A 57671-nucleotide genomic window follows, 5' to 3' on the forward strand; every position below is an offset into this window, starting at 1 on the left:
CCGCCGGTGCGGGGCCGGCGGGACGTGCGTCCTCGGCCGCCGCCAGCCGGCGCGCGGTGAGCAGCGGGTCCGGGCGGAGCAGGATCAGGAGTACGACGGCGGCCAGCACGAACGCGACGGCGCTGAAGGCGAACGGGCCGGCCAGCACCGGCAGGCCCCATCCCCGGGTGGTGTCGTCGGCGAGCGCGGCGAAGTTCGGCGCGGCCACCGAGCCGATGGTGGTGGCCCAGACCACGAGCGACAACTGCCGCCCACGGCGTTCCGGCGCGGCCAGGTCGACGGCCGTGTAGCGGGCCTGGAGGTTCGCCGCCGTGCCGCCGCCGAACAGCAGCATGCCGACGAAGAGCAGCGGCACCACGCGGGTCGCGGTGGCCACCACCACGAGCGCCCCGCCGGCCGCGCCGACCAGATAGGCCGCGACCAGGCCGGGTCGCCGCCCGCGGGCCCCCATCAGCCGGGTCACCGGTACGGCGAGCAGCGCGGCACCGACCACCCCGGCGCTCTGTGCCAGCCCGGCCAGGGCGGTGCCGGCGACCCGGGCCGCGAGCAACGCGCCGACCGAGATGCCGATGGCGACGCCGACGCCGCCGATGATCTGGGTGCAGACGAGCAGCCGGAGGGTACGCCGCTGGATGCCGGCGACGTCGGGCCGGGGCGGCGCCGGCGCGGTCAGGTCGGTGGTCATGGCGCTCCTGGGGTACGGCGGGGGCCTCATCGTCCCCCACCGGCTCGGGCGACCGGCACCCGGTTTCGCTACAGGCCGAGGCCGCGGCCGATGATCTCCTTCATGATCTCGGTGGTGCCGCCGTAGATGGTCTGCACCCGGCTGTCCAGCCAAGCCTTCGCCACCGGGTGCTCCAGCATGAAGCCGTAGCCGCCGTGCAACTGCACGCATCGGTCGGCGACCCTGGTCTGCAATTCGGTGGTCCACCACTTGGCCTTCGCCGCGTCGGTCACCGAGAGCCGGCCCGCGTCGTGCTCGGCCACGCAGTGGTTGACGAACGTCCGGGCGATGGTGACCTCGGTGTCCAGCTCGGCCAGGAGGAACCGGTTGTGCTGGAACGCACCGATCGGCCGGCCGAACGCCTCCCGGGACCGGGCGTACCCGACCGTCAGCGCGAGCAGCTTCTCGCAGGCCGCCACCGCGCCGACGGCGATGCTCAGCCGCTCCCGGGGCAGGTTGGCCATCAGGTGGTAGAAGCCCTGGTTCTCGACGCCGATCAGGTTCTCCGCCGGCACCCGGCAGTCGTCGAAGAACAGCTCGGCGGTGTCGTTGGCCTTCAGGCCGACCTTGGCCAGCCGGCGACCCCGGTCGAAGCCGGGGGTGCCGCGCTCCACCGCCACCAGGCTCACGCCGTGCGCGCCCCGGTCCGGGGCGGTCTTGACCACCACCACCACGAGGTCGGCCATCTCCCCGTTGGTGATGAACGTCTTCTGGCCGTTCAGCACGAGCGAATCGCCGTCGCGGACCGCGGTGGTGCGGATGCCGGCCAGGTCACTGCCCGCGCCCGGCTCGCTCATCGCGATCGCGGTGACCAGGTCGCCGGAGCAGAAACCGGGCAGCCAACGCTGGCGCTGGTCGTCGGTGGTCAACTCGGTCAGGTACGGCGCCACCACGTCGTTGTGCAGGCCGAAGCCCAGCCCGGTGCAGCCGGCCGCGACGATCTCCTCGTCGAGCACCGCGTTGAACCGGAAGTCACGCTGCCCGCCACCGCCGTACGCCGGGTCGACGTCCGGACCGAGCAGCCCGGCCGCGCCCGCCTTGCGCCACACCTCGCGGTCGACGATGCCCTCGGCCTCCCACCGCTCGTGGTGCGGCACCGCCTCCCGGGCCAGGAACCGGCGGCACAGGTCCCGGAACTCCTCGTGGACGGGCTGGTAGAGATGCTGCTCCATGGCGGCCAGTCTGGCACCGCTCACCCGCGCGGGACAGGGCGCTTCGGTGTGGGCGGTGGCCGGCCGGCCCGAGGCACGTCAGGATGGCGGGATGGGCACGTTGACCGGAGCACAGATCGACGACGCCGGGCTGGACGGGTGGACGTACCTGCTCGGGGCGCTGCACACCCGCATCCGTACCCCCGATTTCGCGGCCGGACTGGCGTTGGTGGCCGCGGTCGGCGCGGAGGCCGAGCGGGTCGACCATCATCCCGACCTGGACCTGCGCTACACGTTCGTGGACGTGCGGCTGTGGTCGCACGACGTCGGCGGGGTCACCGGCCGTGACCTGCGGCTGGCCCGGACCATCTCGGCGCTCGCCGCCGACGCCGGCCTGACGCCCTCCCCCGCCGGCCTGGCCCGGCTGGAACTCGGGCTGGACAGCCCGGAGCACGCCGCCGTGGCGCCGTTCTGGCGGGCGGTCCTGGCGTGGGAGCGCCCCGGCGACGGAGACACCGCCGACGACGAGGTGCGCGATCCGGCCGGCGCGCTGCCGACGATCTGGTTCCAGGCGTCGGGCCGCGACGAGCCCCGGCAGCGCTGGCACCCGGACGTGTGGGTCGACCCGGCCGAGGTCGCGCCGCGCATCGAGGCGGCGCTGGCGGCCGGCGGCACGCTTGTCAGCGACGCGGAGGCGCCGAACTTCTGGGTGCTCGCCGACCCGGACGGCAACCGGGTCTGCCTCTGCACCTGGCAGGGACGCGGCTGACTCAGCGGGCGGGCAGCCGCGCCCGACCGTCGCCGACGGCCCGGCGCTCCACCCGCAACCCCTTCGACTGTACGAAGATGCGCCGCCGCCGGACCGCCTCGCCCTTGGCGCCCAACTCGTAGCCGTCGACCCACCGCCAGCCGTCGAAGGTCGCCGCGTCGGTGACGTCCCGGATCACCCGGAACCGGATCGGCTTGGTGAACTGCACGCTCGCCGCCCTGGTGACAAGCAGAATGTCACCGCCGTTCAGCACCATCGGTCCCCGTCCGGTCCCGCCAGGCGCGCAGGGTCTCGCACGCCCGCGTGAGTCGCTCGCAACCGCCGTCCGCCTCGCACCGGGAACAGGGCTGCCGGTGATGGAAGTCGAGCACGTAACCGGCCATGATCACGGCGAACGGCGGCGTCGCGTGGGCGCCAATCCGATCCGGGTACGCCGTGGCCGGCTGCACCACGTCGACCGGCTCGTCATCACGCTGGAACCACTTCCACCTGGTCATCTTCGGCCTCCGCATCGTCGTCGCCTCCCACACGATGCCGAACGGTGACAGGACCCTCACACAGCGTTGCTGTATGTTCGTGAGACGTCGGGGACGTCCACTGGGGAGGGCACGGTGAACCACGGACTCATAGCGGCCATGACCGAAGCGGGTGAGACCGCGGAGAGCCTCGCAGCTCAGACAGGTGTCGACCCCAAGACGGCACAGCGCTGGGTCAGTCGTGGGCGCATCCCGCGCCCCCTGGCCCGCTCCCGGGTGGCGGCCATCCTCGGCAAGGACGTCAAGGACCTGTGGCCGGACGTGCTCAAGAGACGTGAGCCGTCATGGTTCCGCCCCTGGGCCGAGATCGAGCGGGAAGCGCTGGCCCTACGTGGATTCGAACTTGCCTGGGTGCCGGGGCTGTTGCAGACCGAAGCGTACGCCAGGGCGACGCTGGCGATGGAGTCACTGACCACGCAGGAGGTGGACGAGCTGACCACCGCTCGGATCGAGCGTCAGTCGATCCTTCGCCGCGCCCGGCCGCCGCTCTTCGTCGCGGTCATGGACGAGGCGGTCCTTCGCCGTCCGGCCAACTCAGACCGTTCAGTGATGCACGAACAATGCCTGCACATCCTCGCCTGCGCCGAGCTGAACTCGGTACAGGTGCACGTAGTTCCCCTCAACACGCCGCTGTACCCCGGAATGGGAGGTCCGTTCGCGATGGCCGAGATGCCGGACGGCACTCGCGTAGCCCATATTGACGCGCAGGTCAGGGCGCAGATCATCGAGGACCGGGGTGAAGTCGGTACCCTGGAACAACGCTGGGCGCGCATAGTAGGGGAAGCTCTCCCTCGAACTCAATCGATCAACCTCATCAGAGAAGCGGCAGCGTCATGGACCTGAGCAGCGCGCACTGGCACAAGAGCACGAAGAGCGGCAACAACGGTGGCAACTGCGTCGAGGTTGCGGCAAATCTCCCTGGCGTCGTCGCTGTCCGGGACAGCAAGGACGAGCACGGGCCGGCGCTGGTGTTCGCCCCGGATACGTTCGAGACGTTCGTTGCCGCGGTCAAGGACCAGCGCCTGGGCTGACCTGGCCGCCTCAGGTCGGACAGCCTCAGGGGGTGCGGCTCGCGTTCTCCTGCGTGCGTAGGCGGTGCGCCCGCTGCCGGCAGCGGGAGCTGCAATAGCGGGCCGGCCTGCCGGTCTGTGCCGTGGCGATCGCGGTCCCGCACATGTCGCAGGTGGCCGGCCGGCCTGCCGGCGGGGTGACCGGCGCTACCCCGATGTCGCTAGTTTCGTAACGCTCTTGCGGCACTGCGGCGGGCCTTGTCACGAAACCCGGAACTCCATCGGTCATCCGATCCGGACGGAACACCTCGATCATCATCTCGGTCATCCGTCCCGGCGTGTCCGCCTTTGCGGCCCCCTCGGCCGCGACACAGGCCAGCACGAGGGCGATCACGTCGGCGGGGTCGAGGTCGGCCCGGACCGCGCCGGCCCGCTGCGCCCGGCGGAGGATCCCCCCGAGTGCCTCCCGGAAGGCGCCCTGAGTGGTCGGCAGCGACGTCGAGTGGGGCATCTCGCGGGCGTCGAACGCCTCACAGAGCGCCCTGTTGAACAGTGCGGCGGCGACCATCTCGCGGAACACCGCGAGGAATGCGTCACCGGGTTCCTCCGCGGCGCCGAGGCTGCGTACGGTGGCGAAGAGTTGCGCCAGTCGGTCGGTGACCACGGCCTCGAAGAGCGCGTCCTTGCTGGGGAAGTGCCGGTACACGGTGCCGGTCCCGACGCCGGCGCGGCGGGCGATCTCGTCCAGCGGCACGGTGACGCCCTCGGCGGCGAACGCCTCCCGGGCGGCCTGGAGAACCCGCGCGCGGTTGCGGGCGGCGTCGACCCGCAGCGCCTGGGCGGGGCCGCTCGCGCTGCTGGTTTCCGACGCGGACGGCGCTGGCGGCGTCCGGGGAGTGCCGGCGATGGTGACCTCCGATCCGGCCGGACAGACCCGGCTTTGACAGCGGAACGCTCGTTCCGTAACTTAAGGGGAGGCAGCGTTCCGATTGTAGTTCGTTGCCCACGTTTCAAGCCCATTGTTGACGAGGAGTCCCATGACCGACGTTGCCGGTTCCGCAAAGACGCACCACCACGAGATCGTGAACGGGCTCCGCGCCGTGTTCCTCGCCAACGAGGGGGCGGCGGACCTGATGGCCGCCCTGTTCGCGGTCGACGGGGTGTACGAGAGCATGTTCACCCTGCCCGGCATGGCGACCCGGTTCGAGGGCCGGGACGTCATCCGCGAGCACCTGCGAACGCGGCTGGGTGGCGCCGCAGCGGTCCTCGACACGCGCGAGGTGAACGTCACCACGTACCCGGGCGCCGATCCCGAGATCCTCGTCGTCTCGGTCGAGCTGGTTGGGTTCTCGCGCGGCACCGACAGTGACTTCCGCATCCATTCGTCGCTCGGCGTGCTTCGCATCCGCGGTGGCGAGATCGTCACGTACCACGACTACCCGAACGCGATCGGCGGCTCCGCCGCCGCGGGCAGCCTCGACAAGCTGGGTGCCCTGCTCACCAGCTTCGCGGGGCAGCGGTCGGGGTCGTAACCGCTACCGCATCATCAGCGAAGACGCTACGCGGCTGACTCAGCGCAGTGCCCCTGCGGCCACCTTCAGGTCGGCGACCAGGCCCTCGTACGCGATGTCCTGGTTGTCGGCGCGTAGCACGGCGGACGGGTGGATGGTCGCGAGCAGCCGGGTGGTCGGCGCGTCGGCGACCGCGCCGGCGCGGTCCACCGGCACCCCGGCGAAGTCCTCCGGATGTTGCGCGGCGGCCGGCCACGGCAGCAGCTCGCCGCGCTGCCTCGTCACCCGGAACGTGGGGCCGAGCAGCGCCTTGGCGGCGGTGGCGCCGAGCACCACCACGACCTCCGGGTGCAGCCGGGCGAACTCGGCGACCAGCCAGGGCCGGCAGGCGGTGATGTGCACCCGGTCCGGGGTCTGGTGGATGCGCCGCCTGCCGCGCAGTTCGAAGCGGAAGTGCTTCACCGCGTTCGTCAGGTAGAGCTGGCCGGGGTCGAGGCCGGCGTCGTCGACGGCCCGGCGCAGCAGCCGACCGGCCGGGCCGACGAACGGCAGTCCCTGCTGGTCCTCCACGTCTCCCGGCTGCTCGCCGACGAGGACCACCCGGGCGCGCTCGTCACCCCGCCCGAAGACGGTCTGTGACGCGTCCCGGTACAGCTCGCAGCCCCGGCAGCCGGCCGACGCCGCCCGCAGCGCGGCGATGGTGTCCGCCTCCGGCGGGATGAACTCCTGCGCCCCAGGCGCGCTCCCGGTCTCGACCATGCCGACCGTTCTACCCCACCCACCGCCCGCCACGCCGTATCTCCCCGCGTGTTAAGCGGGGCCCCCGCCTCTACCGAAAGCGTTAATAGGGGCCCCCGCCTTGCACCGGGCGCACCGCGCAGGCGAGCGCGTCGGCGAGCGCCGGCAGGTCGGGGGCGTCGAGGGTGCTCACCGTGAGTCGGACGGCGGGGGCGGCGGCGATCCGGTAGAGACTGCCTGGCGCCACCGACCAGCCGGCGTCGCGCAACGCGGTGACCGCGACCGTCTCGTCGGGCACCGGCACCCAGACGTTGATCCCGGTCCGCCCGTGCGCGGCCAGCCCGCGCGCGGCGAGCGCGGCGACCAGGCCGTCGCGCCGCCGGTCGTAGCCGCCGGCCGCCCGCCGCACCAGCTCGCCGGTGGCCGGGTCGCGCCAGAGCGACAGGACCAGGCGTTGCAGCACTGTGGACACCCAGCCGGCGCCGACCCGCGCCCGGCCGGACACCCGCGCCACGGTGGCCTCGTCGCCGGCGAGCACGGCGAGCCGCAGGTCGGGCCCGTAGGGCTTGCTCACCGACCGGACGAAGGCCCACGCCGGGGTCGCCCCGGCGAGCGGGTGCAGGGGTACGCGGGCCAGCTCGGCGGCGTGGTCGTCCTCGATCACCAGCAGGTCGGCGCGGCCGGCGAGCAGCGTACGCAGCGCGGCGGCCCGGTCGGCGGAGACGGCCGCGCCGGTCGGGTTCTGGGCCCGGCTGGTCACCACGAGCGCGCGTACCCCGGCGGCCAGCGCGGCCCGCACCCCGGCCACGCTCGGTCCGTCGTCGTCCACCGGCACCCCGACGGTACGCAGCCCGAGCGCGGCGATCAGGTCGAGCAGGTTGGCCCAGCCCGGGTCCTCCACCGCCACCGCGTCGCCGGGGCGCAGGTGGGCGGCGAGCAGCCGCTCGATGCCGTCGAGCGCGCCGCCGGTGACGGTCAGCTCGTCGGCCGGCACCCCGTCGGCGGCGAGCCGTTCCCGGGCGACCGCGGCCAGCTCGGGCAGGACGGCGGCGTCCGCGTACCCGGTCGGGGTGTCGGCCTCGGCGGCGAGCGCGGCGAGGTGCGGACCGAGCGGGGGCAGCAGCCGTTCGTCGGGGTGCCCGTCGGCGAGGTTCCGGGTGCCGGGTCGCGGCGGGGGCGCCAGCGCGGCGCGGCGGGTGGCCACCGGCGGCCGGGGGCGGACCCGGGTGCCGTGCCGGCCGGCGGTCGCGACCAGGCCCCGGTGCCGCAGGTCCTGGTACGCCCGCGCGACGGTGGCCGGGCTGACGCCGAGGTCGGCGGCGAGCGCGCGGACCGCGGGCAGGGGGTCGCCGGGGGCGAGGTCGCCGGTGCGGATGGCGGATTCCACGCTCGCCGAAATGGCCGCCGACGTGGACCCGGTCACCTGATAATGTGCTGCCACAGTTTTAAGATTGTACTAGAACAAAGGCGGGATGTCGTATGTACCCTCCGACCCATCGCACCACCGCCACCCGCACCCGCGACCGGATGCACTACGACCGGGCCACCGCCCACGCGCTGCTCGACGAGGCGTACCACTGCGCGCTGTCGTTCGTGGTGGACGGTGAGCCGCGCGTCCTCCCGACCCTGCACGTCCGCGTCGACGACACGCTCTACCTGCACGGCTCCACCGGCAGCCGGCCGCTGCTCGCCGCCCGGGGCGAGGCCGGGCTGGCGGTCTGCGTCGCGGTCACCCACCTCGACGGGCTGGTCTACGCCCGCTCGCAGTTCCACCACAGCGCCAACTACCGGTCCGTCGTCGTGCACGGCGCCGCCCGCCTCGTCGACGACGCCGACGAGAAGGCCCGGGTGCTGACCGCGCTCGTGGAGAAGGTGGCCGCCGGCCGGTCCGCCGACAGCCGGCCGCCGAACCGGCGCGAGCTGGCCGAGACGGCGGTGCTGGCGCTGCCGCTGCGCGAGGTGTCGGTGCGGATGCGCACCGGCGGGGTGAACGACGAGCCGGCCGACGAGAGCCTGCCGCACTGGGCCGGGGTGCTGCCGCTGCGCCTCACGCCGGGGCGACCCGAGCCGGCCGACGGGGTGACCGCGCCGGTGCCGGCGTACCTGCGACCGGCGCGCTCGGCCTGGCTGGAGCCGGTGGTGCTGCGCGGCGCGCACGTGGTGCTGGAGCCGCTCGACCTCGCGCACGCCGACGACCTGTACGCGGCCACCGATGACCCGGAGGTGTGGCGGCATCTGGGCAGCCCGCAGCCGGACGACGTCGCCGGGATGCGCCGGATCCTCGCCGCCTACCTCGACGCCCAGCAACGCGGCGAGCAGGTGTGCTGGGTGCAGCGCTGCGCCGCGACGGGCGCCGTCGTCGGCGCCACCTCCTGGTACGAGGTCGACCCGGCCCGCCGGTCGCTGGCGATCGGCTACACCTGGCTGGGTCGGCCGTGGTGGCGCACCGGCATCAACACCGAGGCGAAGCTGCTGCTGCTCGCCCGGGCGTTCGAGGAGTTGGACGCGATCCGGGTGGCCTGGCACACCGACATCCGCAACGAGCGTTCCCAGCGGGCGATCGAACGGCTCGGCGCGACCCGCGAGGGTGTGCTGCGGCGGCACCGGCAGCGCCCCGACGGCTCCTGGCGCGACACCGCGCAGTACTCGATGCTCGCCGAGGAGTGGCCCGCCGCCCGGCACGCCCTACGCGCCCGAGTGTAAGGAGGGGGCCCCGCTTAACGCATTTGGTAGAGGAAGGGGCCCCGCTTAACACCCCGTCGCGGCGGGGCACGCCGCTCAGGTGCCGTCGCCGGCGCCGGAGCCGCCTACGCCGGCGCTGCCGGCTGTGCCGCCCAGGCCGTAACCGGGGGCCACCGGCTGGTCGGGAGCGCGGCTGACGTGCGCCGACTCGCGGATCGTGGCGGACCAGTCCGCGTGCGCGGCGGCGGCGGCGTGCCTGTCGATGGCGTGCCGCAACCAGCCGTCCACGGTGGAGACCCAGTCCCGCCGGTCCGCCCCGGCGTGCCAGACCCGGAACCGGCTGATGCTCTGGTGGGTCACCCCGGCCAGGGCGAGCCGCCGGTCCAGCCAGAACAGCACCTCCATCCCGGCTGAGTTCGTCAACATGATCACTTCCAGCTCGGTGATCGGCCCGGCGTAGAGCGGGGCGACCCAGAACCCGAGCCGCTGCTGGAACGGCAACGTCTGTTCCACCACGGGCAGCCGGCCCTGCTGGAGTCCCGCCTGCCGCATCACGAAGCCGAGCGTGCCGAGCGCGGCGAGCAGGTGCTGCTGGGTGGGCAGCGGATGGATGAGGACCGGCACCATCTCGCCCTGGTCCAGGTCCGGGTCGACGGACACCTCGGTACGCAGCCCGGTGCGCAGGGTCATCAACGGCACCCCGCCGAACACCGTCACCGGCGTCTCCCAGGGCAGCGGTACGGCGAAGTCGACCGCCCGCCGCCGGCCGGCCGGCACCACGAACCGCCCGGCGACCGTCCAATGGTGATATTGCACGAGCCGGCGCGGCGCGCCCGGATCCTCCGGCTCGACCTGCGCGACGAGTCCCAGCCGGATACGCCGGACCGGGACGTCCTCCCCCTCGGCGGCAAGCGTCACCCGTCCCGGCAGCCGCAGACCGGGCCGGGTGCTCGGGTTGCTCAGGGTGCTGCTGACCGACAGCCCGGTCCAGAAGCCCCCCCGAGACACCCCCGTCACCCGCACACCCGCGCTTTCCCCCTCCCCCGGCCCTCACACACCCACCCTGTTTCACGGAAAGTGGGGCTATCCGAGGCCGGATAGGCCCACTTTCCGTGAATCTGCGCCGAGCGGGGGTGAGGGGTGAGGGTGGGGTGGGGCGGTCAGCGGAGGCGGCGGCCTCGGGGGATCGGGTCGGTCTCGTCGTCGAACTCGCCGATGACCTCCTCCAGGAGGTCCTCCAGCGCGACGAAGCCGATCGGCCGGGTCGGTCCGCCGCCGTTGCGCACCAGCGCGAGCTGCGCCTGCCGGCCCCGCATGGCGGCCACCGCCTCGGTCACCGACGCCTCGGCGGGCAGCGTGAACGCGCCAGTCATCAGCTCCCCGGCGGTGGCCGGCCGGCCGTTCGTGACCGCCCGCACCGCCTCCCGTACGTGGACCAGGCCGCACACCTCGCCACCCGCGTCGAGGACGGCGAGCCGGGACCGGCCGCTGTCCCGCGACACGTGCTCGATCCGCTCGGCGGTGTCGTCGCGGCGCACGGTGACGATCCGGTCGAACGGCTCCATCACCTGCGCGACCGTGGTGCCCTGCAACTCCAGCATGCTTGTCAGCAACTGGTGCTGCTCCGCGCCGAGCAGCCCGTGCTCCCGGGACTGTTCCAGCAGGATGCGCAGCTCGTCCGGGCCGTGCACCTGGGCGAGCTGGTCCTGCTGCCGCACGCCGACCACCCGCAGCATCACGTTGGCCAGGCCGTTGAGCAGGGAGAGCACCGGACGGGCGATCCGGGCGAAGGCCCGGAACGGCAGCGCCAGCAGCATCGCCGAGCGCTCCGCGTCGGTGATCGCCCACGACTTCGGCGCCATCTCACCGACCACCAGGTGCAGGAAGGTCACCAGGCCCAGCGCGAACAGCAGGCCGACGACGTGGCTGGCCGCGTCCGGCAGGCCGACCGCGTGCAGCAGCGGGCTGAGCAGGTGCTCGATGGCCGGCTCGGCGAGCGCACCGAGGCCGAGCGTGCACAGCGTGATGCCGAGCTGGGCGCCGGCAAGCATCAGGCTCAGCTCGCGGACGCCGTCGAGCGCCGCGCGGGCCGCCCGGCCGCCACCGGCCGCCGACTGCTCCAGCCGATACCGCTTGGCGGCGACCAACGCGAACTCGGCCGCCACGAAGAATCCGTTGAGCGCCAGCAGCACCACGGAGAAGATCAGCGCGAACCCGGGGCTCATGCCGCCCCCTCCCCGGACACGTCGGCGGTCGACCGCAGTCGCACCGAGTCGGCCACGTGCCGGTCCACGGCCAACACCTCGACAAGCACCCGCGGCCCGGACGACGGCTCGTCGCCCTCACCGGTGGGCGCGATCTCCAGCCGGTCGCCGACCTCGGGCACCCGGCCCAGCTCCCGCATCACCAGGCCGGAGAGCGTGTCGTACTCGGGCGCCTCGGGCAGCTCGATGCCGGTGCTGTCGACGACCTCGTCGATCCGCCAGCGGGCCGGCACCACCCACGAGCCGTCCTCCTGCCGGGCCGGCGCCCGCTCCGGCGGATCGTCCTCGTCGCGGATCGGCCCGACCAGTTCCTCGGCCAGATCCTCCAGCGTGATCACGCCGGCGAACCCGCCGTACTCGTCGACCACGCAGGCCAACTGCCGGTGCCCGGACCGCAGCCGGTCCAGCACCGTCGGCAGCGGCAGCGTCTCCGGCACCAGCAACGGGGGTACGGCCACCGCGTCGATCCGGGTGCTCCCCCGCTCAGCCGGCGGCACCCCCAGCACGTCGGCGATGCCGATCACACCGATCAGGTCGTCGACGCCCTCGGCGCCGCGGACCGGGAACCGGGAGTGACCGGTGTCGAGCATCTCGACGACCCGGCTGACCGGCTCGTCGGCCCGGACGGTGTGCACGTCCACCCGGGGCACCATGGCCTCGCCCGCGGTCAACTCCCGGAAGTCGAGCCCCCGGTCGAGCAGGTCGGACATCTCCGCGTCGAGGTGCCCCTCCTCGCGGGACTCGGCGATGATCTGTTCCAGGTCGGCCGGGGTGGCGCCGCTCGGCAGCTCCTCGATCGGCTCGATGCCGACCCGGCGGAGCAGCCGCACGGCGGCCCGGTCGAAGAGCGTGATCAGCGGACCGGCGATCCGCAGGTAGACCAGGGTGGACCGGGACAGCGCCCGGGCGAGCGGCTCGGCCCGAGCGATGGCCAGGTTCTTCGGGGCCAGCTCACCCAGGACCATCTGCACCACGGTGGCGATGACCAGGGCCAGCGCCACCGACAGCGGCAGCGCCACCGCACTCGACACGCCTGCGACGCCGAGCAGGTCGGCCAGCCCGGCACCCAGGTACGGCTCGGCGACGTAACCGACGAGCAGGGCGGTCACGGTGATGCCGAGCTGGGCGCCGGACAGCATGAAGGAGAGCCGACCGGTGACCTCCAGGGCCCGGGCGGCGGCGCGGTCGCCACCGTCGGCGAGTTGTTTGAGCTTGCCGCGGTCGACGGCGACGTAACCGAACTCCTGCGCCACGAAATAGCCGGTGGCGGCGGTGAGCACGGTGATGAGAAGGAGACCGACGATGATCAGCACGGGAGGTTCAGGGCTCCCGGGGTCGTCGGGGAGGGGAGATGCCGGGTACGACCCGGCCGGCTACTGCTGCCCTCCGGGGCAGGAGAGTCGATCATGCGGCCATTTTATCGGTGCCCGCTGGGTGCCCGCTGAAGGTGCCGGGAACCGCACCGCGGGTCCGGTTCAGGCCAGCTCGTCGACGTCGAGCAGGGTCCGGTCGATCCGCCCGGACCGGTAGGCGGCCCGGCCGATCATCTGCGCGGCGACCGGCGCGGTGGAGAGCTGGAAGATCGCCACCAGCGCCAGCATCCCCAGGTCCGAGCCGGTACGCAGGCGCAACGCCAGCCCGCCCAGGAGCAGCAGCACGCCGAGCACCTGCGGCTTGGTGGCCGCGTGCATCCGGTCCAGGGTGTCCGGGAACCGCACCAGCCCGATGCCGGCGACCAGGCTCAGCAACGCCCCACCGAGCAGCAGGATCCCCCCGGCCCAGTCCGCCACGACCGTCATGATTCGGCCCGGACGGCGAAGCGGACCAACGAGACCGAGCCGACGAAACCGAGCAGCGACAGCACCACGAGCACCGGCAGGGTGGTGGCGTGCCGGGTCACCGCCGCCTCCGCCCCGACCGCGCCGAGCATGGCCGCCAGCAGCAGGTCGGCGCCGACGATCCGGTCGAGCAGGGACGGGCCGCGGTAGATCCGGACCAGGGCGAGCAGCGCGGTGGCTGAGAACAGCACGGTCAGCGCGACGGCGAGCAGGGCGGTCACGTGTGGTTCCTCCGATCGGCGGGTTCGAGGTCGAGCTGGCGTACCTCGGTGGGAGAGCCGACGGCGCGGACGATGCGCCGTTCGACGGTGAGCACGCGGTCGCGGCTGCCGGCCAGGTCCTCGGGGCCGCGCACGTCAAGCACGTGCACGTAGAGCACGCCCCGCGCCCGGTCGATGTCGAGGATCAGGGTGCCCGGCACCAGCGAGATCACCTCGGCGGTCAGCGCCAGGTTCAGGTCGGTGCGGACCCGCAGCGGCACCGCGATGATCGCGCCGCGCGGCCGGTAGCCGGGACGCAGCGCCACGGCCGCCACGTGCACGCTGGCGCTGACCAGCTCCGCGGCGAACGTGCCGGCCAGCACCAGCAGCGGAACGGGACGTAACCGGCCGCCGAAGGTGACCGGCGGCAGCGGGAAGAAGAACAGCACGGCCGCACCGACCACCACTCCGGTGAGCAGGTTGCCCCAGGAGACGTCGCCCCAGAGCAGCAGCCAGGCGACGACAAGCCACCCGAGCGCGACGGCCTGGTCGCGCCACCGCCCGCCCCGGCCCACCGTCGGCCGGTCGGCGGCCGGCGGCGCGTCGCCCCGACCCGGGGGCTCGTCGCCGGTCACGGCACCTCCCGGGGCAGGACCGCCCGGACGTACGGGGTGCGCTGGCGCAGGTCGGTGGCGGCGTCCACGGTGACCTGGAACAGTGGGCCGGCGACCAGGGTGAGCAGCACGCCGAGCGCCACGAGCGCGGCGGTGGCGCCGACCATCAGACCGGGCAGCCGGACCACCGGGGTGGTGGTGGCCAGTCGCGGCGACCGCCAGAACGCGATGTTCCACACCCGGGACGCCACGTAGAGGGTGAGCAGGCTGGTGAGCGTGCCCGCGCCGACCAGCACGGCGGGTAGCGCGCCGCCGGCCGCCACGCCGGCCTGGAGCAGGCCGAGCTTGCCGAGGAAACCGGAGAACGGCGGGATGCCGGCCAGGTTCATCGCCGGGACGAAGAAGAGCACCGCGACCACCGGGGTGATCCGCGCCAGCCCGCCGATCCGGCGCAGGTCGGTGCTGCCGGCCCGTTCCTCGACCAGGCCGGCGACCAGGAAGAGCGTCGTCTGCACGGTGATGTGGTGCACCACGTAGAAGATCGACCCGGACAGGCCGGCCACGCTGCTCAACGCCACCCCGAAGATCATGTAGCCGATGTGGCTGACCAGGGTGAAGGAGAAGAGCCGCTTCATGTCCGACTGGGCCACCGCGCCGAGGATGCCGACCACCATGGTCAGGCCGGCCACCACCATCAGCAGGCCGGACAGGTGGCCGCCGGGGAACAGCAGCGTCTCGGTGCGGATGATCGCGTACACCCCGACCTTGGTCAGCAGGCCGGCGAAGACGGCGGTGACCGGCGCGGGCGCGGTCGGATAGCTGTCCGGCAGCCAGGCGGAGACCGGAAAGACCGCCGCCTTGATGCCGAACGCGAGCAGCAGCGTCAGTTGCAGGGCCAGGCGTACGCCGGACGGCAGCGCGTCCAGCCGGCCGGCGAGCTGCGCCATGTTCAACGTGCCGGTGGCCGCGTACACAAGTCCCACGGCGGAGAGGAAGAGCAGCGACGACAGGATGCTGACCACCACGTACGTCGAGCCGGTGCGCAGCCGGACCTCGGTGCCGCCCAGCGTGATCAGCACGAAGCTCGCGGCCAGCAGGAGCTCGAAGCCGACGAAGAGGTTGAACAGGTCACCGGCCAGGAAGGCGTTCGTCACGCCGGCCGTGAGCACCAGGTAGGTGGGGTGGTAGATGCTGACCGGCGCGGTCTCGCCGGTCTCCGCCCGGCCCTGGCCGATCGAGTAGAGCAGCACGCAGAGCGTGACCGCCGAGGAGACCACCAGCATCAGCGCCGCCAACTGGTCGGCCACCAGCACGATGCCGACCGGCGCCGGCCAGCCACCCACCCGGGTCACCACCGGACCGTGCCGGTACGCCTCGACCAGCAGCACCACCGCGACCGCCAGGACGCCGGCCAGGCAGAGCACGCTGATCGAGCGCTGCAACCGGGGCCGCCCGGTCAGCATCAGGGTGAGCGCCGCGCCGAGCAGCGGCACCACCACCGGCAACGGCACCAGCCCGCTCACCACGCCGCCCTTCGGCGCGCGCGCGGGGCTGCGCCGCGCCTGCCGTTGCGTACCGGCAACGCTCGTGGACCCGGCCCGCTCCGCGCGCTCACGAGCCCTCGCCCCGGCGCAGCCGGCGGCGGGCCGGCTCCGGATCGACCTGTTCCGGATCGCCGTCCGGGCCCTCGCCGCCGAGGTCCGCGGTGGCCACCTCGTTGCGCTCGGCCAGCCGGACGATCTGCCGGTCCTCCAAGTCGTCCTGTACCTCGTCGTCACCGCTCGTGTGCCAGCTCCGGTACGCGACGGCGAGCAGGAACGCGGTCAGCCCGAACGTGATCACCACGGCGGTGAGCACCATGGCCTGCGTCAACGCGTCGCTCATCAGCTCCGGCGGGGCGGTGCCGACGAGCGGCGCCGCGCCGGACCGCCCGCCGAGCAGGATGAGCAGGTTCACCCCGTTGCCGAGCAGGATGACGCCGAGCAGGATCCGGGTCAGGCTGCGTTCCAGCAGCAGCGTGACACCCGTGGCGACGAGCACACCGACCGCCAGCACGAGCACGAGCGTCGGCCCGGCCACGCCCCGCATCAGGACTGTCCCTCGCGCTGGACGGTGAGACCCCGGCCCGGCTCGCCGGCGGCCTCGACGTGCCGGTCCACCTCGGCGCCCAGGCTGCGCAGGATGTCCAGCACCAACCCGACCACGACCAGGTAGACGCCGATGTCGAAGAAGATCGACGTGACCAGGTAGGTGTGCCCCAGGTTGACCTTGACGCTCTGCAGCACATCGCCGGTGAGCACCAGGCCGAGCACGCCACTGCCGACCGACAGGGCCAGGCCCGCGCCGAGCACCGTGCCCGCGCCCACCGGTGCCGCCTCGGCCAGCTCGTACCGCCCGCCGGCCAGGTAGCGCAGGGTCAGCGCGAGGCCGGCGACCAGCCCGCCGGCGAAACCGCCACCGGGGGCGTTGTGCCCGGAGAAGAGCAGGAACAGCGAGAAGAGCAGCACGGTGTGGAAGATCAGCCGGGTGACCACCTCGAACACGATCGAGCGCCGCCGCTCGTGCAGCGTCTGCCCGCCGCGCAACCAGACCGTACGCCCGGCGCGCGGCATCGCCGGGCGGGGACGGCGTGGGCGCGGCCCGGTCCGCGACCGCTCGAAGATCAGGCTGGCCACCCCGGTCGCGGTCACCACGAGCACCGAGATCTCGCCCATGGTGTCCCAGGCCCGGATGTCGACCAGGGTCACGTTCACCACGTTGCGGCCGTACCCCTGCGTGACCGCCAGGTCGGGAAAGGCCGCGGAGATCGGCGGCGCCCGCCGGGCCCCGGCCGCGGTCAGCGTCAGACCGGCCGCCACCAGGCCGGCGGCGACCCCGACGACCCGCCGCACCCAACGGCTGCGACGCAGCGGACGGGCCGAGAAGCGTTCCGGCAACCGGCGCAGCACCAGCACGAAGACGGCGATGGTGGCGGTCTCCACCAGGAACTGGGTGAGCGCCAGATCCGGCGCGCCGTAGAGGACGAACATCATCGCGGTGCCGTAGCCGGTCACGCCGACGAGCAGCATGGCGGTGAGCCGGCGGCGCGCGCCGACCGCCAGCACCGCGGCCACCGCGATCACCACGCAGACCACCAACTGGGCCGGGTTGTCCCAGGGCACCAGGTGGACCCGCCACGGCTCGGTGGTGACCATCGCCATGCCCGGCACCAGCACCAGGACGACGAGCACCGCACCGAGATACTGCGGCAGCGAACCACGCTGGGTGACGCTTGTGACGTGGATGGCGAACCGGTCGAAGCGGTGCGTCACCCACTCGTACCCCTGCCTGCCGGAGACCGGGGAACGCAGCGCGGCAAGCGCGGGCGCGAGCGGGCCGCGGGCCAGGTGCAGCGCCACGCCGCCGGCCAGCACCAGGGCGGAGAGGCCGAGCGCCGCGGTCGGCCCGTGCCAGAGCGCCAGGTGCTCCTCGACCGGGCCGAACAGTTCGGCGTACGGGTCGAGCAGGCCACCCAGCCAACCGACGGCCGACCCGGCGGCGAGCCCGGCCACGGCGAGCACCGCCGGCGGCAGGAGCATCGCCGCGGGCGCGTGGTCCAACTCGGTGGCCGGCATGCCGGGCCGGGTGCCGAACGCGCCCCACAGGAAGCGGATGCTGTAGGCGACCGTCAGCGCGCTGCCGGCGACAAGCGCCACCAGCACCCACGGCCGGTCGGTGAACGCGGCGAGCACCGCCTCCTTGGCCACGAACCCGAGCAGCGGCGGCACGCCGGCCATCGACGCGGCGGCCAACGTGGCGACCGTGGCCAGCACCGGCGCGGCCCGCCCCACCCCGGACAGCTCCCGCAGGTCCCGGCTGCCCGCCTGGTGGTCGAGGAGCCCGACGACGAGGAAGAGCGCCGACTTGAACAGGGCGTGCGCCGCCAGCATGGCGACGCCGGCGAGCGCCGCGGCCGGGGTGCCCGCGCCGAGCGCCACCGCGAGCAGGCCGAGCTGGCTGACCGTCCCGTACGCCAACAGCAGCTTCAGGTCGCACTGCCGCAACGCCGCCCACCCGCCGGCGACGAGCGTGACCAGCCCGGCGACCACGGTGACCGGCCGCCACGGCCCGGCCGGGGCGAGCGTCGGGCCGAGCAGCGCGATCAGGAAGACGCCCGCCTTCACCATGGCCGCCGCGTGCAGGTACGCGCTGACCGGCGTCGGCGCCGCCATCGCCACCGGCAGCCAGGCGTTGAAGGGGAACACCGCGGACTTGGCAAGCGCGCCGGCCAGGATGAGCAGCACCGCGGTGACCAGGTATCCGCCGCCGGGCAGCGGCGCGGCGGCCACCGTCGACAGGCGGTAGCCGCCCGCATGGTGGCCGAGCAGCAGGAACCCGACGAGCATGGCCAGCCCGCCCAGCGTGGTGACGGTGAGCGCCTGCGCGGCGGCCCACCGGCTGGACCGGCGCTCGGTGCTGTGGCCGATCAGCAGGTAGGAGAAGACGGTGGTCAGCTCCCAGAAGACGTAGAGCAGGAGCAGGTTGTCGGAGACGACGAGCCCGAGCATCGCGCCGGCGAAGGCCACCATCACCGCGGCGAACCGGCCCAGCCCGATCGAGCCGGCCCGGAAGTAGCGGGCCGAGTAGCCGAGCACGAGCGCGCCGACGCCGCCGACCAGCAGCAGCATCAGCCAGGACAGCGTGGTGACGCGCAGCGCGACATCGAACCCCAACTGCGGGATCCAGGGGTACGTCTCGGCCACCGCGCCGCCGTCGCGTACCGCACCGGTGCGCGCCACCGCCCAGCCGGCCGTGGCGGCCGGGGCGAGCGCGAGCAGCAGGCAGGCGCGCGGACCCCACCGGCGGACCAGCGACGGCGCGAGCAGGGCCGCCACCAGGTGCAGGATCAGCAGGACGAGCACGCGCGCTCCCGGTCGAGGTGACAGCGCGCCGGGGCACGCTGGGTGCACGACCGATCAGACGCCACTTCCCTCGCAGCCGGGCCGTTTTCCCCGAAACCCACCCACCTCGCTGCCCCGGCCCGCTCGACCAGGAGTTCGGGCCGTCAGTGGAAGGGGGCGGCGTTGCGGCGGGACTGCGCCGCCTGGTTCGGGCGGTTGAGTTGGCGGGCCGCCCGGTCGACCACGCGCTGCGCGCCCGCGAGCGAGCGGACCGGCAGCCGGGCGTCCCGGCTCTCCCGCCGCAGGACGAAGTAGTGCACCGCGGCCCGGACCAGGGCCCGGTCGGCGGCGCTGGAGCGGGCGGTGGCGACCACCATCTCGCGCAGGCGCCGGGCCAGTTCCTCGGCCAGCTCCAGCTCCGGACCGTGCAGGCCGGCGCGGAGCGTGGCGAGCCGGCTGTCGACCTTGCGGATGAGCACGTCGGTGCCGGTGCTGAGCCCACGGTCCTCCACGGTCATCCACGCCTCCACCCACGCCGCGTTGCGAGTGAAGTTACTTTATGTTGTAGCTTGCAAGCAAGCAGTTAAGTAAGACTTAACGGAACAATTGGCCTATTCATCGCGCCAATTCGTCGGGCGGACAGAACCACCCGCTGCCGAGCCGGATGTCGTACCGGCGCGGCAGGATGGGGGCGTGGCGGACGAGGTGACCCCGGCAGGCGGGGTGCTGGCGAGTTTCGGCGCGGCGACCCGGGAGTGGTTCACCGCGGCGTTCGCCGCGCCCACCCCCGCCCAGCAGGGGGCCTGGCGCTCGGTGGCCGCCGGGCGCAACGCCCTGGTGGTCGCGCCGACCGGCTCCGGCAAGACGCTCGCGGCGTTCCTCTGGTCGCTCGACCGGCTGGGCAAGGAGCCACCGCCGGCCGATCCCCGGCGGCGCTGCCGGGTGCTCTACGTCAGCCCGCTCAAGGCGCTCGCCGTCGACGTGGAGCGCAACCTGCGCACCCCGCTCATCGGCATCCGCCAGGCCGCCACCCGCCTCGACCTCGTCCCGCCGGACATCACCGTCGGCATGCGCACCGGCGACACCCCGGCGGACGAGCGCCGGGCCTTCGCCCGCACCCCGCCGGACGTCCTCATCACCACGCCCGAGTCGCTGTTCCTGCTGCTCACCTCCGCCGCCCGGGACTCGCTGCGCGGGGTGGACACGGTGATCGTCGACGAGGTCCACGCGGTGGCCGGCACCAAGCGCGGCGCCCACCTGGCCCTCTCCCTGGAACGGCTGGACGCGCTGCTCGACCGGCCCGCCCAACGGATCGGGCTCTCCGCCACCGTCCGACCGATCGACGTCTGCGCCCGCTTCCTCGGCGGTGCCCGGCCGGTCGACGTGGTGCAGCCGCCGGCCGACAAGACCATCGAGGTAAGCGTCCAGGTCCCGGTGGAGGACATGACCCGCCTCGACGAGCAGGAGCCGCCGGAGGACGAGCTGGGCGGTCCCGGTCCACGCCGGCCCTCCATCTGGCCGGCGGTCGAGGAACGGGTGCTCGCGTTGATCCGGGCGCACCGCTCCACGATCGTCTTCACCAACTCCCGGCGCGGCGCCGAACGGCTCTGCGCCCGCCTCAACGAGCTGGCCGCCGAGGAGTCGGAGGCGACGACCGCCCCGGACGGCAGCCGCGTGGCCCGGGGCGGCGAGCCGGTGCGCGCGCCGCGGCAGCCGGCCGAGGTGATGGCGCAGTCCGGCGCGGCGGTCGGCGCGCCGGCGGTGATCGCCCGGGCGCACCACGGCAGCGTGTCCCGGGAGGAGCGCAAGCACATCGAGGAGGCGCTCAAGTCCGGCCAGCTCCCCGCCGTGGTCGCCACCTCCAGTCTGGAGCTGGGCATCGACATGGGTGCGGTCGACCTGGTGGTGCAGATCGAGGCGCCGCCGAGCGTCGCGGCCGGGCTGCAACGGGTGGGCCGGGCCGGGCACCAGGTGGGCGCCGTCTCCCGGGGCGTGGTCTTCCCCAAGCACCGCGGTGACCTGCTCTCCTGCACGGTCGTCGCCGAGCGGATGGGGGTGGGCGCGATCGAGGAGCTGCACTACCCGCGCAACCCGCTCGACGTGCTCGCCCAGCAGATCGTCGCGATGGTGGCGCTGGAGCCGTGGCAGCTCGGTGACCTGGCCGTGCTGGTCCGCCGGGCGGCGCCCTTCGCCGAGCTGCCCGACTCGGCGTTGCACGCGGTGCTCGACATGCTCTCCGGCCGTTACCCGTCCACCGCCTTCGCCGAGCTGCGGCCCCGCCTGGTCTGGGACCGGGCGACCGACGTGCTGACCGGCCGGCCCGGCGCCCAACGGCTCGCCGTGACCAGCGGCGGCACCATCCCCGACCGGGGCCTGTTCGGCGTCTTCCTGGCCGGTGCCGAGCGGGCGGCCCGGGTCGGCGAGCTGGACGAGGAGATGGTCTACGAGTCGCGGGTCGGCGACGTGTTCCTGCTCGGGTCGTCGTCCTGGCGGATCGAGGAGATCACCCCCGACCGGGTGCTGGTCTCCCCCGCCCCCGGCCAGGCCGCCCGGATGCCGTTCTGGAAGGGCGACCAGCTCGGCCGCCCGGTCGAGCTGGGGCGGGCGATCGGCGCCCGGGTCCGCGCGTTGCTGCGGCAGTCCGACACCGACGCGGTGGCCGCGCTGCGCGCCGGTGGGCTGGACGACTGGGCCGCCGGCAACCTGATGACCTACCTGCGCGAGCAGAAGGCGGCCACCCGGTCGCTGCCCGACGACCGGACGGTGGTGGTCGAACGGTTCCGCGACGAGCTGGGCGACTGGCGGCTCGCCGTGCACTCGGTGCTCGGCGCCCGGGTCAACGGCCCGTGGGCGCTCGCCATCGGCCGCCGGCTGGCCGAGCGCTACGGCGTGGACGCGCAGGTGATGCCCTCCGACGACGGCATCGTGGTCCGGCTGCCGGACACCGCCGAGGAGCCGCCCGGCGCGGACGTGGTGGTCTTCGAGCCGGACGAGGTCGCCCACCTGGTGGAGGAGTCCGTCGGCACGTCGGCGCTGTTCGCCTCCCGGTTCCGCGAGTGCGCGGCCCGGTCGCTGCTGCTGCCCCGACGCGACCCGCGCCGCCGGCAGCCGCTGTGGCAGCAGCGCCAACGCGCCGCGCAGCTCCTCGACGTGGCCCGGGAGTACGCCGACTTCCCGGTCACGCTCGAAGCCGCCCGGGAGTGCCTCCAGGACGTCTTCGACCAGCCGGCCCTGGCCGAGCTGATGCGCGACCTGGCCGCCCGCAAGGTCCGCCTGGTCGAGGTGGAGTCCGAACGCCCGTCCCCGTTCGCCCGGTCGTTGCTCTTCGGCTATGTCGGCGCGTTCCTCTACGAAGGTGACGCGCCCCTGGCCGAACGGCGCGCCGCCGCGCTGGCCCTCGACTCCGGGTTGCTCGGCGAGCTGCTCGGCCGGGTCGACCTCCGGGAGCTGCTCGACCCGGCGGTGCTCGCCGAGACCGAACGCCAACTGCGCTGGCGCACCGACCAGCGGCGACCCCGCGACGCCGAGGACGTGGTCGAGCTGCTCCGGGTGGTCGGCGACCTGAGTCCGGCCGAGCTGGCCGAGCGGGTGGTGCCGGAGGAGTGGCCGGCGGAGCTGGCGGCGGCCCGCCGGGTGCTGCGGGTGCGGATCGCCGGCGAGGACCGCTGGGTGGTCGTCGAGGACGCGGCCCGGTTGCGCGACGCGCTCGGGGTGGCGCTGCCCGTCGGGGTGGCCGAGGCATACCTGACGCCGGTGGCCGACCCGCTCGGTGACCTGGTCGCCCGGTACGCCCGCACCCACGGCCCGTTCGCGGCGGCCACCTGCGCGGCCCGGTTCGGGCTCGGCGTGTTCGTGGTCGAGCAGGCGCTGCGCCGGCTCGCCGCCACCGGCCGGGTGGTCTCCGGCGAGTTCGCCCCGGACAGCGTCGGCACGCAGTGGTGCGACGCCGAGGTGCTGCGCCTGCTGCGCCGCCGCTCCCTGGCGGCGCTCCGGCGGGAGATCGAGCCGGTGCCGCCCCGGGCGCTCGCCGCGTTCCTGCCCCGCTGGCAGCAGGTCGGCTCCTCGGCCCGCGGGGTCGAGGCGGTCGCCGCCACCGTCGAGCAGTTGCAGGGCGTGACCGTGCCGGCGTCGGCGCTGGAACGCCTGGTGCTGCCCGCCCGGGTCGCCGACTACTCCCCCGCCCAGCTCGACGAGATGTGCGCCAGCGGCGAGGTGCTCTGGGCCGGCGCCGGTGCGATCTCCGGCGGCGACGGGTGGGTGACGCTCGCGTACGCCGACGTCGCGCCGCTGCTGCTGCCCCCGCCGGACGAGGCCCTGACGCTCACCCCGCCGCACGAGGCCGTGCTCGACGCGCTCGCCGACGGGCAGGCGCTCTTCTTCCGCTCCCTGTCCGACCGGGTCGGCGCGACCGACGACGCCGCCCTGTCGGCCGTGGTGTGGGACCTGGTCTGGGCCGGTCACCTGACCAACGACACGCTCGCGCCGCTGCGCGCCGCGCTTGGCGCCGGCGGGGCGCACCGGTCCCGGCCGTCGGCCCCGCGTACCCGCTACCGCCGCCCCGGCCGGGTGGCGCTGCCCAGCCGCGGCGGCCCGCCGACCATGGCCGGCCGCTGGTCCCGGCTGCCCGACCGCGACCTCGACCCGACCCGCCGGGCCGCCGCCCTGGCCGACCTGCTGCTCGAACGGCACGGCGTGGTGACCCGCGGCGCGGTCGTGGCCGAGCAGGTGACAGGTGGCTTCGCGGCGGTCTACCCGGTGCTGTCCGCGCTTGAGGAACGCGGGGCGGCCCGACGCGGCTACTTCGTCGAAGGGCTCGGCGCGGCGCAGTTCGCGGTGCCCGGCGCCGTCGACCGGATCCGCGCCCTGGCCGACCCGGCCGACCACGGCCGGACCGACGGCGGCCGGAGCCGGGGCGGGCCGACCGTGGTGCTCGCCGCCACCGACCCGGCGAACCCGTACGGCGCGGCACTGCCCTGGCCCGAACGTGTGGTCGACTCGGGTGACGGCGCGGCACCGGCCACCGGTCACCGGGCCGGGCGCAAGGCGGGCGCGCTCGTGGTGCTTGTCGGCGGCGACCTGGTGCTCTACGTCGAACGGGGCGGGCGGACGATCCTCTCGTTCACCGACGACGCCGACACGCTGGGCGCGGCAGGCAAGGCGCTCGCCGACGCGGTGCACTCCGGCGCGCTCGGTGCGATCTCGGTCGAACGCGCCGACGGCGAGGCGGTGCACTCGTCCCCGCTGCGCGACGCGCTCACCGCGGCCGGCTTCCGGGCCACCCCTCGGGGCCTGCGCCTACGCGGCTGACCGCCCCGGCCGCCTCTCCGTCACTCGCACCTAACCTCCGGCCCCGCGTGCCCGAGGAAGCGAGCCGATCCGGGCTTGCCCGAGGGAACGGGCCGGTCCGGGCTTGCCCGAGGGAACGGGCCGATCCGGGCTTGCCCATAGGCTCCGGCCCCGCGTCTCCGGCACGGCAGCACGGCAGCACGGCAGCACGGAGGCACGGCTCTCTGGGGCACATGGCTCTTCACCCCGCCCGGCACCTGTTCCCACCCCCGATGGCCCCAATCGGCCCGACGATCGCCACAACTCGGCGCGCCTGCCCGCCGGCTACGAGATCTTGGTACGAAAGGGCCCCCAGAGGGGCCATTTCGTACCAAGATCTACGGGATCCCAATTAGTGGGCGCGAAATCTCGAATTGTGGAGATCAAGCGTGGTTCCGGAGCTCGAAAGGGGCGGGGATGACGAAATGGACGAGAGGCGGTGAATGAGGAGGGCGAACAGCGGGACGGCAGAACAGGAGGAGGGCAGGACGGGACGACGGCAGAACAGGAGGGCTGCAAGACGAAGGGACAGGAGGACAGCGGGACGAACAGCACCGGAAGGGGAGGGACGGAAAAGAGGGAGGAAGCAAGAGAAAGGTGGGGGACGGGAGTGAGCGGGGACGGCGCGGAGGACGGCTCGGGGACTGGTTAGGGTTGCCGGACACGTGGAGGAGGGGCCGATGGCGATCCAGCCGGACGATCCACCGCCGGCGAGCGGGCCGTGTGTCTCGCTGACCACCGACTACGGGCTCGCGGACGGCTTCGTGGCGGCCTGCCACGGGGTCCTCGCCCGGCTCGCCCCGGCCGCCCGGGTGATCGACGTGACACACCTGGTGCCGCCGGCCGACGTGCGGCGGGGCGCCGCGGTGCTGGCGCAGACGGTGCCGTACCTGCCGGTCGGGGTGCACGTCGGGGTGGTCGACCCGGGGGTCGGCACCGAGCGGCGCGGGATCGCGCTTGCCACACCCGGCGGGCTGTTGGTGGGCCCGGACAACGGGCTGCTCGTGCCGGCGGCCGAGGCGCTCGGCGGGGTGACCGGGGCGGTGGAGTTGACCAACCCGGAGTGGTGGCTCGCGCCGACGGTCCCCCGCACCTTCCACGGGCGAGACGTGTTCGCGCCGGTGGCGGCCCGGCTGGCCGTGGGCGCGCCGCTGGCCGGGGCCGGACCGGCCGTCGACCCGGCCGCTCTGGTCCGGCTGCCGGAGCCGGTGGTCCACGCCGACGCGGGCGGGTTCCGCGCCGAGGTGGTGACCGTCGATCACTTCGGCAACGTGCAGCTCGCCGCGCCGGCCGCGCTGCTCGACGGGTTGCCGGCCCGGGTACGGGTGGGCGGCCGGTCGGCCGTGCACGGCCGCACGTTCGGCGACGCCGCGCCGGGTGAGCTGGTGGTGTACGTCGATTCCGCCGCACTGGTGGCGGTGGCGGTGCGCACCGGCCGCGCCGTCGACCTGCTCGGCGTCAGACCGGGCGACGTGCTCACCGTGACCGGCGACTGAGCCGACCCGGACCGCGCAGGCACACCCGGCCGGGCGAGCCGGCCACCGGCACACGCAGGCACACCCGGCCGGGCGGAACCGACACCGGGACCGGCCGCGCGGGGCCGCGGCGCGGGCGATCATCGGCCAGGACGCCGTCAGCAGTGTGGCGCCGTGCCACCGAGGGTCGTGGACAGGTACGCGTGACTCACGTACAGCCCGCCCACCAACCGGTACCAGCGGGTCGTGGTGCGGTACGGCCCGGCGATCCGCTGCCCGGTCACGTAGCAGTCGATCGGCACCTGCGCGTAGGTGGCGGCCAGGCCACGGCTCGGATACGACGTGCCGGCGCCGGTACGCAGGTTCAGCGGCCCGGAGCCGACCACGCCCCGGATCCCGCCGGCCGTCCAGAGCAGGGTCACGTTGATCCACGCGTTGTCGGTGAGCCGAAGTCCGTCCCAGAACGTCCCGTCGGCCAGGTCCAGCCCGGCCGGGTTGCGTACGGTCCGCCCGAACTGGTCCCGCCCGCCGTTGTATCCGTTCTGGTAGGCGGCCTGGGCCTCGGGGAGCCCCTGCGGCAGGTTCCGCCAGTTCTCCCGGACGTCCGACGGGTTCCACCAGTCGTCGCGGGTGTTCCACGGGCCGACGTCCCAGACCGGCGCGTACTCGCAGCGGCTTCCGTTCGTGGTGCAGACCTTGACCGTGTAGTCACCCGTTCCGCGTGGGGAGAGGCCACGCCGGGAGGGCAGCGCCGCGAAGTGGTCCCGGACGCCGACGGTGTGCCCGTTGGCGGTGACGCCGCCGACGAGACCGATCCGGGTCGCGTACACCCGGTAGGTGAGCGCGACGGCCGACGGGGCGGTGGTGGCGGCGGCGGTGTCGGCGGCGAGGGTCAGGCCGGTCACGGTGGCCTCCGCGGCGGCGTTCGGGGTGGTCAGCACGACCCGGGCCTGCACCTGGGTGACCGGCTGGTCGAAGATCGCCTCGGCGGCGTCCCGCCACTCGGTCCAGCGACCGGCCCGCCACCCGCGCACCTGGGCCGTCGCCGTGCCGCCGCCTCCGGTGCGGGCGGCGAGCTGGGCGCGTACCCGGGTGGCGGGGTGGTCGAGCGCGCGCGGCGCGGTGAGCAGGATGCCCTCGGCGACCGGTCCGGCCGCGGCGGCGGGCCGGGTGTGGTCGGTGGGGTGGGGATCGGCCAGCCGCAGGCGGCCGGACCGCCAGGTGACGTTGACGTCGTCGTCGCCGGCGACGGTCAGGTCGGCGGACCAGCGTTCGGATCCGGGGGCGGCGGCGCGGGCCGGCGTGGGGGCGCCGGGCAGGCCGGCGGCCAGGGCGAGCAGGGCGGTCAGGGCGATTGAGGTACGGCGAACACGGGCCATGGGATTCTCCTCAGAACTCCCTGATCCTCGCCGTTAAACGAATGAATCGGAACATAGGTACAAATAGCGAAACACGCGAATTTCGTTCGGTCGGGGAGAATGGTGGCGTGCCCGAAGGTGACACCGTCTGGAACACCGCCCGCGTGCTGGAACGCGCGCTGACCGGGGCCCGTCTGACCGGGTCGGACTTCCGCGTGCCGCAGCTCGCGACCACCGACCTCACCGGCTGGACCGTCCGCGAGTCGGCCAGCCGCGGCAAGCACCTGCTGTTGCGGCTGGCCGATCCGGACGCCACGGACTGGACGCTGCACTCGCACCTGCGGATGGACGGCGCCTGGCGGGCGTACGCGCCGGGCGAGCGGTGGACGGTCCGACCGGCGCACCTGATCCGGGTGGTGCTCCGCTCCCCCGACGCGGTCGCGGTCGGCTACCACCTGCACGAGCTGGCGCTGGTCCCGACCGCCGATGAGGGCACGCTCGTCGGCCACCTCGGCCCGGACCTGCTCGGCCCGGACTGGGATCCGCAGGAAGCGGTCCGCCGGCTGGCGGAGCATCCGGAGCAGAGCATCGGCGAGGCCCTGCTCGACCAGCGCAACCTGGCCGGGGTGGGCAACCTCTACAAGTGTGAGGTGCTCTTCCTGCGCGGGGTGTCACCGTGGACGCCGGTGCGCGCGGTGCCCGACCTGGCCGGCACCGTCACGCTGGCCCAGCGACTGTTGGCCGCCAACCGGGGTCGCTGGACGCAGAGCACCACCGGGGTGCTGCGCCGGGGCGGGACCAGCTACGTCTACGGCCGCCGGGCCCAGCCGTGCCGGCGGTGCGGCGCCGCGATCCGCAAGGAGGAACTGGGCGAACGGGTCACCTACTGGTGCCCGGCCTGCCAGCCGGAACGCGAGTGACGTGGAACTTCCACGAACCGCCTAACATCCCCCGAGATACGGACGATTGGGTACTTCCCTCTCGCCCCTCCGGCGTCGCATGCTGCGATGGACCGCTCACCGCTCGTCAGCAGCGCGTACGCCGCCACGCCGGGGTGACGGCCGCGCGCCCCGATCCGGGGAGAGCCATGGTGCTGTTCCGCAGACTCCGGCCGGTCCGGGCCGCCACGGTCGCCGAGGAGACCGCGCCCACCGTCCCCACCGCCCGCGCCACCGACGAAAAGCCGACCGATCCGACCGGGCCGACCGCTTCGGCAACGCCGACCAGGCCGACCGAGACGGCCGCGCCGACCGCGCCGAACCCGGCGAGCCTGGACCCGGACGTCGCGCCGCGCCTGTTCGGGCCGGTGCCGAACACCGCCGCCAGCCCGCTGCCCGTGCTCGACCCGGACGGCCGGCCGGTGCCCGGCACCGGCATCCGCAAGTTCGTCGACCCACTGCCCGCACCCGGCCGGCCGGCCACCGCCGGGCTCGGCGCCCGCCTGCCCGTCGCCGTGCCCGACACCATCACGTGGCCGGGCTGCGACTACTACGAAATCGGCCTCCAGGAGTACGCGCAGCGCCTGCACCGGGACCTGCCGGCCACCCGGCTGCGCGGCTACCGGCAACTCAACCTGGGCACCGACGCCGCCGGCCACAACACGGTGAGCCCGCCCGACCGCCCCTGGCACCTCGGCCCGATGATCGTGGCGCGACGGGGCCGGCCGGTGCGGGTCAAGTTCATCAACCAGCTCCCCACCGGCCGGGCCGGCGAACTGTTCCTGCCGGTCGACGAGACGCTCGACGGGGCCGGCGCCGGGCCGCTCGACGGGCCCGCGCCCTACCCGCAGAACCGCGCCGTGCCGCACCTGGCCGGGGCGCGTACCGCGTGGACGAGCGCCGGCAACCCGTGGCAGTGGGTGACCCCGGCCGGCGAGATCACCCCGTACCCCGTCGGGGTCGGTGTGATTCCGGTGCCGGACATGCCCGCGCCGGGCGCGGGCGCCACCACGCTCTACTTCCCGAACGACCAGAGCGGCCGGCTGATGTGGCTGCACGACAACACGCTCGGCCTGTCCCGGCTCACCACCTACTCCGGGCAGCTCGCGCTCTGGCTGCTCACCGACCCGGCCGAACAGCGGCTGGTGGACGACGGCGTGCTCCCTGCCGACCAGCTCCCGCTGGTGATCGAGGACAAGACGTTCGTGCCCGACGACGCGCAGCTCGCCGCCCAGGACCCGACCTGGGACCGGAACCGCTGGGGCGCCAAGGGCAGCCTCTGGCACCCGCACGTCTACCAGCCCCGGCAGAACCCGTACCGGCTCTGCGGCACCAACCCGACCGGCCGCTGGGACTACGGGCCGTGGACCCACGACCCGGACGGCGGGGCGAGCCCGTGGGTCGCCCCGGTGCCGAGCCCGCACCACGACCCGGCGACCGAGCCGGACGAGCCGCCGCTGGTCCCGGCCGTGCCGCACCCCTCCGCGGTCCCCGAGGCGTACGGGGACACCCCGCTGGTCAACGGCGTCGCCTACCCGTACCTGGAGGTCACGCCGACGGCGTACCGGTTCCGGATCCTCAACGCCTGCGCGGACCGGGCGCTCAACCTCCAGCTCTACCGGGCCGCCTCGGACGGGCCGATGTGGGCGCCCGACGGCGGGCCGGCCGACCCGCTCGCCGGCGAGGTGCCGATGGTCGAGGCGGTCCGCGCGCCCGGCCGGCCGGCGGACTGGCCGGCGGACGGGCGCGACGGCGGCGTGCCCGACCCGGCCGCCGCCGGCCCGGAGCTGATCCAGATCGGCAACGAGGGCGGCCTGCTCCCGGCCCCGGTGGTGCTGGCGAACCGGCCGGTCGACTACCGGTACGACAGGCAGGACCCGACCGTGCTCAACGTGGACGGGCACGCGCTGCTGCTCGCCCCCGGCGAACGCGCCGACGTGGTGGTGGACTTCTCCACCGTGCCGCCGGGCGGCACGCTGATCCTCTACAACGACTGCCCCGCGCCGCTGCCCCGGTTCGACCCCCGCTACGACCACCACACCGGCGCACCGGACCGCACCGCCACCGGCGGCCTCCCGCCGACCCACCCCGGCTACGGCCCAAACACGCGGACCCTGCTCCAGATCCGGGTGACCGGCACCCCGGGGCCGCGCTTCGACCGGCGGCGGCTCGCCGCCCGGCTGCCCGGCGCGTACGCGGAGAGCCAGCCGCCGCCGATCGTGCCGCAACCGGCGTACGACCCGGCGTTCGGCACCCGCACCGCCGGCCCGACGCTGGTCCCGGCGCGGGCCGGCGCGGTCACGTTCACCCCGCTCGGCGGATCCGCCCCGGTCACGCTGCCCCTGGCGGTGAAGTCGGTCGGGCAGATGTTCGAGCCCCGGCACGGCCGGGCGGTGGGCCGGCTCGGCGTCGGCCACCCGATCGGCGGACCGCTCGTCCCGGCCGTCCTGCCACTGGGCCCGGCCGACCCGGCCACCGAGGTGCTGTTCGCGACCGACCCGACCGTGCCGGTGGGCGCGCCCGCGGACGGCACCCAGCTCTGGCGGATCGTCGGCGACTCCGACCGCACCCACCCGGTGCACGTCGAGGGCGTCGACGTGCAGGTGGTCAACCGGGTCGGCTGGGACGGCACGCTCCGCCCGCCCGGCCCGGGCGAGCTGGGCTGGAAGGACACCGTCCGGGTCAATCCCCGGGAGGACGTGATCGTGGCGCTGCGCCCGGTCCCGCCCGACCTGCCGTTCCGGATCGGCGACAGCGTACGGCTGCTCGACCCGACCCGCCCGGCCGGCGCGCGGCTGGACGCCGGCCCGGTGAGCCCGGTCGACGGTGGGCCCGCGGTGGTGGTCAACCACCTGGTCAATCTGGGTTGGGAGTACCGCTGGCAGACCCGCTCGGCGGGGCTGCGCGACCAGGGCATGAGCCGGCCACTGGTGCTGCGGGTGTCGCCCCGCGCGCCGACCGGGCTGACCGCCACCCCGGCGCCGGGGTCGGCCACCGCGCTGCCCGCCATCGCGCTGACCTGGACCGGCAACGGCAGCCGCCCACCGGCCACCAGCCATTGGTTGCAACGCGCCACCGACAGCGCCTTCACCGCCGGCCGCACCGAGATCACGGTGGCCGCCGCCGCGACCCGGTACACGGACGCGACAGTCACCCCCGGCGTCACCTACCACTACCGGATCCGGGCCGAGAACGCGGTGAGCTGCTCGGCCTGGTCGAACAGCGCGCCGGCCTCGGTGCGGCTGGCCCCACCGGCCCGGCTGACCGCGGTGGTGCCGCCGGCCGCGCCGGTGCGGGTGGCGCTGCGCTGGGCGAACCACTCGTTCGCCACCGGCGTGGACGTGCAGCGGGCCACGAACCCGACGTTCACCAGCGGGCCGGGCACCACGGCGATCGCCGTCGGCGAGACCCACCTGGATCCGGCCGTCGCCCCCGACACCACCTACTACTACCGGGTACGCACCACCTACCTCGGTGCGGCGTCGCCCTGGTCCACGGTGGCCACGGTGACCGTACCGCCCCGACCGGCCACGCCCACGGGCGTGACCGCCACCGTCGGCGCGCCGTCCCCGGACACCGCCTTGGTGACGCTGGGCTGGTCGGCGGAGGCGCCGGCCGGGCCGGGCGCCGGTTTCCTCGTGGAACGCGCCCTCGACGGGGCCTTCACCCGGGAACCGGCCACCTTCCGGGCGACCGGTCGCGGCTTCACCAACACCGGCCTGTCCCGCGGCGTCACCTACCACTACCGGGTACGCGCGACGAACGTGGTGGGCGCCTCCCCCTGGACCCCCGCCACCAGCATCACCACCCCACCCTGACCCAGCTTTTCACCGACCCGGCCCGGCCCGGCGGGCTGGACGTCGGTAGGCCGGACGCCAGTTCGGTGATGTGGCGGTATCCGACCACCGGCGATGCCCCCACTTCACCGAACTGGTGTTGATCATGGCCAAACGATCACCGCCCACGCTTCCTCGCACGAGACCCGGCCGGAGAGCAGGCCACCGTGCGGCCGGTTGCCCGCTTTCACGCCTGCGCGGCGTCCCGACGAGACCAGGTGACTTGGAAGGTAACGGCGCCGCGGAGGAACGGGCCGCCGGAGCGGCGTCAGGAGGGGCGGGGCTGGGGGGTGCGGAGTTCGGCCAGGGCGGCGGCCACGCCGTGCAGCATGTCGGTGGCCTCGGTCAGGCGGGCGGCGGCGGGGTGCGCGGTGTTCGGACGGGCATCCTCGGCCACGTAGCCGGCGGCGGCCACCACCAGCCGCTCGTAGGCGGCCACCCCGTCCTCCAACTGGGCGACGAGCATCGCGTGCACCTCGGCGAGCGGCCCGTGCGGGGCGAGCTTCACCGCGCCTTCCACGCCTGCCACCCGGGTGGCCAGTTCGCGTAGGGAATGGTCGGCCTCGGCCGCTTCCCGGACCGCCGGCTCGGCCAGCCCGGTCAGCCGACCGGCCAACCCGCCGAGGGTGAGCGCGGCCCGGTCGAGCCGGGCCCACGGCTCGGCCGCGGCGGTGCCGCGCAGACCGAGGCGGGCGCGGACCCGGCGTACCTCGGCGAGGACGCCCGGGCCCACCGGCAGCCGTTCGACGGCGGCGACCAGCCGGGCGCGGGATCGGGCGGCGGCCTCGGCCGGGTCGAGCGCGGGCGGGGCCGGCACTGCCGCGAGCGCCCGGTGGTCGGCCCAACGCCAGCACGCCACCGCGATCGCGCTCCCTGCGGCGCCGGCCCAGGCCGCGTCCGGCAGGCCCAGCCCCGCGTACGGGGTGAGCACCGCGGCGGCACCGCCGAGCCCGCCAGCCAGAACGCTCCACCGCCGCGCCGAGCGCCGCAGCTTGCCCAGCCGGCGGAAGTGCCGCGTCCGCTCGTCCGCCATCGCTCTCCCCCGTCCGTCAGCCGGTGGTGGTCTCCCCGGTGCCACGCTCCCGGCTCATGCTGGCCCGGATCTCGTCCAGCTTGGCGGTCGCCGCCGGGTCGGTCGCCGGACCCACCGCGGGGCGCTCCGACCGGCCGTCGACCTGCTTGCCGGCCATGCTCGACCGGATCTGTTCCAGCCTGGCCGACCCGGCCGAGTCGATCGACGCCTTCTGGATCTCCAGCATCCGGCCCTCGACCGAGTTGCCGGCCAGCTCGGCCCGGCCCATGGCGGTGGCGTAGCGGCTCTCGATCCGGTCGCGCACCTCGTTCAGCGACGGGGTGTTGGCCGGCGCGGTGAGCGACGACATCGACTCCAGCGAGCGGGCCACGCTCTCCTGCATCTTGGCCTGCTCGAGCTGGCTGAGCAGCTTGGTGCGCTCGGCGAGCTTCTGCTGGAGGATCATCGAGTTGTTCTCGACCGCCTTGCGGGCCTGCGCCGCCGCGTTCAGCGCCTGGTCGTGCAGCGTCTTCAAGTCTTCCAACGCCTGCTCGCCGGAGACCAACTGGGTGGCAAGCATCTGGGCGGACTGCTCGAAGCGCCCGGCCTCGGCCTCGTCACCCCGGCCCCGGGCCTGGTCGGCAAGCGTCAGCGCCTGCCGCGCGTTGCCCTGGAGCTGCTCCACCTCGGTGATCTGCCGGGACAGCTTCATCTCGAGCTGACGCTGGTTGCCGATCACCGCCGCCGCCTGCTGGACCAGCGCCTGGTGTTGCCGCTGCGCCTCCTCGACCGCCTGCTGGATCTGCACCTTCGGATCGGCGTGCTCGTCGATCTTCGCGCCGAAGGCCGCCATCAGGTATTTCCAACCCTTGACGAACGGGTTAGCCATCTCCGCCTCGTCCCCTCACAGTAGCGTCACGCCTACATCGTCCCAGTCGGACGCCACTCCGGCACCCGTACGATCCTGATCAACATTACGACGTGGACGCCAGCGGCGACATGGGCGGACGGCACGGTCAGGCGGCGCAGACCACGTCCCGCTCGGCGGGGCGCACACGCGCGCTGCGCAGCGTCGCCTTGAGCGGCGAGTCCTGCCGGACCTGGACGGCCACCGCGCCGTCGGAGGTGACCTGCCGGACCCCCCGGTTCGTCGCCTTGCGCACGGCCGGCGTGGCCACCGACGTCGACTCGACGGGCTCGTCGGCGACCGGCACCAGCACGCCGGGCATCTGCTCGGCCAGCGCCACCGTGTCGCTCACCTCGCGCAGCAGCTCGGACAGGCGGGCGCCGAGCGCGTCGCAGATCGCCGCCAGCAGCTCGCTCGATGGTTCCTTCTGGCCGCGTTCGATCTCGGAGAGGTAACCGAGGCTGACGTTGGCGGCGGACGAGACCTCGCGGAGGGTGCGGTGCTGCCCCTGCCGGCGCGCCCGCAGTGCGTCACCGATCACCCGGCGTAGCAGGACCATCGCACCTCCCCGTGAACGGGTCACCATGCCCGACCGCGCCGCGCGGCGCCGAGCGCGGCGAGTCGCCGCCCCGGCGCCGGCGTCGCCCGCCGGAGCCTTCCCGCAACCGTACCCGCTGACCGCCGCGACGACATCCCACCCCGCCTGTCCAATCCCGTCAGAACGACCGTTCCGACGCGCCCGCGGTCGGGTGTGTCGGTGTCGGCGGGGTCATCGCCGGCCGGCGCCCGCCGGGTCGACGGCCTCGCCCTCGCGGACGACCCGGACCTGTTCGGCGAGCAGGCGCAGGGCCTCGATCACCGCGGCCGAGCGGATGCGGTCCCGGCCACCGTCCAGGTCGAGCCGGCGCACCTGCGTGCCGTCCGGCCCGGCGACCGCCACGTAGACCAGGCCGACCGGCTTGCCGTTCTGCGGCTCCGGCCCGGCCACCCCGGTGGTGGCCAGCCCCCAGACCGCGCCGCAGCGCTGCCGACCGCCCTCGGCGAGGGCGACGGCCACGTCCGGGTCGACCGGGCCACGCGCCGCCAGCAGGTCCTCCGGTACGCCGGCGAGCGTCGCCTTGAGCTCGGTGGCGTAGACGACGAGGCCACCCCGGTAGATCGCGCTGACTCCGGCGATCTCCACGATCGCGGCGGCGAGCAGGCCACCGGTCAGCGACTCGACCGTGGCCAGCGTCTCCCCGCGGTCGTGCAGGCGGTGCACCACGGCGGCGGCCGGGCTGCCGGCGGGCCGTCGGTGCCGCGCGTCGGTGTCGTCCATGACCGCCTCTTCTTCCCGCGTCACGCCGGCTTAGTCGCCGGTCGCACCGATCAACGCCGGGGACGGCGCAGCCGCAGCGCCTGGGCGACGTAGTCGAAGCCGGTGGCGACGGTCACCACCACGGCCGCGCCCAGGATCCAGGGTCCGACCGGGGCCAGCGCGTCCGGCATCGGCCAGAGGTACCAGGTGATCGCCAGGATCTGCAACGCCGTCTTGATCTTGCCGCCGCGGCTGGCGGCGATGACCCCGTGCCGGATCACCCAGAAGCGCAGCGCGGTGATGCCCAACTCCCGGGCGAGGATCACCACCGTCACCCACCAGGGCAGCCGGTCGTACCACGAGAGCAGCACCAGCGCGGTGCCGGTGAGCGCCTTGTCGGCGATCGGGTCGGCGACCTTGCCGAGCGAGGTGACCAGGCCGAACCGGCGGGCGATCCAGCCGTCGACCAGGTCCGTCGCCGAGGCCACCACGAAGATCAGGCAGGCCACCATCCGCCAGCCGGCGTGGCTCATCCCGGACACGGCCACGGTGACCGCGAAGACCGGCACCAACAGCAGCCGCGCCGCGGTCAACAGGTTCGCCGCGTTGAGCAGCGGCACCGGCGCCGCCACCGTCGGCTCCGCCCCGGTCATGTCCGACATCGCCCCACGTCGCTCCCCCGCTCCGTCCGGGCCCACCGTCACCGGGCCGCGCCGGGCGCCGCCGAGATCATCTCGTCCGGCACCGCGATCAGGTCGACCCCCTCGGTCGCCGTCACCCGGGCCCGGACCAGGTCACCCGGGCGCAGCGCGGCCAGGTCCACCCCGCCGCCGTCCGGCGCGACGAGGGTGGTCGAACCGTCGACCTCGGGCGCCTGGTGGGCGGCCCGCCCCTCGACCACGTCGTCGGCCACCGAGTCCACCAGCACCTCCACGGTCGAGCCGAGCCGTTCCTCGGCCCGCTGCGAGCACAGCTCGTCAGCGAGCGCGCCGAGCTTGTCGTACCGCCGCTTGACCGTGGCGGCGGAGACCTTGCCGGGCAGCCCGGCGGCCTCGGTGCCGTCCTCGTCGCTGTAGTCGAACACGCCGATCGCGTCCAACCGCGCCTCGGTCAGGAACCGGACCAGCTCGGCCACGTCCTGCTTCGTCTCGCCGGGGAAGCCCACGATGAAGTTGCTCCGGGCGCCGGCCGCCGGCGCCAGCGCGCGGGCCGAGGCGAGCAGCTCCAGGAACCGGTCGGTGGAGCCGAAGCGGCGCATCCGGCGCAGCACCGGCTCGCTGGAGTGCTGGAACGACAGGTCGAAGTAGGCGGCCACGCCGGGCGTGGTGGCGATCACCTCGACCAGGCCGGGCCGGGTCTCGGCGGGCTGGAGGTAGCTGGCCCGCACCCGCACGATCCCGTCGATCGCGGCGAGCTGCGGCAGCAGCTTCTCCAGTGCCCGCGGGTCGCCCAGGTCCTTGCCGTACGAGGTGGAGTTCTCGCTGACCAGCACCAGCTCCCGGACGCCGGTCTTGGCCAGCCACTCGGCCTCGGCGAGCAGCTCGTCCGGGGTACGCGAGACGAACGCACCGCGGAACGCCGGGATGGCGCAGAACGCGCACCGCCGGTCGCAGCCGCTTGCCAGTTTCAGCGAGGCCACCGGGCCGGTGTCGAGCCGGTGCCGCAGCACCTGCCGCAGGTGCGCCGGGGTGTGCTCGTCGGTCTCCGGCGCGACCCGGGTCGGGGTGCCGTGGCCGGGCAGCGACACCGCCGCGTCCCGGCGCTTGACCGGGGTGAGCGGAAGCAGCTCGCGCCGGTCGCGCGGGACGTGCGCGTCGATCGTCTCGCCGGCCACCACCGCGTCGAGGCGGGCCGCGATGTCCGGGTAGTCGTCGAAGCTCAGCACCGCCTGCGCCTCGGGAAGGCTGGCGGCCAGCTCACGGCCGTACCGCTCGGCCATGCACCCGGCGGCGACCACCTTCGCGCCGGTGTCGGCGGCGGCCAGCAGCGTCTGGATCGAATCCTGCTTGGCCTTCTCCACGAAGCCGCAGGTGTTCACGACCACCACGTCGGCGCCCTCGCCGTCGGTGGTCACCTGCCAGCCGTCGGCGTGCAGCCGGGCGGCCAACTCCTCCGAGTCGACCTCGTTGCGGGCGCAGCCCAGAGTCAGCAGCGCCACCCGGCGCGGAGAGGAGTCAGACACCATCCGAGGGTACAGGTGCAAGGAAGGGGCCCTTGTTAACGCCTGCGGTAGAGAAGGTCACCCTCTCACCGCGCCGGGGTGAACGCGCGGGCGAGGCGGTCGAGCAGGAACACCTCGGTGCCGGCAAGGCCGGTGGAGCAGAAGACCGAGATCTGGTCCGCGCCGGTCCGGCCGGTGGCCGCGCCGGCCAGCACCGCGCCCAGGTCGCGCAGCCGCCCGGCGTACGGCTCGACGGCGGCGAGCATCGGCGGCGCGTACGCGGCGGCCTGCCCCGGCGAGTCGGTGACCAGCAGGTCGGCGGCGTCGAGCAGGTCGGTGCCGAACTCGTGCCGGTCGACCTGCTTGAAGCCGACGGTGTTGACGTGCGTGCCCGGCGACAGGTCGGCGGCGGCCAGCACCGGGGCGGTGCTCGTGGTGGCCAGCACCACCAGGTCGCGGTCGCGCACCGCGGCGGCGGCCGAGTCGACCGCCCGGACCGGCACGCCCAGCTCGGCCCGGGCCCGGGCGGCGAACGCCTCCCGCCGGGCGGCCGACCGGCTGTGCACGGTCACCTCGCGCAGCGGCCGGACCGCCGCCGCGGCCCACACCTGGGTCCACGCCTGCCGCCCCGAGCCCACCACGCCGAGCGTGGCGGCGTCCGGACGGGCCAGCGCGTCCACCGCCACGCCGCCCAGTCCTCCGGTACGCCGGGAGCCCAGCTCCTCGCCGACGGCGATGGCGCGTACCGCGCCGGTGGTCGCGTCGTGCAGCACGACGAGTTGCCCGCTCTCCGGGTGCCCGAACGTGTCGTACGAGCGGAAGCCGTACCACTCGCCGGTGAGGTGGCCGGCGGTGAGCACCATCCGGCCGCCGCCCAGCGACGCGGACGCCCGGGGTGGGGCGATCAGCCGCCCGTGGTGCGCGGCCAGCAGCGCGTCCCGCATGGCGGCGACGGTGAGCGGGGCGTCCACGGCCGCCGCGACGTCCTCGTCGGAGAAGAGCACGGTCATGACCCACATCGTGCAACCTGAAGTTTGCGTGAACTCCAGCGATGGTGGGCTTCGTCACCACGCCGCCCGGCCGCCCCGGCCGGTGCTAGCGTCGGCCACGGCGGTCCATGGCCGCCCCGGACGAGTGGTGGGCGTACCCGGTCAGGCACGACGCCCCGCGGAAACGACCACCGCCCGGCCGACCGCCGGGCCCGCCCGTCAGAGGTGACACTCATGGCCTGGATCGTGCTTGTGCTCTCCGGACTGCTGGAAACCGCGTGGGCGGTCGCCCTGGACCGCAGCGCCGGCTTCACCCGCCCCCTCCCCACCGCCGTCTTCGCCGGCACCCTCGCCGGCAGCATGGCCGGCCTGGCGTACGCGCTGCGCGACATCCCGGTCGGCACCGGCTACGCGGTGTGGGTCGGGATCGGCGCGGTCGGCACCGCGCTCGTCGGCATGCTCGCCCTCGGCGAGCCGGCGAACCTGCCCCGCATCGCCTGCCTGCTGCTCGTGGTCGCCGGGGTGGTCGGCCTGAAACTGTTCCACTGATCGATGCGTGATCCGGTTTGGACGGCCGACCCGCCGGGGTAGGTGATCGTCAGCGCACCGAGAAGATCACTCACGGAGGACACCATGGCCGACGTTCCCGCCACCGCCCGCTCCAACAGCAACGCCGCCCGGATCTGCACCATCATCGGTTTCGTCTTCGCGGCCATCGCGATCTTCGTACCGTTCCTCGGCCTGGTCGGGTTGGTCCTCGGCATCGTCGGCGCGGTGCTCGGCGACAAGCCGCTCGGTTGGTACGCCGCCGCGGCGAGCGTCGCCGGCGCCGTCCTCGGTTTCATCCTCGCCGCCGCGATCCTGAACGCCTGACCGCGCCACCCGCACGAACGAGGGCCCGCCGGATTCCGGCGGGCCCTCGTTCGTGACCGGGTCTATTCCTCGCCGCCGCGCAGGCCGGTCAGCACCTCGTCCAGCTCGTCCGGCTTGACCAGCACGTCGCGGGCCTTGGAGCCCTCGGACGGGCCGACCACGCCCCGGGTCTCCATCAGGTCCATCAGCCGGCCCGCCTTGGCGAAGCCGACCCGCAGCTTGCGCTGGAGCATCGAGGTCGAGCCGAACTGCGAGGTGACCACCAGCTCGACGGCCTGCACCAGCAGGTCGAGATCGTCGCCGATGTCCTCGTCGATCTTCTTCTTGCTGTCCTGCGCCGGGGCGAGCACGTCCGGGCGGAACTCCGGCTCGCGCTGGTCCTTGCAGAACTTGACCACGTCGGTGATCTCGCGCTCGGTCACCCAGGCGCCCTGGATCCGCACCGGCTTCGACGCGCCCATCGGCAGGAACAGGCCGTCACCGCGACCGAGCAGCTTCTCCGCGCCGGGCTGGTCGAGGATGACCCGGGAGTCGGCGAGCGACGAGGTGGCGAACGCGAGCCGGGACGGCACGTTGGCCTTGATCAGGCCGGTGACCACGTCCACCGAGGGGCGCTGGGTGGCCAGCACCAGGTGGATGCCGGCGGCGCGGGCCAGCTGGGTGATCCGGACGACGGAGTCCTCCACGTCGCGCGGCGCCACCATCATCAGGTCGGCCAGCTCGTCCACGATCACCAGCAGGTAGGGGTAGGGCCGCATCTCCCGCTCGCTGCCGGGCGGGGCCTTGATCTCGCCGTTGCGCACCTTGCGGTTGAAGTCGTCGATGTGCCGGACCCCGTTGGCGGCGAGGTCGTCGTAGCGCATGTCCATCTCGCGGACGACCCACTCCAGCGAGTCGGCCGCCTTCTTCGGGTTGGTCACGATCGGCGTGACCAGGTGCGGGATGCCCTCGTAGCCGGTCATCTCGACCCGCTTCGGGTCGATCAGCAGCAGCCGCACCTCGTCCGGCGTGGCCCGGGTCAAAATGGACACAAGCAGACTGTTCAGGCAACTCGACTTGCCCGCACCGGTGGCGCCGGCGATCAGGATATGAGGCATCTTCGCGAGGTTGGCCACCACGTAGCCGCCCTCGATGTCCTTGCCGAGCGCCACCACCATCGGGTGGTGGTCGCTTGTCGCGGCCCGCGAGCGCAGCACGTCGCCGAGCGACACGTTCTCCGGGTCGGTGTTCGGGATCTCCACGCCGACCGCGCTCTTGCCCGGGATCGGGCTGAGGATCCGCACGTCCGGCGACTTCACCGCGTACGCGATGTTGCGGGAGAGCTGGGTGATCCGCTCGACCTTGACGCCCGGCCCCAGCTCGACCTCGTAGCGGGTGACGGTCGGGCCGCGGGTGAAGCCGGTGACCTCGGCGTCCACGCCGAACTGGTCGAAGACGCCGGTCAGCGCCGCGATCACCTCGTCGTTGGCCTTGCTCCGGGTCTTCGGCGCGGGCCCACCGCCGAGCATGTTGGCCGGCGGCAGCGTGTAGTCGCCGGCCAGGCCGGTGAGCGCGAGCTGCTCGGCGCGGGTGGGCAGCGGCGAGTGCTCCGGCGGCTCGGCCGGCTTCCGGTTCGCCGGCACCTTGGGCATCTTGCGCGGCAGCACGATGGTTTCCTGGAGGTCCACGCCGGCCAGCTCGTCGTCCGGGTCCAGCGGGTCCAGCGGACCGACCGGCGGCGGAACGCGCTTCGCCGGCCGCTTGCGGGCCGGCTTCGGCGGCGCCTCGACCTCGTCCCGCTCCTCCTCGACGTCCTCGGGCGCGTCCGGGTCGGCGCGCAGGCCGAGCCGCTCCGGGATCCGGTTGATCGGCGTCGCGGTGACCACCAGCAGGCCGAACACCAGCAGCAGGAGCAGCAGCGGCATGGCCACCCAGGCGGTCACCGCCGACTTCAGCAGGTCGCCCACCCCGGCGCCGATCAGGCCGCCGGCGTAGTCGCGCTGGACCTCGTCGACCGGGTTCTGCCCGATGTGCAGCATCGCGGCGGTCGCAAGCAGCATCGAACCCCAGCCGACCAGGCCGCGCCCGCGGTGCTCCGGATCCACCGGGGTGCGCATGAGCCGCCACGCGCCGACCATGAACAGCACCGGCAGCACGATCGAGATCGCCCCGACGAAGAGACGCACGGTGTCGGCCAGGTGCCGGCCCACCGGCCCGGCGCCGCCGCCCCAGATGCCCACCGCGGCGAGGATGGCCAGGCCGAACAGCAGCAGGCCGGCGCCGTCGCGACGGTGCTCCGGATCCAGCTCCCGAGTGGACGCGGCCTGCCGGCCGACCGCCCGGAATCCCCAGCCGACCGAGTGCGCCATCCCCATGAACATGGCGTTGACGGCCCGGCCGACGAACGCGGCCGGACTCGGCCCCGCCGCCGGTCGACGCCGGACGGGCTTGCGCGCCGCCTTCTTCGCCGGTTGGCGGGCACGGTTGTTCGTGGAGCCACGTGGCGACGCGCCGCGCCGCCGGCTCGCCTGAGAGGTACGGCCCGCCATAGAGTCACGGTAACGGCGGCACCCGACGAAACGCCGCTTTTCCGGGTCGCGTCCGCGTGTCGCAGCACAGGTCGGACCGTCGTTTGTGTTATTCGCCTCAGAAGGGATGCCCGATGGCGTCGCCGGAGATCGAGGACGGTCCGGACGGTCCGCTGACCGGACACCCGCAGGCGCTGCAACCGCTGAGCGGTGCGCTGATCGCCGCCGTGCTGGCCCACCGGGGGTACGCGGTGGCGCAGGAGCCCGACGGCGCGCTTGTCGGCCGCTGGGAACGGCACCTGATCTGGTTCCATCGCCGGGGCGCGGCCGGAGAACTGCTCCAGGTACGCACCGTCGCCGCACCCCGGTTCGGCATCGACCAGGTGCCCGAGTTGCACGTGTTCTGCAACACCTGGAACCACGACCGGCTCTGGCCCAAGGCGTACGTGCACGTCGACGACGACGGGGTGGCCCAGGTCTGCGGCGAGGTCACCACCGACCTGGAGCGCGGGGTGACCCCGCACCAGCTCGACCGACTGGTCGACGGCGGCGTCACCACCGGCTGCCAGCTCGCCGACGCCGTCGCCGGCCTGCCCGGCGGGTCGGTCCGGTGACCACGGCCCGCGACCGGGGGCTGGCCGCCGCGCTCGCCGACGCCCGGGACCGGCCCGACGGCGAGGAGCGCTGCGCCGAGCTGGAGCGGATCGCCGCCCGCGCCGACGCCACCGGCGACCCGCGTACCGCCCTGTCGGCGCGGTTCGCGCTCGTCGAGGCGTACCTGCACCTGGGTGAGCGGTGGCGGACGGTGGAGCCGGTGCGGCGCCTGGGGGCCACGCTGGCCCGGCACCCGGGGCTGCTCGACGCCCACCCCGACGAGCTGGTCCGGCTGCGCCGGCACCAGCGGCAGGCGGTGGAGGCGCTCTTCGGCACCCCCCGGGTGGGACTGGACCAGGCCGGGTCCCTGTTGGACACGCTCGCCCAGGAACTCGGCCCGGACGCCGGGCCGGTCGCCGAGCTGCGCTGCCGGCTCGCCGACCACCTCGGCGACGAGCCGGCCGCCCGGGACGCGTACGCGCGCTGGACGGCCGCCGATCCGGCGGACCCGGTGGGCGGCTGCCCGGGTTGCGCCCCGGCCCGGCGGGCCGAGTTGCTGGCCCGCTGGGGTGAGCCGGAGGCGGCGCTCGCGGCGCTCGGGCCGGGGCCGGTCGACGTGCCGGGCTGCACCGACCAGCCCGAACGGTCCCTCACCGCCGGGATGCTCCCGTGGCTGCGCACCGGCGCGGTGGCGGAGGCGGCCCGGGCACACGTTCGCGCGTACCGCCGGCACCGCCGGGAACGAGTCGCGTTTCCGCTGCTCGCCACGCACCTGCGGTTCTGCGCGCTGGGCGGCTATCTGCACCGCGGGCTGGAGGTGCTGACCGAGCAGTTGCCCCGGCTGGACCGCCCGGCGGACGACATGTCCGCGATGGAGTTCGCCGCGGCGGGCGCGTTGCTCTGCGGGCTGGCCGCGGAGGCCGGCCTCGGTGGCCGGCGGATCCACCGCCCCGGGCACGGCTCCCGGCCGGCGGCCGAGGTGGACGTGGCCACGCTCGGCGCGCAACTCCAGGCGCTGGCGACCGCGCTGGCCGGGAGCTTCGACGCCCGCAACGGCACCGGGCACCAGTCCGGGCGGATCGCCTCCTGGCTGGCCGAACGACCGATCGCCGGGCCGGTGTCGCTGGCCGCCGAGAGCGAGTTCGACGACGAGCCGGCGATCGACCCGGCCGAACCGGGCCCACCCGACCCGGAGGAGCCGGTCCCGCTCGACGCGGCGCTGCTCACCGCCGTGCTGGACGCCCGGGGCGACCCCTACACGGTGGAGCCGGACGGCACGCTCGTCGGCCGGTGGGGCGAGGCGACGATCCAGTTCCGTCGGCTCGGCCGGCAGGGCGACGTGCTGCACGCCCGGGTGGTGGCGGCCCGCCGGCTGCCGACCGGCCGCCGCGCCGAGGCGTACGCGTTCTGCAACGCCTGGAACCACGACCGGCTGCTGCCCGCCGCCTACGTGCACGAACCCGGTGACGGGACGCTGGTGCTGGTCGCCGGCGTCACCACCGACCTGGCCTGCGGGGTGGCCCCGACCCAGCTCGCCGTGCTGGTGGCCGCCGCGGTCCGCACCGGCACCGCGTACGCCGAGGCGGTCGCCGCACTGGCCTGACCACCCTTCCCGTCGATCTGCTTCATGATCATCTGTTTGGTCGGGCCGGTGGGGTGGCGGGACGGCTCGGCCGGTGATCAGGCTCGACGTTGCCACCACTCGCGTCCCCCAGGCAGGCGGGTGGAACGCCACGGGTGCGTCAGGGCCCCGGAAGACACCCATGGCGTTCCACCCGTGCCCCGTCCGGCCCGTGAGTGGAACGGTATGGGTGTGTCAGGGCCCGACTGACACCCAACCCCTTGATCACTCCCCCCGACGGCCGGACGAGCAGCGGAAGAGGGGGTGATCATGAAGTTGACGGCATCAACAGAGATCAACGCCGCCGCCAACCTCATGATCACGGCATCGGTGACGGGGGCCGCTGACCCTTCCCGTCGATCTTGGGGTTGTGGTCGTTGACAAAAGGTGCACTGCTGGCATTCGAGGTGCCACGACTCCAAGATCGCCGCCGCGTGACCGCAGACGCGGCGCGGCCCCCGACCACCGGGCGGTGGGGGTCGGGGGCCGCGGTCTCGGGGCCGGCGGGGTGGTCAGCGGGCGGAGAACGCCAGCGTGTACTCGCCGGAGCCGGCCAGCCCGACGACCCGGTAGCGGTAGGCGCCGGCCGGGGTGTCGGCGGTCAGCCGGACCGGGCCGTCGGCGTTGTCGGCGCGGGCCACGGTGCGGAACGCGCCGCCGGTGAAGCGTTGCAGCTCCAGCACCACCCGGGCGCCGTCCGGGGCGGCCACGCACGCCTCCTGGGCGCCGCCGGCCACCCGGAAGAAGCGGCCGTCCGGCTGCACCTGGGTACGTCCGGCGGCGATCCGGCCGCTCCGGTTCACCTGGCCGGTGCACTCGGCGTCGCCGGCCGGCGGTTCCGCGGGCGGCGCGCTGGCCGGCGGGACCGTCTCGCCGCCACCGGCCGGCGGTTCCGCGGGCTCCGGCTGGCCGCCGGCGGTGACCAGGGTCAGGTTGTTGCGTTGGAGGATCTCGTTGACCGGCTGGAAGAACGTGACCCCGCCGCGGGTGCAGTCGCCGGACCCGCCGGAGGTGACGCCCTGCGCCTGGTCGCCGGAGAGCCACGCGCCGCCGGAGTCGCCCGGCTCGGCGCAGACGTCGGTGCGGGTCAGGCCGGTGACCGTCCCCTCCGGGTAGTTGACCGTGGCGTTCTTGGCCTGGACCACCCCGCACCGGGTGCCGGTGGTGGAGCCGGAGCGGCAGATCGACGCGCCCACCGGGGCTTCGGTGGAGCCGTTCACCGGCACCGTGCCGCCGTTGAAGTCGTTCACCACGCCCTGCGGCGTCCAGTCGCCGTTGACCTCGACCACGGCCCAGTCGTCACCGGGGAACGAGGACGCGGAGAACGTGCCCTGGGCCACCCGGTTCGACCCGGTCGTGCGGTCACCCGGCTGGCCGCAGTGCCCGGCGGTGACGAAACCGCCGACCACCGAGAAGCCGACCGAGCAGCGGCCGGCGTTGTTGATGAAGAACGCGTCGCCACCCCGGACGTCGAACAGCGGGCGGGGGGCCTCGTCGGCGGTCCGCACCCGGACCGCGCCCGTCCCACCGGCGGCGGCGAACCGACGACCGGCGGCCTCCGCGCCGGGCCGGGCGACCACCACCACGGAGTTCGTCGCCACGTCGACGTACCAGCCCGCGATGTCCGGGCCGGCGCCGGCGCCGGCCCGGTCGAGCCGGGTCTTCACCGCGTCCAGCTCGGCGACGCCGCGCGCGACCCGCTTCGGCACCGCGCCGGCCGCCTTCACCCGTGCCGCACCGGGCGCATCGGTGACCGCCACGTTGAGCGTGGCGCCGTCGGCGGCGAGCCAGCTTCCGCCGTAGGCGGCGCCGAGTTCGGTACGCAGTGTGGTGACCGTGCCGGCGGCCCAGCGTTCGGTGCGCAGCCGGCGTACCGCCTGGTCGCGGGTGAGCGAGAGGTCGCGGCCCAGCGCGTCCAGCACCTCCGGGGCGACGCCGTCGGCGGTCGGGGCGGCCCGCCGGGGTTCTTCACCGGCGAACGACGGCAGGGTCACCGCCGCCGTCAGCCCGGCCGCCGCCACCAGTACGCCGATGGCTGTCATCCGTCTGCGGTCCATCCGCCACGCTCCTCCCGACCGGCGCGGGGGCACGCCGGACGACCGGGAGTACGGAGACGGACGCCAATCGGTTGAACCGCGGCGCAGGGTTTCGACGCGGCGTGTCGGGGCGTACCCGGAAAGCGACGACGCCGGCCCACCGCGGACGGTGGGCCGGCGCGCGAAGCGGTCGGGTCAGACCTCGACGACGGTCGGGACGATCATCGGACGACGGCGGTACGCGTCGTTGACCCAGCGTCCCACCGTCCGGCGGACGATCTGCTGGAGCTGGTGCGGGTCGGTGATGCCGTCCGCGGCGGCCCGGTTCAGCGCCTCGGTGACCAGCGGCACCACCGGGTTGAACGCGGCCGGGTCCTCGGAGAAGCCCTTCGCCGAGACGGTCGGGCCGGCGACCACCTTGCCGGTGACCGAGTCGACCACGACGGTGGTCGCGATGAACCCGCCGTCGCCGAGGATCCGGCGCTCGGTCAACAGCGACTCGCTGACGTCGCCGACGGCGAGGCCGTCGACGTAGACGTACCGGCTCTTCACCCGCCCGACCAGGCTGGCCCGGCCCTCGACCAGGTCGACCACGTCGCCGTCCTCGCAGAGCACCACCCGGTCCGGCGCGACGCCTGACTCGATGCCGAGGCGGGCGTGCGCCCGCAGGTGCCGCCACTCGCCGTGCACCGGCATCAGGTTGCTCGGCCGCACCACGTTGAGCAGGTAGAGCAACTCGCCGGCCGGGGCGTGCCCGGAGACGTGCACCTTGGCCACGTCCTTGTGCACCACCACGGCGCCGGCCCGGGCCAGCCGGTTGATCACCCGGTAGACCGACGTCTCGTTGCCGGGCACCAGCGAGGAGGCCAGCACCACCGTGTCGCCCGGCGCGATGGTGATGTGCCGGTGGTCGCCGCTGGCCATCCGGCCGAGCGCGCTCATCGGCTCGCCCTGCGAGCCGGTGGACATCAGCACGATCTGCTCGGGCGGCAGGTTGGTGGCCTCCTCGATCCCCACCACCAGACCGGCCGGGATGTTGAGCAGGCCCAGGTCGCGGGCGATGCCCATGTTGCGGACCATGGACCGGCCGATCAGCGCCACCTTGCGGCCGTGCTCGGCCGCCGAGTCGAAGACCTGCTGCACCCGGTGCACGTGCGAGGCGAACGAGGCGACGATGATCCGCCCCTTGGCCTTCGCGAAGATCGAGTCGAGCACCGGCCCGATCTCCCGCTCCGGCGTGACGAACCCGGGGATCTCCGCGTTCGTGGAGTCGGACAGCAGCAGGTCGACGCCCTCGGCGCCGAGCCGGGCGAAGCCGGCCAGGTCGGTGATCCGGCCGTCCAGCGGGAGCTGGTCCATCTTGAAGTCGCCGGTGTGCAGCACCAGGCCGGCCGGGGTGCGGATGGCCACCGCGAGCGCGTCGGGGATCGAGTGGTTCACCGCGAAGAACTCGCACTCGAACGGGCCGAGCCGTTCCCGGCCGCCCTCCCGGACGGTGAGCGTGTAGGGCTGGATCCGCCGCTCGGCCAGTTTCGCCTCGACGAGCGCCAGCGTGAACTGGGAGCCGACAAGCGGAATGTCGGGCTTGTGGGCGAGCAGGTACGGCACCGCGCCGATGTGGTCCTCGTGGCCGTGGGTGAGCACGATCGCCTGTACGTCGGCCAGCCGGTCCAGGATCGGGCCGAAGTCGGGCAGGATCAGATCCACACCCGGCTGCTCGACGTCGGGGAAGAGCACCCCGCAGTCGACGATCAGCAGCTTGCCGTCGAACTCGAAGACGGTCATGTTCCGGCCGATGGCGCCGAGTCCGCCGAGCGGGATGATCCGCAGGCCGCCTTCCGGCAGCGGCGGGGGCAGCTCACCCTCGATGTGCGCCTCGGTCACGCGTCACCTCATTCTGCGACGCCGTCGCACGGCGTCCGTCGTGTCGTTGAATCATTCGGGCAGGGGCAGGCCCGCGGCGGCGCAGTCGGCGCGCAGCCGGGCCAGTTCGTCGCCGGTGGCCTCCACCAGCGGCGGTCGCACCGGGCCGGCCGGCAGGCCCTGGGCCGCGAGGCCGGCCTTGACCAGGATCGTGCCCTGGGTGCGGAAGATACCTGTGTAGAGCGGCAGCAGCCGCCGGTGCAGCGCGAGCGCGCCGGCGTGGTCGCCGGCCCCGAACGCCTCGATCAACTGCCTGGTCAGCGCGCCGGTGAAATGCGTCGAGGTGCCGACCACGCCGACCGCGCCGACCGACAGGAACGGCAGGGTGAGCGCGTCCTCACCGCTGTAGAACGCGAGGTCGCTGCGGGCCAGCACCTCCGAGGTGGCCGTCAGGTCGCCCTTGGCGTCCTTGACCGCGACGATCCGGCCGTGCTCGGCGAGCTTGACGAGCGTCTCGGTGGCGATCGCCACGCCGGAGCGGTGCGGGATGTCGTAGAGCATGACCGGCAGCCCGGTGGCGTCCGCGACGGTGGTGAAGTGGTGCAGCAGCCCGGCCTGCGGCGGCTTGTTGTAGTAGGGCGTGACGACGAGCAGGCCGTGCGCGCCGGCCTTCTCCGCCTGCGCGGCCAGCTCGACGGTGTGCCGGGTGTCGTTGGTGCCCACCCCGGCCACGATCCGGGCCCGGTCGCCGACCGCCTCGACCACGGCGCGGACCAGCGTCTCCTTCTCCGCGTCGGTGGTGGTCGGCGACTCGCCGGTGGTGCCGTTGAGCACGAGCGCGTCGTTGCCCTGCTCGTCGACGAGATAGCGGGCCAGCCGGGTGGCGCCGTCCAGGTCGAGCGCGCCGTCGGGGGTGAACGGCGTCACCATGGCCGTGATCACCCGTCCGAACGGGCGTGACGCCCCCGGGTGTGGGGCGGCGGAGTGGTCGTGCGTCATGTTCACAACCTAGCGGACGACCACCGGTGGCCCGGCGGCGAAGGGCGACGAGTCACTCGGCGTGCGGCGACGCCGCCACCTCGGTGCCGTCCGGCAGCGTCGAGATCACGAAGTCGGCGAACACGTTCGGCGCGACGCCCTTGAGCTGACGCAGGCACTCCACGGCCAGCTCGCGGATCTCCACGTCGGCGTGCTCGGTGGCGCGCATCTTGACGAAGTGCCGCCAGGCGCGGTAGTTGCCGGTCACCACGATCCGGGTCTCGGTCGCGTTCGGCAGCACCGCCCGGGCCGCCTGCCGGGCCTGCTTGCGGCGCAGCGTCGGGTTGGGCTCGTCGGTGAAGCGGGCCTCCAGGCCCTCCAGCAGATCGGTGTACGCCCGCACCGCCGCCTCGGACGCCTCGACGAACTTCTTGTGCAGCTCAGGGTCCTCGGCGATCACCGCCGGCTCGACCATCGCCGCGTCCCGCTCCGGCACGTAGCGCTGGGAGAGCTGCGAGTAGGAGAAGTGCCGGTGCCGGATCAGCTCGTGGGTGAACGACCGGGAGACGCCGCTGAAGTAGAAGCTCACCGAACCGTGCTCCAGCACGCTCAGGTGGCCGACGTCGAGGATGTGCGCCAGGTAGCCGGCGTTCGTCGCGGTGGCCGGGTTCGGCTTCTTCCAGCTCTGGTAGCAGGCCCGACCGGCGAACTCGGCGAGCGCCTGCCCACCGTCGGCGTCGGTCGACCACGGCACCTCGTCCGGCGCCTGGAACTGCGTCCACGCGATCAGCTTCACCTGGGGCTGCACCATCTCCGGCATGCCGAGGACTGTAGTTGGCCCGCCCCCCGGCGCGGAAATCGGGCACGCGGCCGACCAGCCGGCGCACGCTATCCCGCCGCGGGTGGCCCGTGGCCGGGCGGCCTGGGCCCGGTGGCCGGAGGGCCCGGCGGCCGGAGGGCCCGGTGCGCGGTGGCCGGGGTGCCCGGTGGCCGGGGTGCGCGGTGGCCGGGGTGCCCGGTGGCCGGGGTGCCCGGTGGCCGGGGTGCCCGGTGGCCGGGGTGCCCGGTGGCCGGGGTGCCCGGTGGCCGGGGTGCCCGGTGGCCGGGGTGCCCGGTGGCCGGTGGCCGGCTCGGCGAAGTAGCGGTATCCGGTCGGCGGGGATGCCGCCACTCCACCGAGCGGGCGTCGATCAGTGACCGAAAGCCGCAGTCCACTCCTCTCCCTCCCAGATCTCGACCGGAGCCGTCGACCTGAACCGTGCTGCCACCAACCCCAACGCCCCCACCCCGGCCGTCCCGGGGCGTAGATCAAGGAGTTCGCGTCAAAGCACACGCCGACGCCGCACCCCCGGTGCCGCACAGGAGCCTGGCGATCATGAAGTTGGCGGTGGAGAGAGCGCTCTTTTTGACGTCAACCTCATGGTCAACGGCTAGGGCCCCTCCGCGCTCGACCGCCGTCCACTTCTGCGCCGCACATGCCGGAAGCGAGAGGTCTGACCGGGTGAATGGGCTGGTCGGCTCCGCCCGTTCGCAAAGGAAGGGTAGGCGGCGATTTTCGGTCAAAGATCGACGCCAGCTCGGCGAAGTGGCGGCATCCTTGCCAGCCGGATACGGCCACTTCGCCGAGCTGGCGTCCGGCCACCCGGCCACCCGGCCACCCGGCCACCGCGCCACCCGACCACCGGCCGAAACGACGTCGAGTTCGCGACAGCACCGACGACTCAGCTCTAAAGGGCGCTCGGCAGCAGGTCATCCGCCGACCGGGCGCCGGGGCAGCCGCGTCGGTGAGCGGTCAGACGTAGAGCGAGGGGAACGGGGCCCAGGGCAGGTTGCGGACCACCGAGAAGGCCACCCAGGCAGCCAGGAAGCCGCCGATCACCTTCGGGCTGAACTGCGGCTCCGGCAGCCTCCAGCCGAACGCCCGATTGCCGGCCCAGGCGACGAAGAGCCAGGCCAGGAACGGCAACGCGAAGACGAAGAGGAAGTGGTGCCGGGCAGCCGCCGGCAGGTCGCCGTGCAACACGTACCACAACGCGCGGGTGCCGCCGCAGCCCGGACAGTCCAGCCCGGTCGTGAGCTTGAGCAGGCAGGTCGGCCGGGCGTCCGGGTCACTTACGGTGGGATCGCTGATCAGCGCGTACGCCATGCCGAGGCCGACGCAGCCCAGCGCGGCCAGCGGCACCGCCCAGCGCGGGGCGCGCGCGTGCAGGCGTAGGACCATCCGGGTGAACCGGTCGGGCTCGACCGGCTGGTAGGCCACCCCGGCCGGCCACGCCGCCCCGGCCCCCTCACCGTGCCCGTGCAGCTCGGCCTGCCCGTGCAGCTCGGCGTGAGCGGACGGCCCGGCGTGTCCGTGCGGCTCGACGTGCGTGGGCGGACCGCCGTGCGGGGACGGCTCGACGTGCGGGGACGGACCGGCGTGTGGGAACGGCTCGACGTGCGGGGACGGACCGGCGTGTGGGAACGGCTCGACGTGCGTGGACGGCTCCCGGTAAGGGTCGGGCGCGGTGGCGGGCCGGTCAACGCTTGTCACGCGCTCACCGTACACCGGCCACGCCCACCAGCGCGGCGGCCAGCGGTGCGGCCAGATCGCCGGCGGCCGGTGGGGCGACCGCGTCCAGGCCGAGCCAACCGGCGAGCCGGTAGAGCTCGGCGGCGAGCGCCACCGCGGTCTCCCCCGGGTCGGCGCCCGGCTCGACCCAGGCGGCCGGCACCAGCAGCACGCCGGCCTTCCGGTCGGCTTTCAGGTCGACCCGGGCGGTGAAGCGCTCGCCCTGCCGGAACGGCAGCACGTAGTAGCCGTAAACCCGCTGCGGCGCCGGCACGTAGATCTCGATGCGGTAGGTGAAGCCGAAGAGGCGCTCGGCCCGTGCCCGCTCCCAGACCAGCGGGTCGAACGGACTGACCAGGGTGTTGCCCCGGACCCAGCGGGGCAGCCGAGCCTCGGCGTGCAGGTAGGCCGGCAGTCGCCAGCCCGGCACCGTGACCGGGGTCAGCTCGCCCGCCTCGACCAGCTCGGCGACCGCCGCCCGGGCGCCGGCCACCGGCAGCCGGAAGTAGTCACGCAGCTCCGGCTCGGCGGCGACGCCGAGCGACCGGGCCGCGATCGCCACGAGCGTACGGTGCGCCTGCGCGTCGGTCGGGGTGGGCGCGTCCAGCACGGCCGCCGGCAGCACCCGCTCGGGCAGGTCGTAGCGGCGGGCGAACGAGGTGGTGCGGTCCGCCGCGGTGACCTCGCCGGCCCAGAAGAGGAACTCCAGCGCCCGCTTCACGGTCGACCAGTTCCAGCCCCAGTTGCCGGTCTCGCGGGGGGCGTCGTGCTCGATCTCGGCCGCGGTGAGCGGGCCGCGGGCGGCCACCTCGTCGCGCACCCACGCCACCAGCCCGGGCTGCTCCTGGGCGATCCGGCGCATCCCGCCCCAGGCGTCGTCGCGCGCCTTGGCCATCCGCCAGCGCAGCGCCGGGTGCAGCTCGACCGGGACCAGCGACGCCTCGTGCGCCCAGTATTCGAACAGGTCACGGGGGCGGCGGTAGGCCGCGGTGTCGAGCAGGGCGGTCGGGTAGGGCCCGAGCCGGCTGTAGAGCGGCAGGTAGTGCGCGCGTTGCAGCACGTTCACCGAGTCCATCTGGATCAGCCCGACCCGGTCGAGCACCCGGCGCAGGTGGCGGCGGGTGGGCACGCCGGTGGGCGCCGGGTCGGCGAAGCCCTGGGCGGCCAGGGCGACCCGGCGGGCCTGGGCGAGGGAGAGCGAATCCGGTACGGCCATCGCCGCGACCCTAATCCAACCCACCGACACGACGATTCCCGGTCGCCGCGCGGCGCCGGACGCGCCGAGCGGGAATTGTCGTCGGGTGCGGCGGCTGGACCGGCCGCCCGTCCGGGCATACAACTACAGAGGTGCCCACCATCCGCCGGGAGGAACCGGACGACGCCGAGTCGATCGCCCGGGTGCACGTCCACGGGTGGCGGGCCGGGTACGCCGGGATCATGCCGGAGGAGGTGCTGCGCCGGCTGAACCCGGCCGCCTGGGCGCAACGCCGCCGCGACCTCGGCACCGCCGACCCGGAGCACCCGTTCACCACGCTCGTCGCCGAGGACGACGGCGTGGTCACCGGCTTCGCCACGTTCGGGCCGTACCGGAACAACCAGGACCGCGGCGACCTCGACCCGGCGTACGGCGAGTTGGTGGCCATCTATCTGGAGCCGGCGCGCTGGGGTTCGGGCACCGGCCCGGCGCTGCTCGCGGCGGCCCGGGCCGGCCTCGCCGAGCGGGGCTGGCGCGAGTATCGGCTCTGGGTGCTCGCCGACAACGCGCGGGCCCGCCGTTTCTACGAGCGGGCCGGGCACTCACCGGACGGGGAGGAGACCGCCTATCCGGTGCCGCTGCACGGCGGGCGCGCCCCGGTCCTGCTCCGCGAGCTGCGTTACACCGCCCGGCTCGACGGCTGACCCGGCCGGACCCGCCGATCCGGCCGGCCCACCGCCGCCGGTCGGTGTCGCCCCGCGGCGGATCGGCAGGCCGAGCAGCAGCGCCAGGCTGATCCAGACGTAGGTGTTGCTGCCGAGGAAGCCGTCCACGCCGGTGAAGTCCTTCTCCCAGGACCAGACGATCCGGCTGCACAGCAACGCGTACCCGATCAGCGCGGCGGCCAGCAGCACGCGGCGGCGGCGCCCCCGGGCGGGCGCCGCCATGCCGTTGTCGACGAGCAGGATCAGGCCGGGCAGCAGCCAGACCAGGTGGTGCACCCAGGTCACCGGGCTGACCAGGCACATCACCGCGCCGGTCAGGGCCAGGCCGGTGGCCTCGTCGCCGGCGGCCACCGCGCGCCGGCACCGCCAACCCCAGATCACGAGCGTCACGAGTACGAGCAGCAGCCAGGCGACCGTGCTCGGGTGCTCCGGGTCGAGCCGGGCCACCACCCCGCGCAGCGACTGGTTGGAGACGAACGCCAGCTCACCGACCCGGTCGGTGTTCCACAGCGCCTCGGTCCAGAACTCCCGGGACGCGTCCGGGAATCCGGCGGCGGCCACCAGGGTGGCGACGGCGGCCGAGCCGACCGCGGTGGCGGCGGCCCGCCAGCGACCGGTGACCAGCAGGTAGACGACGAAGATGCCCGGGGTCAGCTTGATCGCGGTGGCCAGGCCGATGCCCACGCCGGCCCAGCGGTTGCCGGCCGGCAGCAGCCGCAGCAGGTCCACCGCCACCAGGAACAGCAGCAGCATGTTGACCTGGCCGAAGTTGACCGTCTCGCGCATCGGCTCGTACGCGGCGGCCAGGCAGAGCGCGACCGCGAGGGCGAACCACCGGGTCCAGCCGGAGCGGCGGGCGACCGGGTCCAGCAGCCACCAGATCACCACGGCGCTCACCACCACCGTCGCCGCCACGCTCACCACGATCGCCGCGCCCCATGGCAGGTACGCCATCGGCAGCATGACGAGCGCCGCGAACGGCGGGTAGGTGAAGCCGTACTGGGTGCCGGCCTTCAAAAAGTCGTAGATCTCCCCGCCGTCACGCGCCCAGTAGGTGAGCGCGCCGTAGTAGACCCGCAGGTCGAAGAAGCCGTGCCGGACGGCCGCCACGGCGAGGAACACGGTGACCGCCGCGGCGAGCGCCGCCACGGCGACGACCTGCGCGGCCGTGCGGCCGGCACCCTGCGCCACCGTCACCCTCCTCGCCCTGCGTAGGCTCACGTGCCATGGCTGCAGGCTACGTCCGCCCCGCGCGTCCCGAGGACATCGCCGAGATCGCACGCATCCAGCTCGCGACCTGGCGGGTCGCGTACCGCCGGATCCTGCCCCGACACGTGCTCGACAACCTGGACGAGGCGTACCTCGCCCGGCGGTGGGGCGCGGCGGTGCAGGAGCCGCCCTCGGGCGCGCACCGGGTGCTTGTCGCCGTCGAACAGGCGGCGCAATCCTATCTGGTGGGGTTCGCCGCCTCCGGTCCGGCCGACGCCGAGGCGCTGGCCCCCGGCGAGCCGGCCGACGCGCTCACCCCGGGCCTGGCGGCGGTGACCGACCTGCTTGTCGAGCCGCGCTGGGGTCGGCGCGGGCACGGCAGCCGGCTGCTCGCCGCCGCGGTCGAGCACTGGCGCGACGACGGGTTCACCCGGGCGGTGGCGTGGGTGTTCGACGCGGACGCGGCGACCCGGGCGTTCCTCGGCTCGACCGGCTGGGAGCCGGACGGCGCGACCCGGGCGCTCGACGTGGACGACATGCTGGTCCCCCAACTCCGCCTACACGTCGCCGTCCCAGAGGCGGCCCAGCCCTTGTCCCAGCCCCCGTCGGCGCCGCCCCCTTGAGCGCGTTGATCATGAAGTTAGCGGCGTGTTCGATCTCCGTCATCGCCGCCAACTTCATGGTCGCCGAGGCGGGCGGCCGGATCGCCCCTCGGGGGTGGGGTGGGGGAGTTCAGCGATGAGTTCCTCGTCCTCCATGGCGCCCGTAGGGTGGAAGCCCAGGGACGAGTACAGGGCGACGGCCGCGGTGTTGTCCGGGTGGTAGCTCAGGCGGACCGGGTGACCCGCCTGCGCCAGGTGTCCGGCGAGCGTGCGTACGGTGGCCCGGCCCACGCCCCGGCCCTGCTCGGCGGCGTCGATCATCATGCCGCCGATCCAGCGCGAGCCGTCGTCGTCCACGCCCCACATGACGTGCCCCACCACGGTCTCGTCGGCGTACACGGCGAGCGAGTTCCAGACGTCCGAGTGCGTGGTGAGCAGCAGGTAACGGGCGGCCAGGGCCGGCACGAAGCCGCGCTGGTCGTCGCGCGGGGCCACGTCGGCCACCGGCCGCCAGTTGTCGTCGCCCACCGGGCGCAGGGTCACCCGGCGACCGAGGCGGTCGCGCTCCCCAGAATCGATCATGACCGTCAGCCTAGGATCCGGGCCCACCCCTCGACCGCCAATTTTCGCCGAGCCACGGCGGCAGGCGTGTTAAGCGGGGGCCCCTGCTATGCAGAAAGCGTTAAGCGGGGGCCCCTCCTTACGTCAGGCGCTCAGGAGAGCAGGGCGTCCAGGCCGACGGTCAGACCCGGCCGGCGGCCGACCTCGCGCACCGCCAGCAGCACCCCGGGCATGAACGAGGCCCGGTCGTACGAGTCGTGCCGGATAGTGAGCGTCTCGCCGGTGGTGCCGAACAGCACCTCCTGGTGGGCGACCAGGCCGGTGGCGCGGACCGCGTGCACGCGTACCCCGTCGATGTCGGCGCCGCGGGCGCCGGCCACCTCGTCGCGGGTGGCGTCCGGCGCGGGGCCGAGACCCGCCTCGGCGCGGGCCGCCGCGATCAGCCGCGCGGTGTGGGTGGCGGTGCCGCTGGGCGCGTCCAGCTTGCGCGGGTGGTGCTGCTCGACGATCTCGACCGACTCGAAGTGCCGGGCCGCGCGGGCGGCGAACTGCATCATCAGCACCGCGCCGATGCCGAAGTTGGGGGCGATCACCACGCCCACCTTGGGCCGGTCGGCCAGCCACTCGCGCACCTGGTCGAGCCGCTGCCCGGTGAAGCCGGTGGTGCCCACCACCGCGTGGATGCCCCGCTCCACGCACCAGCGCAGGTTGTCCATCACCGCGTCGGGAGTGGTGAAGTCGACGACCACGCCGGCGCCGGCGTCGGCCACCGCGGTCAGGTCGTCGCCCTGGTCGACGGCGGCGACCAGCTCCAGGTCGGACGCACCGTCGACGGCCTTGCAGACCTCCATGCCCATCCGGCCCCGGGCACCCAGCACGCCGACCCGGGCCGCGTTCCTCTGCTCCTCAGTCACGGGCCACAACCTATCCCAGCCGGGGCGGTGCGCTGCGCCGGTCCGGCTCAGGCGGTGAAGGCGCCGGAGTCGAACGGGCCGACCACGGCCAGCGACATCGGCCGACCGAGCAGCTCGGCGGCGAGGGCGTTCACGTCCGCCAGGGTCACCGCGTCCACCCGGGCCAGCAGCTCGTCCACCGGCATCAGGTTGCCGTACAGCAGCTCGCCCTTGGCCAGCCGGCTCATCCGGGACCCGGTGTCCTCCAGCCCGAGCACGAAGGAACCCTTGCTCATCCCCTTGCCCCGGGCCAGCTCGGCCTCGGTGACGCCCTCGGCCGTCACCCGCGCCAGCTCGGCCCGGGTCAGGTCCAGCACCTCGTCGACCTTGCCGGGCGCGCAGCCGGCATAGACGGCGAACACGCCGCTGTCGGCGTACTGGCTGGCGTAGGAGTAGACCGAGTACGCGAGGCCGCGCTGCTCCCGGATCTCCTGGAACAGCCGGCTGGACATGCCGCCGCCGAGCACATTGTTGAGCACGCCGAGCGCGAAGCGCCGGTCGTCGGTGCGGTCGATCGCCGGGCAGCCCAGCAGGACGTGCGCCTGCTCGGTCTCCTTCGGCTCGACGAGTGTGGTGGCCGGCTGCGTGCGTACCGCCGGGGTCCTCGGGCGGTGCGGCGCCGGCACGGCCGGGTCGGCGTCCAGCGGGGTGCCCCGCAGCGCCTGCCGGACCAGCTTGACCACGGCGGCGTGGTCGAGGTTGCCGGCGGCGGCGATCACGATCCGCGGCGCGGTGTAGCGGCTGCGGTAGAAGCCCTGGATCTGCCGCCGGGTCATCGGCGTGACCGTCTCCTCGGTGCCGGAGATGAGCCGGCCCAGCGGGTGGTCGCCGTAGACCGCGCGGGCGAACAGATCGTGCACCTCGTCGCCGGGCTCGTCGTCGTGCATGGCGATCTCTTCGAGGATGACGCCGCGCTCGGTCTCCACGTCGGCGGCGGCCAGCACCGAGTCGGCGACCGCGTCGCACATCACGTCGATGGCCAGCGGTAGGTCCTCGTCCAGCACGCGGGCGTAGTAGCAGGTGTATTCCTTCGTGGTGAAGGCGTTCGTCTCGCCGCCCACCGCCTCGATCTCGGCCGAGATCTCCATCGCGGTGCGCTTCTTCGTGCCCTTGAAGAGCAGGTGCTCCAGGAAGTGCGCGGCGCCGGCCTGCGGCCCGGTCTCGTCCCGCGAGCCGACCGCCACCCAG

The 57671-nt window shown here is 74.1% G+C and carries 51 protein-coding genes and 1 riboswitch (2 of these 52 running past the window's edge); of the genes, 15 read left to right on the forward strand and 36 right to left on the reverse strand.

Annotation, left to right across the window (positions count from 1 at the left end):
• Positions 1-685, reverse strand: the 5' portion of a protein-coding gene (locus O7602_RS20975) for an MFS transporter (RefSeq protein WP_281584328.1). Its footprint begins 656 nt before the window's first position; only the first 685 of its 1341 coding nucleotides appear in the window; its start codon is at positions 683-685; its stop codon lies beyond the left edge, outside the window.
• Between the two features lie 68 nt (positions 686-753).
• Positions 754-1896 (reverse strand): acyl-CoA dehydrogenase family protein, encoded by a 1143-nt coding sequence (locus tag O7602_RS20980; protein WP_281584329.1) that lies wholly within the window; start codon positions 1894-1896, stop codon positions 754-756.
• A 91-nt stretch (positions 1897-1987) separates the two neighbouring features.
• On the opposite strand from O7602_RS20980, the gene O7602_RS20985 reads away from it, so the two are divergent.
• Entirely contained in the window at positions 1988-2644 is a 657-nt protein-coding gene (locus O7602_RS20985) for a 4a-hydroxytetrahydrobiopterin dehydratase (protein ID WP_281590439.1), read from the forward strand.
• Between the two features lies 1 nt (position 2645).
• Here O7602_RS20985 and O7602_RS20990 read toward each other — a convergent pair whose 3' ends face one another.
• Positions 2646-2900 carry a hypothetical protein gene (locus tag O7602_RS20990; protein ID WP_281584330.1) on the reverse strand — a complete coding sequence of 85 codons (255 nt, stop codon included), beginning with the start codon at positions 2898-2900 and terminating at the stop codon, positions 2646-2648.
• Positions 2881-3141 carry a hypothetical protein gene (locus O7602_RS20995; protein ID WP_281584331.1) on the reverse strand — a complete coding sequence of 87 codons (261 nt, stop codon included), beginning with the start codon at positions 3139-3141 and terminating at the stop codon, positions 2881-2883. The genes O7602_RS20990 and O7602_RS20995 overlap by 20 nt, the downstream gene beginning before the upstream one ends.
• A 114-nt stretch (positions 3142-3255) precedes the next feature.
• Here O7602_RS20995 and O7602_RS21000 point away from each other — a divergent pair, with 114 nt between their 5' ends.
• Both O7602_RS21000 and O7602_RS21005 read left to right on the forward strand, forming a co-directional pair.
• The gene (locus tag O7602_RS21000) at positions 3256-4023 is read left to right on the forward strand and encodes a DUF5753 domain-containing protein (RefSeq protein WP_281584332.1); all 768 of its coding nucleotides are present in this window, start codon (positions 3256-3258) and stop codon (positions 4021-4023) included.
• Complete coding sequence (locus tag O7602_RS21005; protein ID WP_281584333.1) at positions 4014-4211, forward strand: DUF397 domain-containing protein; 198 nt, start codon at positions 4014-4016, stop codon at positions 4209-4211. The genes O7602_RS21000 and O7602_RS21005 overlap by 10 nt, the downstream gene beginning before the upstream one ends.
• A gap of 25 nt (positions 4212-4236) precedes the next feature.
• On the opposite strand, the gene O7602_RS21010 is transcribed toward O7602_RS21005, so the two are convergent.
• Complete coding sequence (locus O7602_RS21010; RefSeq protein WP_281584334.1) at positions 4237-4944, reverse strand: TetR/AcrR family transcriptional regulator; 708 nt, start codon at positions 4942-4944, stop codon at positions 4237-4239.
• A 283-nt stretch (positions 4945-5227) separates the two neighbouring features.
• Between O7602_RS21010 and O7602_RS21015 the strand changes: the two genes are divergently transcribed.
• Positions 5228-5722: a hypothetical protein gene (locus O7602_RS21015; protein WP_281584335.1), complete on the forward strand. Its 495-nt coding sequence runs from the start codon at positions 5228-5230 to the stop codon at positions 5720-5722.
• Positions 5723-5761: 39 nt separating this feature from the next.
• Here O7602_RS21015 and O7602_RS21020 read toward each other — a convergent pair whose 3' ends face one another.
• Positions 5762-6460, reverse strand: a complete 699-nt coding sequence (locus tag O7602_RS21020; protein ID WP_281584336.1) for a UdgX family uracil-DNA binding protein — start codon at positions 6458-6460, stop codon at positions 5762-5764.
• Positions 6461-6542: 82 nt separating this feature from the next.
• Positions 6543-7880, reverse strand: coding sequence for an aminotransferase class I/II-fold pyridoxal phosphate-dependent enzyme (locus tag O7602_RS21025; RefSeq protein ID WP_281584337.1), 1338 nt, complete (start codon positions 7878-7880; stop codon positions 6543-6545).
• A gap of 38 nt (positions 7881-7918) precedes the next feature.
• On the opposite strand from O7602_RS21025, the gene O7602_RS21030 reads away from it, so the two are divergent.
• Complete coding sequence (locus tag O7602_RS21030) at positions 7919-9142, forward strand: bifunctional pyridoxamine 5'-phosphate oxidase family protein/GNAT family N-acetyltransferase (protein WP_281584338.1); 1224 nt, start codon at positions 7919-7921, stop codon at positions 9140-9142.
• 75 nt (positions 9143-9217) lie between these two features.
• Here the strand turns inward: O7602_RS21030 and O7602_RS21035 are convergent, their stop codons facing one another.
• From O7602_RS21035 to O7602_RS21080, 10 genes are all read right to left on the reverse strand, one after another.
• The gene (locus tag O7602_RS21035; protein WP_281584339.1) at positions 9218-10144 is read right to left on the reverse strand and encodes a sporulation protein; all 927 of its coding nucleotides are present in this window, start codon (positions 10142-10144) and stop codon (positions 9218-9220) included.
• Between the two features lie 137 nt (positions 10145-10281).
• Entirely contained in the window at positions 10282-11346 is a 1065-nt protein-coding gene (locus tag O7602_RS21040; RefSeq protein WP_281584340.1) for a hemolysin family protein, read from the reverse strand.
• On the reverse strand, positions 11343-12698 hold the full coding sequence (locus tag O7602_RS21045) for a hemolysin family protein (protein ID WP_281584341.1): 1356 nt from the start codon (positions 12696-12698) through the stop codon (positions 11343-11345). The genes O7602_RS21040 and O7602_RS21045 overlap by 4 nt, the downstream gene beginning before the upstream one ends.
• A gap of 162 nt (positions 12699-12860) precedes the next feature.
• Positions 12861-13184, reverse strand: coding sequence for a monovalent cation/H(+) antiporter subunit G (gene mnhG, locus O7602_RS21050; RefSeq protein WP_281584342.1), 324 nt, complete (start codon positions 13182-13184; stop codon positions 12861-12863).
• Positions 13181-13444, reverse strand: coding sequence for a monovalent cation/H+ antiporter complex subunit F (locus O7602_RS21055; RefSeq protein ID WP_281584343.1), 264 nt, complete (start codon positions 13442-13444; stop codon positions 13181-13183). The genes mnhG and O7602_RS21055 overlap by 4 nt, the downstream gene beginning before the upstream one ends.
• Positions 13441-14058: a Na+/H+ antiporter subunit E gene (locus O7602_RS21060; protein ID WP_281584344.1), complete on the reverse strand. Its 618-nt coding sequence runs from the start codon at positions 14056-14058 to the stop codon at positions 13441-13443. The genes O7602_RS21055 and O7602_RS21060 overlap by 4 nt, the downstream gene beginning before the upstream one ends.
• The gene (locus tag O7602_RS21065) at positions 14055-15560 is read right to left on the reverse strand and encodes a Na+/H+ antiporter subunit D (protein WP_281584345.1); all 1506 of its coding nucleotides are present in this window, start codon (positions 15558-15560) and stop codon (positions 14055-14057) included. The genes O7602_RS21060 and O7602_RS21065 overlap by 4 nt, the downstream gene beginning before the upstream one ends.
• Before the next feature lie 88 nt (positions 15561-15648).
• Positions 15649-16125, reverse strand: a complete 477-nt coding sequence (locus O7602_RS21070; protein ID WP_281584346.1) for a Na(+)/H(+) antiporter subunit C — start codon at positions 16123-16125, stop codon at positions 15649-15651.
• The gene (locus tag O7602_RS21075) at positions 16125-18938 is read right to left on the reverse strand and encodes a Na+/H+ antiporter subunit A (RefSeq protein ID WP_281584347.1); all 2814 of its coding nucleotides are present in this window, start codon (positions 18936-18938) and stop codon (positions 16125-16127) included. Before O7602_RS21075 ends, O7602_RS21070 begins: the two co-directional genes overlap by 1 nt.
• A 143-nt stretch (positions 18939-19081) precedes the next feature.
• Complete coding sequence (locus O7602_RS21080) at positions 19082-19435, reverse strand: hypothetical protein (RefSeq protein ID WP_281584348.1); 354 nt, start codon at positions 19433-19435, stop codon at positions 19082-19084.
• 175 nt (positions 19436-19610) lie between these two features.
• Between O7602_RS21080 and O7602_RS21085 the strand changes: the two genes are divergently transcribed.
• Both O7602_RS21085 and O7602_RS21090 read left to right on the forward strand, forming a co-directional pair.
• Positions 19611-24224, forward strand: coding sequence for an ATP-dependent helicase (locus O7602_RS21085; RefSeq protein ID WP_281584349.1), 4614 nt, complete (start codon positions 19611-19613; stop codon positions 24222-24224).
• Between the two features lie 698 nt (positions 24225-24922).
• The gene (locus O7602_RS21090) at positions 24923-25738 is read left to right on the forward strand and encodes an SAM-dependent chlorinase/fluorinase (RefSeq protein WP_281584350.1); all 816 of its coding nucleotides are present in this window, start codon (positions 24923-24925) and stop codon (positions 25736-25738) included.
• A 137-nt stretch (positions 25739-25875) separates the two neighbouring features.
• On the opposite strand, the gene O7602_RS21095 is transcribed toward O7602_RS21090, so the two are convergent.
• A complete protein-coding gene (locus O7602_RS21095; protein WP_281584351.1) occupies positions 25876-27096 on the reverse strand; it encodes a hypothetical protein in 1221 nt (406 codons plus the stop codon).
• Positions 27097-27203: 107 nt separating this feature from the next.
• Between O7602_RS21095 and O7602_RS21100 the strand changes: the two genes are divergently transcribed.
• Positions 27204-27995 carry a DNA-formamidopyrimidine glycosylase family protein gene (locus O7602_RS21100; RefSeq protein WP_281584352.1) on the forward strand — a complete coding sequence of 264 codons (792 nt, stop codon included), beginning with the start codon at positions 27204-27206 and terminating at the stop codon, positions 27993-27995.
• A gap of 167 nt (positions 27996-28162) precedes the next feature.
• Entirely contained in the window at positions 28163-31831 is a 3669-nt protein-coding gene (locus tag O7602_RS21105) for a multicopper oxidase domain-containing protein (RefSeq protein WP_281584353.1), read from the forward strand.
• Between the two features lie 286 nt (positions 31832-32117).
• Here O7602_RS21105 and O7602_RS21110 read toward each other — a convergent pair whose 3' ends face one another.
• The 7 genes from O7602_RS21110 to O7602_RS21140 form a co-directional block, all read right to left on the reverse strand.
• Entirely contained in the window at positions 32118-32882 is a 765-nt protein-coding gene (locus O7602_RS21110; protein ID WP_281584354.1) for a hypothetical protein, read from the reverse strand.
• Positions 32883-32898: 16 nt separating this feature from the next.
• On the reverse strand, positions 32899-33750 hold the full coding sequence (locus tag O7602_RS21115) for a PspA/IM30 family protein (RefSeq protein WP_281584355.1): 852 nt from the start codon (positions 33748-33750) through the stop codon (positions 32899-32901).
• A 127-nt stretch (positions 33751-33877) separates the two neighbouring features.
• On the reverse strand, positions 33878-34327 hold the full coding sequence (locus O7602_RS21120; protein ID WP_281584356.1) for a helix-turn-helix transcriptional regulator: 450 nt from the start codon (positions 34325-34327) through the stop codon (positions 33878-33880).
• Between the two features lie 210 nt (positions 34328-34537).
• Complete coding sequence (locus O7602_RS21125; protein WP_281584357.1) at positions 34538-35086, reverse strand: CinA family protein; 549 nt, start codon at positions 35084-35086, stop codon at positions 34538-34540.
• Between the two features lie 50 nt (positions 35087-35136).
• Positions 35137-35718 (reverse strand): CDP-diacylglycerol--glycerol-3-phosphate 3-phosphatidyltransferase, encoded by a 582-nt coding sequence (gene pgsA, locus O7602_RS21130; RefSeq protein WP_281590441.1) that lies wholly within the window; start codon positions 35716-35718, stop codon positions 35137-35139.
• A 47-nt stretch (positions 35719-35765) separates the two neighbouring features.
• Positions 35766-37250 carry a 30S ribosomal protein S12 methylthiotransferase RimO gene (gene rimO / locus O7602_RS21135; protein WP_281584358.1) on the reverse strand — a complete coding sequence of 495 codons (1485 nt, stop codon included), beginning with the start codon at positions 37248-37250 and terminating at the stop codon, positions 35766-35768.
• Between the two features lie 62 nt (positions 37251-37312).
• Complete coding sequence (locus O7602_RS21140) at positions 37313-38236, reverse strand: ornithine cyclodeaminase family protein (protein WP_281584359.1); 924 nt, start codon at positions 38234-38236, stop codon at positions 37313-37315.
• Between the two features lie 96 nt (positions 38237-38332).
• A riboswitch (guanidine-III (ykkC-III) riboswitch) is annotated at positions 38333-38396 on the forward strand.
• 53 nt (positions 38397-38449) lie between these two features.
• On the opposite strand from O7602_RS21140, the gene O7602_RS21145 reads away from it, so the two are divergent.
• Positions 38450-38764, forward strand: coding sequence for a multidrug efflux SMR transporter (locus O7602_RS21145; RefSeq protein WP_281584360.1), 315 nt, complete (start codon positions 38450-38452; stop codon positions 38762-38764).
• Between the two features lie 84 nt (positions 38765-38848).
• Positions 38849-39088 (forward strand): hypothetical protein, encoded by a 240-nt coding sequence (locus O7602_RS21150; protein WP_281584361.1) that lies wholly within the window; start codon positions 38849-38851, stop codon positions 39086-39088.
• A 62-nt stretch (positions 39089-39150) separates the two neighbouring features.
• Here the strand turns inward: O7602_RS21150 and O7602_RS21155 are convergent, their stop codons facing one another.
• Positions 39151-41616 carry a DNA translocase FtsK gene (locus O7602_RS21155; protein WP_281584362.1) on the reverse strand — a complete coding sequence of 822 codons (2466 nt, stop codon included), beginning with the start codon at positions 41614-41616 and terminating at the stop codon, positions 39151-39153.
• Positions 41617-41729: 113 nt separating this feature from the next.
• Here O7602_RS21155 and O7602_RS21160 point away from each other — a divergent pair, with 113 nt between their 5' ends.
• Positions 41730-42209 carry a YbjN domain-containing protein gene (locus O7602_RS21160; RefSeq protein ID WP_281584363.1) on the forward strand — a complete coding sequence of 160 codons (480 nt, stop codon included), beginning with the start codon at positions 41730-41732 and terminating at the stop codon, positions 42207-42209.
• On the forward strand, positions 42206-43792 hold the full coding sequence (locus O7602_RS21165; RefSeq protein WP_281584364.1) for a YbjN domain-containing protein: 1587 nt from the start codon (positions 42206-42208) through the stop codon (positions 43790-43792). Before O7602_RS21160 ends, O7602_RS21165 begins: the two co-directional genes overlap by 4 nt.
• 530 nt (positions 43793-44322) lie before the next feature.
• Here the strand turns inward: O7602_RS21165 and O7602_RS21170 are convergent.
• The 6 genes from O7602_RS21170 to O7602_RS21195 form a co-directional block, all read right to left on the reverse strand.
• Positions 44323-45867, reverse strand: a complete 1545-nt coding sequence (locus O7602_RS21170) for a S1 family peptidase (protein WP_281584365.1) — start codon at positions 45865-45867, stop codon at positions 44323-44325.
• A 174-nt stretch (positions 45868-46041) separates the two neighbouring features.
• Positions 46042-47730, reverse strand: coding sequence for a ribonuclease J (locus O7602_RS21175; RefSeq protein ID WP_281584366.1), 1689 nt, complete (start codon positions 47728-47730; stop codon positions 46042-46044).
• Positions 47731-47781: 51 nt separating this feature from the next.
• Complete coding sequence (dapA, locus tag O7602_RS21180) at positions 47782-48708, reverse strand: 4-hydroxy-tetrahydrodipicolinate synthase (protein ID WP_281584367.1); 927 nt, start codon at positions 48706-48708, stop codon at positions 47782-47784.
• A 52-nt stretch (positions 48709-48760) separates the two neighbouring features.
• Complete coding sequence (thyX, locus tag O7602_RS21185) at positions 48761-49498, reverse strand: FAD-dependent thymidylate synthase (RefSeq protein WP_281590443.1); 738 nt, start codon at positions 49496-49498, stop codon at positions 48761-48763.
• Between the two features lie 981 nt (positions 49499-50479).
• Positions 50480-51220, reverse strand: a complete 741-nt coding sequence (locus O7602_RS21190) for a DUF2752 domain-containing protein (RefSeq protein WP_281584368.1) — start codon at positions 51218-51220, stop codon at positions 50480-50482.
• Between the two features lie 4 nt (positions 51221-51224).
• Positions 51225-52454 (reverse strand): crosslink repair DNA glycosylase YcaQ family protein, encoded by a 1230-nt coding sequence (locus O7602_RS21195; protein WP_281584369.1) that lies wholly within the window; start codon positions 52452-52454, stop codon positions 51225-51227.
• 131 nt (positions 52455-52585) lie between these two features.
• Between O7602_RS21195 and O7602_RS21200 the strand changes: the two genes are divergently transcribed.
• Entirely contained in the window at positions 52586-53137 is a 552-nt protein-coding gene (locus O7602_RS21200) for a GNAT family N-acetyltransferase (protein ID WP_281584370.1), read from the forward strand.
• Here the strand turns inward: O7602_RS21200 and O7602_RS21205 are convergent.
• The gene (locus O7602_RS21205; RefSeq protein WP_281584371.1) at positions 53036-54349 is read right to left on the reverse strand and encodes a glycosyltransferase family 87 protein; all 1314 of its coding nucleotides are present in this window, start codon (positions 54347-54349) and stop codon (positions 53036-53038) included. The genes O7602_RS21200 and O7602_RS21205 overlap by 102 nt on opposite strands.
• A gap of 35 nt (positions 54350-54384) precedes the next feature.
• Here O7602_RS21205 and O7602_RS21210 point away from each other — a divergent pair, with 35 nt between their 5' ends.
• Positions 54385-54990: a GNAT family N-acetyltransferase gene (locus tag O7602_RS21210; RefSeq protein ID WP_281584372.1), complete on the forward strand. Its 606-nt coding sequence runs from the start codon at positions 54385-54387 to the stop codon at positions 54988-54990.
• 54 nt (positions 54991-55044) lie between these two features.
• On the opposite strand, the gene O7602_RS21215 is transcribed toward O7602_RS21210, so the two are convergent.
• The 3 genes from O7602_RS21215 to O7602_RS21225 form a co-directional block, all read right to left on the reverse strand.
• On the reverse strand, positions 55045-55551 hold the full coding sequence (locus O7602_RS21215; RefSeq protein ID WP_281584373.1) for a GNAT family N-acetyltransferase: 507 nt from the start codon (positions 55549-55551) through the stop codon (positions 55045-55047).
• Positions 55552-55682: 131 nt separating this feature from the next.
• Positions 55683-56444, reverse strand: coding sequence for a 4-hydroxy-tetrahydrodipicolinate reductase (gene dapB / locus O7602_RS21220; protein WP_281584374.1), 762 nt, complete (start codon positions 56442-56444; stop codon positions 55683-55685).
• A gap of 47 nt (positions 56445-56491) precedes the next feature.
• Positions 56492-57671, reverse strand: the 3' portion of a protein-coding gene (locus tag O7602_RS21225) for a pitrilysin family protein (protein ID WP_281584375.1). The gene runs 146 nt beyond the window's last position; only the last 1180 of its 1326 coding nucleotides appear in the window; the start codon falls outside the window, past its right edge; it ends in the stop codon at positions 56492-56494.

The sequence above is a fragment of the Micromonospora sp. WMMD1128 genome (genome assembly GCF_027497235.1).
In the GTDB taxonomy this organism is placed as follows: Bacteria; Actinomycetota; Actinomycetes; order Mycobacteriales; family Micromonosporaceae; genus Micromonospora.

Bases quoted from the DNA above. Each gene is read 5' to 3' on its own strand.
- O7602_RS21195 (WP_281584369.1), bottom strand. From the start codon at position 52,454: ATGGCCGTACCGGATTCGCTCTCCCTCGCCCAGGCCCGCCGGGTCGCC.
- O7602_RS21105 (WP_281584353.1), top strand. From the start codon at position 28,163: ATGGTGCTGTTCCGCAGACTCCGGCCGGTCCGGGCCGCCACGGTCGCC.
- O7602_RS20990 (WP_281584330.1), bottom strand. From the start codon at position 2,900: ATGGTGCTGAACGGCGGTGACATTCTGCTTGTCACCAGGGCGGCGAGC.
- O7602_RS21145 (WP_281584360.1), top strand. From the start codon at position 38,450: ATGGCCTGGATCGTGCTTGTGCTCTCCGGACTGCTGGAAACCGCGTGG.
- O7602_RS21120 (WP_281584356.1), bottom strand. From the start codon at position 34,327: ATGGTCCTGCTACGCCGGGTGATCGGTGACGCACTGCGGGCGCGCCGG.
- O7602_RS20980 (WP_281584329.1), bottom strand. From the start codon at position 1,896: ATGGAGCAGCATCTCTACCAGCCCGTCCACGAGGAGTTCCGGGACCTG.
- O7602_RS21140 (WP_281584359.1), bottom strand. From the start codon at position 38,236: ATGACCGTGCTCTTCTCCGACGAGGACGTCGCGGCGGCCGTGGACGCC.
- O7602_RS21170 (WP_281584365.1), bottom strand. From the start codon at position 45,867: ATGGACCGCAGACGGATGACAGCCATCGGCGTACTGGTGGCGGCGGCC.
- O7602_RS21030 (WP_281584338.1), top strand. From the start codon at position 7,919: ATGTACCCTCCGACCCATCGCACCACCGCCACCCGCACCCGCGACCGG.
- O7602_RS21150 (WP_281584361.1), top strand. From the start codon at position 38,849: ATGGCCGACGTTCCCGCCACCGCCCGCTCCAACAGCAACGCCGCCCGG.
- O7602_RS21020 (WP_281584336.1), bottom strand. From the start codon at position 6,460: ATGGTCGAGACCGGGAGCGCGCCTGGGGCGCAGGAGTTCATCCCGCCG.
- thyX (WP_281590443.1), bottom strand. From the start codon at position 49,498: ATGGTGCAGCCCCAGGTGAAGCTGATCGCGTGGACGCAGTTCCAGGCG.
- O7602_RS20995 (WP_281584331.1), bottom strand. From the start codon at position 3,141: ATGACCAGGTGGAAGTGGTTCCAGCGTGATGACGAGCCGGTCGACGTG.
- O7602_RS21210 (WP_281584372.1), top strand. From the start codon at position 54,385: ATGGCTGCAGGCTACGTCCGCCCCGCGCGTCCCGAGGACATCGCCGAG.
- O7602_RS20985 (WP_281590439.1), top strand. From the start codon at position 1,988: ATGGGCACGTTGACCGGAGCACAGATCGACGACGCCGGGCTGGACGGG.
- O7602_RS21125 (WP_281584357.1), bottom strand. From the start codon at position 35,086: ATGGACGACACCGACGCGCGGCACCGACGGCCCGCCGGCAGCCCGGCC.
- O7602_RS21080 (WP_281584348.1), bottom strand. From the start codon at position 19,435: ATGACCGTGGAGGACCGTGGGCTCAGCACCGGCACCGACGTGCTCATC.
- O7602_RS21155 (WP_281584362.1), bottom strand. From the start codon at position 41,616: ATGGCGGGCCGTACCTCTCAGGCGAGCCGGCGGCGCGGCGCGTCGCCA.
- O7602_RS21015 (WP_281584335.1), top strand. From the start codon at position 5,228: ATGACCGACGTTGCCGGTTCCGCAAAGACGCACCACCACGAGATCGTG.
- O7602_RS21095 (WP_281584351.1), bottom strand. From the start codon at position 27,096: ATGGCCCGTGTTCGCCGTACCTCAATCGCCCTGACCGCCCTGCTCGCC.
- rimO (WP_281584358.1), bottom strand. From the start codon at position 37,250: ATGGTGTCTGACTCCTCTCCGCGCCGGGTGGCGCTGCTGACTCTGGGC.
- O7602_RS21005 (WP_281584333.1), top strand. From the start codon at position 4,014: ATGGACCTGAGCAGCGCGCACTGGCACAAGAGCACGAAGAGCGGCAAC.
- dapA (WP_281584367.1), bottom strand. From the start codon at position 48,708: ATGACGCACGACCACTCCGCCGCCCCACACCCGGGGGCGTCACGCCCG.
- O7602_RS21215 (WP_281584373.1), bottom strand. From the start codon at position 55,551: ATGATCGATTCTGGGGAGCGCGACCGCCTCGGTCGCCGGGTGACCCTG.
- O7602_RS21115 (WP_281584355.1), bottom strand. From the start codon at position 33,750: ATGGCTAACCCGTTCGTCAAGGGTTGGAAATACCTGATGGCGGCCTTC.
- O7602_RS21040 (WP_281584340.1), bottom strand. From the start codon at position 11,346: ATGAGCCCCGGGTTCGCGCTGATCTTCTCCGTGGTGCTGCTGGCGCTC.
- pgsA (WP_281590441.1), bottom strand. From the start codon at position 35,718: ATGACCGGGGCGGAGCCGACGGTGGCGGCGCCGGTGCCGCTGCTCAAC.
- O7602_RS21160 (WP_281584363.1), top strand. From the start codon at position 41,730: ATGGCGTCGCCGGAGATCGAGGACGGTCCGGACGGTCCGCTGACCGGA.
- O7602_RS21110 (WP_281584354.1), bottom strand. From the start codon at position 32,882: ATGGCGGACGAGCGGACGCGGCACTTCCGCCGGCTGGGCAAGCTGCGG.
- O7602_RS21090 (WP_281584350.1), top strand. From the start codon at position 24,923: ATGGCGATCCAGCCGGACGATCCACCGCCGGCGAGCGGGCCGTGTGTC.
- O7602_RS21070 (WP_281584346.1), bottom strand. From the start codon at position 16,125: ATGCGGGGCGTGGCCGGGCCGACGCTCGTGCTCGTGCTGGCGGTCGGT.
- mnhG (WP_281584342.1), bottom strand. From the start codon at position 13,184: ATGACGGTCGTGGCGGACTGGGCCGGGGGGATCCTGCTGCTCGGTGGG.